The organism is Delftia sp. CH05 (genome assembly GCF_009827015.1).
Lineage (GTDB): Bacteria > Pseudomonadota > Gammaproteobacteria > Burkholderiales > Burkholderiaceae_C > Comamonas > Comamonas tsuruhatensis.
Window position 1 is genome coordinate 1 of the sequence record NZ_WUMG01000017.1, and the last position, 54814, is coordinate 54814.

General features: G+C 67.8%; 52 protein-coding genes and 1 tRNA gene (1 of these 53 cut by a window edge). 31 read left to right on the forward strand and 22 right to left on the reverse strand.

Features of this window, described 5'->3' with window-relative positions; genetic code table 11:
• Positions 1-163: 163 nt before the first annotated feature.
• Entirely contained in the window at positions 164-1330 is a 1167-nt protein-coding gene (locus GRX31_RS15110; protein WP_227740769.1) for a helix-turn-helix domain-containing protein, read from the forward strand.
• 10 nt (positions 1331-1340) lie between these two features.
• Here GRX31_RS15110 and GRX31_RS15115 read toward each other — a convergent pair whose 3' ends face one another.
• Positions 1341-2258, reverse strand: a complete 918-nt coding sequence (locus GRX31_RS15115; RefSeq protein WP_160853371.1) for a LysR substrate-binding domain-containing protein — start codon at positions 2256-2258, stop codon at positions 1341-1343.
• A 105-nt stretch (positions 2259-2363) separates the two neighbouring features.
• Here GRX31_RS15115 and eno point away from each other — a divergent pair, with 105 nt between their 5' ends.
• Entirely contained in the window at positions 2364-3698 is a 1335-nt protein-coding gene (eno, locus tag GRX31_RS15120; protein ID WP_016452878.1) for a phosphopyruvate hydratase, read from the forward strand.
• On the opposite strand, the gene GRX31_RS15125 is transcribed toward eno, so the two are convergent.
• Both GRX31_RS15125 and GRX31_RS15130 read right to left on the reverse strand, forming a co-directional pair.
• Positions 3644-4612, reverse strand: a complete 969-nt coding sequence (locus tag GRX31_RS15125) for a class I SAM-dependent methyltransferase (RefSeq protein WP_016446791.1) — start codon at positions 4610-4612, stop codon at positions 3644-3646. The two genes, eno and GRX31_RS15125, sit on opposite strands and share 55 nt — an antisense overlap.
• A 156-nt stretch (positions 4613-4768) precedes the next feature.
• The gene (locus tag GRX31_RS15130; protein ID WP_016446792.1) at positions 4769-5083 is read right to left on the reverse strand and encodes a hypothetical protein; all 315 of its coding nucleotides are present in this window, start codon (positions 5081-5083) and stop codon (positions 4769-4771) included.
• A gap of 163 nt (positions 5084-5246) precedes the next feature.
• On the opposite strand from GRX31_RS15130, the gene GRX31_RS15135 reads away from it, so the two are divergent.
• From GRX31_RS15135 to GRX31_RS15155, 5 genes are all read left to right on the forward strand, one after another.
• Positions 5247-5966, forward strand: a complete 720-nt coding sequence (locus tag GRX31_RS15135; RefSeq protein ID WP_046984743.1) for a methylated-DNA--[protein]-cysteine S-methyltransferase — start codon at positions 5247-5249, stop codon at positions 5964-5966.
• Positions 5967-6103: 137 nt separating this feature from the next.
• Positions 6104-6895 carry an SDR family oxidoreductase gene (locus GRX31_RS15140; protein ID WP_160853373.1) on the forward strand — a complete coding sequence of 264 codons (792 nt, stop codon included), beginning with the start codon at positions 6104-6106 and terminating at the stop codon, positions 6893-6895.
• A gap of 118 nt (positions 6896-7013) precedes the next feature.
• A complete protein-coding gene (locus GRX31_RS15145) occupies positions 7014-7436 on the forward strand; it encodes a PaaI family thioesterase (protein WP_016446794.1) in 423 nt (140 codons plus the stop codon).
• Between the two features lie 98 nt (positions 7437-7534).
• Positions 7535-8554: an NADP-dependent oxidoreductase gene (locus GRX31_RS15150; protein ID WP_012205200.1), complete on the forward strand. Its 1020-nt coding sequence runs from the start codon at positions 7535-7537 to the stop codon at positions 8552-8554.
• 205 nt (positions 8555-8759) lie between these two features.
• Complete coding sequence (locus GRX31_RS15155) at positions 8760-9665, forward strand: SDR family oxidoreductase (RefSeq protein WP_016446795.1); 906 nt, start codon at positions 8760-8762, stop codon at positions 9663-9665.
• Between the two features lie 3 nt (positions 9666-9668).
• Here GRX31_RS15155 and GRX31_RS15160 read toward each other — a convergent pair whose 3' ends face one another.
• Positions 9669-10367 (reverse strand): Lcl C-terminal domain-containing protein, encoded by a 699-nt coding sequence (locus GRX31_RS15160; RefSeq protein ID WP_160853375.1) that lies wholly within the window; start codon positions 10365-10367, stop codon positions 9669-9671.
• Between the two features lie 183 nt (positions 10368-10550).
• Here GRX31_RS15160 and GRX31_RS15165 point away from each other — a divergent pair, with 183 nt between their 5' ends.
• The 6 genes from GRX31_RS15165 (at position 10551) to GRX31_RS15190 (ending at position 19814) form a co-directional block, all read left to right on the forward strand.
• Positions 10551-11792, forward strand: a complete 1242-nt coding sequence (locus tag GRX31_RS15165; protein WP_034363958.1) for a multidrug effflux MFS transporter — start codon at positions 10551-10553, stop codon at positions 11790-11792.
• Positions 11789-13216 (forward strand): MFS transporter, encoded by a 1428-nt coding sequence (locus GRX31_RS15170; RefSeq protein ID WP_160853377.1) that lies wholly within the window; start codon positions 11789-11791, stop codon positions 13214-13216. The genes GRX31_RS15165 and GRX31_RS15170 overlap by 4 nt, the downstream gene beginning before the upstream one ends.
• Before the next feature lie 166 nt (positions 13217-13382).
• Positions 13383-14762 carry an efflux RND transporter periplasmic adaptor subunit gene (locus tag GRX31_RS15175; protein ID WP_070080363.1) on the forward strand — a complete coding sequence of 460 codons (1380 nt, stop codon included), beginning with the start codon at positions 13383-13385 and terminating at the stop codon, positions 14760-14762.
• 18 nt (positions 14763-14780) lie between these two features.
• The gene (locus GRX31_RS15180) at positions 14781-17969 is read left to right on the forward strand and encodes an efflux RND transporter permease subunit (RefSeq protein WP_016446800.1); all 3189 of its coding nucleotides are present in this window, start codon (positions 14781-14783) and stop codon (positions 17967-17969) included.
• Positions 17966-19435, forward strand: coding sequence for an efflux transporter outer membrane subunit (locus tag GRX31_RS15185; RefSeq protein ID WP_160853379.1), 1470 nt, complete (start codon positions 17966-17968; stop codon positions 19433-19435). Before GRX31_RS15180 ends, GRX31_RS15185 begins: the two co-directional genes overlap by 4 nt.
• A gap of 49 nt (positions 19436-19484) precedes the next feature.
• Positions 19485-19814 (forward strand): antibiotic biosynthesis monooxygenase family protein, encoded by a 330-nt coding sequence (locus tag GRX31_RS15190; protein ID WP_016446802.1) that lies wholly within the window; start codon positions 19485-19487, stop codon positions 19812-19814.
• Here the strand turns inward: GRX31_RS15190 and GRX31_RS15195 are convergent.
• On the reverse strand, positions 19799-20881 hold the full coding sequence (locus GRX31_RS15195; protein WP_160853381.1) for a DUF72 domain-containing protein: 1083 nt from the start codon (positions 20879-20881) through the stop codon (positions 19799-19801). The genes GRX31_RS15190 and GRX31_RS15195 overlap by 16 nt on opposite strands.
• A 205-nt stretch (positions 20882-21086) precedes the next feature.
• On the opposite strand from GRX31_RS15195, the gene GRX31_RS15200 reads away from it, so the two are divergent.
• Complete coding sequence (locus tag GRX31_RS15200; protein WP_016446804.1) at positions 21087-23438, forward strand: Tex family protein; 2352 nt, start codon at positions 21087-21089, stop codon at positions 23436-23438.
• A gap of 28 nt (positions 23439-23466) precedes the next feature.
• On the forward strand, positions 23467-24306 hold the full coding sequence (locus tag GRX31_RS15205) for an HDOD domain-containing protein (protein ID WP_160853383.1): 840 nt from the start codon (positions 23467-23469) through the stop codon (positions 24304-24306).
• A 15-nt stretch (positions 24307-24321) separates the two neighbouring features.
• On the opposite strand, the gene GRX31_RS15210 is transcribed toward GRX31_RS15205, so the two are convergent.
• The 4 genes from GRX31_RS15210 to GRX31_RS15225 all read right to left on the reverse strand — a co-directional run bounded on the left by GRX31_RS15210 (position 24322) and on the right by GRX31_RS15225 (position 28476).
• Positions 24322-25551: an SEL1-like repeat protein gene (locus GRX31_RS15210; RefSeq protein WP_043790349.1), complete on the reverse strand. Its 1230-nt coding sequence runs from the start codon at positions 25549-25551 to the stop codon at positions 24322-24324.
• A gap of 39 nt (positions 25552-25590) precedes the next feature.
• A complete protein-coding gene (locus GRX31_RS15215; protein WP_043790348.1) occupies positions 25591-27228 on the reverse strand; it encodes a DUF4384 domain-containing protein in 1638 nt (545 codons plus the stop codon).
• A 235-nt stretch (positions 27229-27463) separates the two neighbouring features.
• Entirely contained in the window at positions 27464-27787 is a 324-nt protein-coding gene (locus tag GRX31_RS15220; protein ID WP_227472563.1) for a hypothetical protein, read from the reverse strand.
• 197 nt (positions 27788-27984) lie between these two features.
• Entirely contained in the window at positions 27985-28476 is a 492-nt protein-coding gene (locus GRX31_RS15225) for a hypothetical protein (RefSeq protein WP_160853385.1), read from the reverse strand.
• A 674-nt stretch (positions 28477-29150) separates the two neighbouring features.
• On the opposite strand from GRX31_RS15225, the gene GRX31_RS15230 reads away from it, so the two are divergent.
• The 3 genes from GRX31_RS15230 to GRX31_RS15240 all read left to right on the forward strand — a co-directional run bounded on the left by GRX31_RS15230 (position 29151) and on the right by GRX31_RS15240 (position 33590).
• A complete protein-coding gene (locus GRX31_RS15230; protein WP_016446810.1) occupies positions 29151-29930 on the forward strand; it encodes a LuxR C-terminal-related transcriptional regulator in 780 nt (259 codons plus the stop codon).
• A gap of 60 nt (positions 29931-29990) precedes the next feature.
• Positions 29991-30860: a sensor histidine kinase gene (locus GRX31_RS15235; protein ID WP_223275273.1), complete on the forward strand. Its 870-nt coding sequence runs from the start codon at positions 29991-29993 to the stop codon at positions 30858-30860.
• Positions 30861-31010: 150 nt separating this feature from the next.
• Positions 31011-33590, forward strand: coding sequence for an AI-2E family transporter (locus GRX31_RS15240; RefSeq protein ID WP_160853387.1), 2580 nt, complete (start codon positions 31011-31013; stop codon positions 33588-33590).
• A gap of 25 nt (positions 33591-33615) precedes the next feature.
• On the opposite strand, the gene GRX31_RS15245 is transcribed toward GRX31_RS15240, so the two are convergent.
• Positions 33616-34752, reverse strand: coding sequence for an iron-containing alcohol dehydrogenase (locus GRX31_RS15245; RefSeq protein ID WP_160853389.1), 1137 nt, complete (start codon positions 34750-34752; stop codon positions 33616-33618).
• Between the two features lie 287 nt (positions 34753-35039).
• Here GRX31_RS15245 and GRX31_RS15250 point away from each other — a divergent pair, with 287 nt between their 5' ends.
• A complete protein-coding gene (locus tag GRX31_RS15250; RefSeq protein ID WP_160853391.1) occupies positions 35040-36044 on the forward strand; it encodes an alpha/beta hydrolase in 1005 nt (334 codons plus the stop codon).
• Positions 36045-36090: 46 nt separating this feature from the next.
• Positions 36091-36954, forward strand: a complete 864-nt coding sequence (locus GRX31_RS15255) for a YbgC/FadM family acyl-CoA thioesterase (RefSeq protein WP_160853393.1) — start codon at positions 36091-36093, stop codon at positions 36952-36954.
• Between the two features lie 35 nt (positions 36955-36989).
• Here the strand turns inward: GRX31_RS15255 and ygfZ are convergent, their stop codons facing one another.
• Positions 36990-37937, reverse strand: a complete 948-nt coding sequence (ygfZ, locus tag GRX31_RS15260) for a CAF17-like 4Fe-4S cluster assembly/insertion protein YgfZ (protein ID WP_047474069.1) — start codon at positions 37935-37937, stop codon at positions 36990-36992.
• A gap of 46 nt (positions 37938-37983) precedes the next feature.
• Here ygfZ and mltG point away from each other — a divergent pair, with 46 nt between their 5' ends.
• From mltG to GRX31_RS15290, 6 genes are all read left to right on the forward strand, one after another.
• The gene (gene mltG, locus GRX31_RS15265) at positions 37984-38985 is read left to right on the forward strand and encodes an endolytic transglycosylase MltG (RefSeq protein ID WP_016446816.1); all 1002 of its coding nucleotides are present in this window, start codon (positions 37984-37986) and stop codon (positions 38983-38985) included.
• A 69-nt stretch (positions 38986-39054) separates the two neighbouring features.
• Complete coding sequence (tmk, locus tag GRX31_RS15270; protein ID WP_016452861.1) at positions 39055-39741, forward strand: dTMP kinase; 687 nt, start codon at positions 39055-39057, stop codon at positions 39739-39741.
• The gene (locus tag GRX31_RS15275; RefSeq protein WP_016446818.1) at positions 39738-40787 is read left to right on the forward strand and encodes a DNA polymerase III subunit delta'; all 1050 of its coding nucleotides are present in this window, start codon (positions 39738-39740) and stop codon (positions 40785-40787) included. The genes tmk and GRX31_RS15275 overlap by 4 nt, the downstream gene beginning before the upstream one ends.
• 128 nt (positions 40788-40915) lie before the next feature.
• Positions 40916-41275, forward strand: coding sequence for a PilZ domain-containing protein (locus GRX31_RS15280; RefSeq protein WP_016446819.1), 360 nt, complete (start codon positions 40916-40918; stop codon positions 41273-41275).
• Between the two features lie 96 nt (positions 41276-41371).
• The gene (locus tag GRX31_RS15285) at positions 41372-42178 is read left to right on the forward strand and encodes a TatD family hydrolase (RefSeq protein ID WP_160853395.1); all 807 of its coding nucleotides are present in this window, start codon (positions 41372-41374) and stop codon (positions 42176-42178) included.
• A complete protein-coding gene (locus GRX31_RS15290) occupies positions 42175-42900 on the forward strand; it encodes an ankyrin repeat domain-containing protein (RefSeq protein WP_160853397.1) in 726 nt (241 codons plus the stop codon). The genes GRX31_RS15285 and GRX31_RS15290 overlap by 4 nt, the downstream gene beginning before the upstream one ends.
• 55 nt (positions 42901-42955) lie before the next feature.
• Here the strand turns inward: GRX31_RS15290 and msbA are convergent, their stop codons facing one another.
• Positions 42956-44773 carry a lipid A export permease/ATP-binding protein MsbA gene (gene msbA / locus GRX31_RS15295; protein ID WP_016452860.1) on the reverse strand — a complete coding sequence of 606 codons (1818 nt, stop codon included), beginning with the start codon at positions 44771-44773 and terminating at the stop codon, positions 42956-42958.
• A gap of 189 nt (positions 44774-44962) precedes the next feature.
• On the opposite strand from msbA, the gene tolB reads away from it, so the two are divergent.
• From tolB to GRX31_RS15320, 5 genes are all read left to right on the forward strand, one after another.
• Complete coding sequence (gene tolB / locus GRX31_RS15300) at positions 44963-46282, forward strand: Tol-Pal system beta propeller repeat protein TolB (protein ID WP_016446823.1); 1320 nt, start codon at positions 44963-44965, stop codon at positions 46280-46282.
• 78 nt (positions 46283-46360) lie between these two features.
• Entirely contained in the window at positions 46361-46903 is a 543-nt protein-coding gene (gene pal / locus GRX31_RS15305) for a peptidoglycan-associated lipoprotein Pal (protein WP_016446824.1), read from the forward strand.
• Positions 46903-47685, forward strand: coding sequence for a tol-pal system protein YbgF (gene ybgF / locus GRX31_RS15310; RefSeq protein WP_160853399.1), 783 nt, complete (start codon positions 46903-46905; stop codon positions 47683-47685). Before pal ends, ybgF begins: the two co-directional genes overlap by 1 nt.
• Complete coding sequence (locus GRX31_RS15315; protein WP_160853401.1) at positions 47685-48512, forward strand: tRNA threonylcarbamoyladenosine dehydratase; 828 nt, start codon at positions 47685-47687, stop codon at positions 48510-48512. Before ybgF ends, GRX31_RS15315 begins: the two co-directional genes overlap by 1 nt.
• Positions 48513-48580: 68 nt before the next feature.
• A tRNA-Lys gene (locus tag GRX31_RS15320) sits at positions 48581-48656 on the forward strand.
• 25 nt (positions 48657-48681) lie between these two features.
• Here the strand turns inward: GRX31_RS15320 and GRX31_RS15325 are convergent.
• The 10 genes from GRX31_RS15325 to GRX31_RS15365 form a co-directional block, all read right to left on the reverse strand.
• The gene (locus GRX31_RS15325) at positions 48682-49740 is read right to left on the reverse strand and encodes a tyrosine-type recombinase/integrase (protein WP_160853403.1); all 1059 of its coding nucleotides are present in this window, start codon (positions 49738-49740) and stop codon (positions 48682-48684) included.
• A gap of 192 nt (positions 49741-49932) precedes the next feature.
• On the reverse strand, positions 49933-50880 hold the full coding sequence (locus tag GRX31_RS15330) for a phage Gp37/Gp68 family protein (RefSeq protein WP_160853405.1): 948 nt from the start codon (positions 50878-50880) through the stop codon (positions 49933-49935).
• A gap of 59 nt (positions 50881-50939) precedes the next feature.
• On the reverse strand, positions 50940-51179 hold the full coding sequence (locus GRX31_RS15335) for a hypothetical protein (protein WP_160853407.1): 240 nt from the start codon (positions 51177-51179) through the stop codon (positions 50940-50942).
• Positions 51176-51463, reverse strand: a complete 288-nt coding sequence (locus GRX31_RS15340; protein WP_046238089.1) for an ogr/Delta-like zinc finger family protein — start codon at positions 51461-51463, stop codon at positions 51176-51178. The genes GRX31_RS15335 and GRX31_RS15340 overlap by 4 nt, the downstream gene beginning before the upstream one ends.
• Positions 51454-51777, reverse strand: coding sequence for a hypothetical protein (locus GRX31_RS30565; protein ID WP_202396595.1), 324 nt, complete (start codon positions 51775-51777; stop codon positions 51454-51456). The genes GRX31_RS15340 and GRX31_RS30565 overlap by 10 nt, the downstream gene beginning before the upstream one ends.
• 14 nt (positions 51778-51791) lie before the next feature.
• Positions 51792-51974, reverse strand: a complete 183-nt coding sequence (locus GRX31_RS15345; RefSeq protein ID WP_046238126.1) for a hypothetical protein — start codon at positions 51972-51974, stop codon at positions 51792-51794.
• Positions 51975-52321: 347 nt separating this feature from the next.
• Positions 52322-53017 carry an HNH endonuclease signature motif containing protein gene (locus GRX31_RS15350; protein WP_160853409.1) on the reverse strand — a complete coding sequence of 232 codons (696 nt, stop codon included), beginning with the start codon at positions 53015-53017 and terminating at the stop codon, positions 52322-52324.
• A gap of 208 nt (positions 53018-53225) precedes the next feature.
• Positions 53226-53516, reverse strand: a complete 291-nt coding sequence (locus tag GRX31_RS15355) for an H-NS histone family protein (protein ID WP_160853411.1) — start codon at positions 53514-53516, stop codon at positions 53226-53228.
• Between the two features lie 517 nt (positions 53517-54033).
• Complete coding sequence (locus GRX31_RS15360; protein WP_160853413.1) at positions 54034-54321, reverse strand: H-NS histone family protein; 288 nt, start codon at positions 54319-54321, stop codon at positions 54034-54036.
• Between the two features lie 170 nt (positions 54322-54491).
• Positions 54492-54814: the 3' end of a hypothetical protein gene (locus GRX31_RS15365; protein WP_237426687.1), read on the reverse strand. The gene runs 730 nt beyond the window's last position; 323 of the gene's 1053 nt are visible here — the last part of the coding sequence; the start codon falls outside the window, past its right edge — the gene reads right to left on this strand; the stop codon is at positions 54492-54494.

The following is a 54814-nucleotide window of genomic DNA, read 5'->3' on the forward strand; positions in this document are numbered from 1 at the left end:
GGCCGGGGGTGTCTTGTGCTGTGTGGGGAGCGTGTCATTGCGGGCGGGCCTGTGGCGATGCCCGAGGTTACCGAGCCCGGCAATCCGTTCCAACACGGGTGATTTCCCTAGTGCTGTCCTGTGCCGTGGCGGAACAACAATCGCGGCAGTTTTGATGTCCGTCATGCAACAGCCGCCTCCCGCCCCACTGCCCTCCAACCCCTTCTATGCCTCGCGCCAGGACCGGGTGGCGCTGGCGCGCGAGCGCTATTTCGAGCGCGGCGAGCGCCCATCGGGCCTGGTGTCCGAGCCCGTGCTGCAGTCCTGGACGCGCTGCCTGGGCGCCAGCCGCAGCCCCGACGAGAAGATCAGCTTCGACCCGGTCAGCAAGATCCGCACGGCCACCTTGCTGACCCACAACCGCGCGCTGATCGAGGCGGCGCGCGACCCCATCGCCGAACTCGAAACCGTGATCGCGGGCAGCCAGGCGCGCGCCATGCTCACCTGCAGCGAGGGCGTGGTGCTGATCGCCTCGCGCCCCACGCCGGGCGACGGCCCGCTGCTGCTGACGGCCGCGCGCGTGGGCGTGAACATTGCCGAGGATGCCGTGGGCACGGGCGCACCCGGCGTGGCCGTGCGCACGGGCGAGGTCTGCCATGTGCGTGGCGGCGAGCATTTCTTTCGCTGCCTGGCCTCGCTGCACTGCGCGGCCGCGCCCGTGCGCGATGCCAGCGGGCGCACCGTGGCCATGCTGGACCTGAGCAGCGAGGCGGGCCCCTTTCGCTTCGACGCAGGCGCCATGGCCCACATGTACGCCACCTGCATCGAGAACCGGCTGCTGGTGGGCGCCGCCCGCATGCACCTGCTGCTGCGCTTCCAGTCCAGCCGCAGCATGTTCGGCACGCCGCTGGAAGGGCTGGCCGCCGTGGATGGCGAAGGCATGGTGCGGTGGTTCAACGGCGTGGGCGCCCAGTTGTTCGACTGCCCGCGCCGGCCCGCCGAGGGGATGGCGGCAGAGGAAGTCTTCGGCCTGGGCCTGAACCAGTTGCTGGAGCTGGCCCACCACGGCCAGGCGCGCCCGCAGATGCTGCCCACGGGGCTGACGCTGTGGATGGAGGCGAGGCTGGATGAGGCATCTTCCCAGGTCGAAGAGGGGCTGCCGGCCATCGAGGCCCTGCCGCCGCCCGCCGAGGCGCCGTCCGAGGCACCGTCCTCCCTGGGCGAGGCCAGCCGCGAGCTGATCGAGCAGGCCCTGGCCCGCTGCCAGGGCAATATCTCGCAGGCCGCCCGCATGCTGGGCGTCTCGCGCGGGCTGCTGTACCGGCGCCTGCGCGAATGGGGCAGGGCTTAGGCCGTCCGGCCTATGCCGGCACGGCGGCCAGCGCGCCGCGCATCCATTCGATGAAGACCCCCGCCTGGGCCGGCAGCGCACGCCCTGCAGCGGGCACGGCGCGCAGGCCACCCTCGAAGGGCACGAAGCCATGGGGCGCCACCAGCAGCCCCTCCTGGAGCTCGCGTGCGATCAGCCGCTGCTCCACGAGGGCAACGCCCAGGCCCGACAGTGCTGCCTCTATGCACAGGTGGGTGTGCGGGAACGCCAGCGTCTCGCCCAGGGCCACGGGCTGGCCCGTGAGGGCTTCCCATTGGTTCCAGGCGCTGGCCGTGTACTCATGTGCAATGCGCGCGCGGTTGGCGGGCCGGCGCCGGGCATAGGCCGGCGTGCACACGGCGCCGAAGTGCACGGGCGCCAGTTCGATGGCGCGGTGGCGGTCGGCCTCGCCGTAGGTGGACAGGTCCCAGGCAATGATCAGGTCGGCGCCCTCGTGGCGCATCTCGCGCGCCGAGGTCATGGACAGGCGGATGCGGATATGCGGGTGGCTGCGGTAGAACACCGCCAGCTGCGGCACCAGCCAGCGCATGGCAAAGGTGGCGCTGCAGGCCACATGCAGCCCCGGTGCCTGGGCGTCGCGCGCCAGCTGGGCATAGGCGGCCTCCAGATGGTCGAAGGCCGTGCGCACCGAGGCATGGAAGGCGGCGCCGGCCTCGGTCAGGCGCAGGCCCGTGCCTTCTTTCTCGAACAGCGCCGCGCCCGCGTGCTCCTGCAGCAGGCGCAGGTGGCGGCTGATGGCGCCGTGGCTGCGGCACAGTTCCTCGGCCGCGCGGGTCACCGAGCCGGCGCGGGCAATGGCCTCGAAGGCGCGCAGGGCGGCCAGCGGTGGCAGTTGTCTCATGGCAATCAATTCGTCAGAAAAACTGACGCATGGGCAGAAAAACTGCATTGTCCCGCATCGTCGTGATTTCTAGCATGGGTGCCTGTGCATTGGAGTTTTGCAGGCTTGCCAGCTCCTTTGCACAGTTCAATTTCTTGACGAAAAGGAGTTTCCATGCAGATCACCGATATCGCGGCCCATGAGGCGCTGGACAGCCGGGGCCATCCCACCGTGGAGGTCGAGGTCGAGCTGGAGGACGGCGCACGCGGCCTGGCCCTGGTGCCCTCGGGCGCCTCCACGGGGCGGCATGAGGCGCTGGAGCGGCGCGACGGCGATGCCTCGCGCCACCTGGGCAAGGGCGTGCTGGGGGCGGTGCAGGCCGTCAACACCGAGCTGCGCGATCTGCTGCGCGGCATGCAGGCCGACGCCCAGGGCCGTATCGACACGGCCATGATGGCGCTGGACGGCACGCCCGGCAAAAGCCGGCTGGGCGCCAACGCGCTGCTGGGCGTGTCGCTGGCCGTGGCCCGCGCGGCGGCGGCCAGCCAGCGCATGCCGCTGTGGCGGCACATGGGCGGTGCCCAGGCGCGCGTGCTGCCCGTGCCCATGATCAATGTCATCAACGGTGGCGCCCATGCCGACAATCCGCTGGACTTCCAGGAGTTCATGCTGCTGCCGGTGGGGGCGGACAGCTTCGGTGAGGCGCTGCGCATGGGCGCCGAGGTCTTCCACACGCTGCGCCATGCCCTCAAGGCCGCAGGCCACAGCGTCAACGTGGGCGACGAGGGCGGCTTTGCGCCCGCCCTGCGCAGCGCGCCCGAGGCGCTGGACCACCTGATGGCCGCCATCGAGCGCGCCGGCCTGCGCCCCGGCAGGGACATCGCCCTGGCCCTGGACCCTGCGGCCAGTGAATTCCATGGCGAGGACGGCTACCGCTACGCGGGCGAGGGCCTGGTGCGCAGCCGCCAGCAGCAGGTGGACTACCTGGCGCAACTGGTGGAGCACTACCCCATCGTCTCCATCGAGGACGGCATGGCCGAGGACGATATCGAGGGCTGGCAGGCCCTGGGCCGGCGCCTGGGCGGACGCTGCCAGCTGGTGGGCGACGATGTGTTCTGCACGAACCCCGGCCTGTTCGAGGGCGGCATTGGCCGGGGCGTGGGCAACGCCATCCTGGTCAAGATCAACCAGATCGGCACGCTGACCGAAACCTGGGACGTGCTGCGCCTGGCGCATGGCGCGGGCTATGGCGTGGTGATGTCGCACCGCTCGGGCGAGACCGAGGACACCAGCATTGCCGACCTGGCCGTGGCCGCCCAGTGCGCCATGATCAAGACCGGCTCGCTGTCGCGCGCCGACCGCACGGCCAAGTACAACCGGCTGCTGCGCATCGAGCGCGAACTGGGCCCGGCCGCCGTCTATGCGGGGCGCCGTGCGCTCAAGGGCCGGGCGGGTCAGGAAGCCGTGTCGGCCGCTGCGGGTGTTGCGGGGGTTGCGGGCGCCCTGTAGACCAGCACCTTGAGGCTGCGCTCGGCGTCGATGTCGGCGAAGGTGGCCGGATTGGCCAGGCGCTCGACGAACTCCAGCTCGGGGGCCACTTCCTGCATCTGCGATGTCAGGAACTGCGTGCCCATCTCGGGCGCGTTCAGGCACAGCAGCACATGGCCGCCGGGGCGCAGCAGGTCGGGCAGGCGGCGCATCAGGCGGGCATAGTCCTTGGTGGCGACGAAGCTGCCCTTCTGGTAGCTGGGCGGGTCCACCACGATCAGGTGGTACGGCCCGCCGCGCGTGATCTTGCCCCAGCTGCTGAAGATGTCGTGGGCCAGGAAGCTGGCGCCCGACAGATCGTTGAGCCGGTGGTTCTGCTGGCCCGTGGCCAGCGCGCCCTGGGCCATGTCCATGTTCATCACATGGCGCGCGCCGGCCTGCAGGGCCACCACCGAAAAGGCGCAGGTGTAGGCGAACAGGTTGAGCACCTTGATGCCATGGCGGTGCTCGGGATGGTTGGCCACATGCGCGTGCACCCAGCGCCGGCCTTCGGCCATGTCCAGGAACAGGCCGTGGTTCTGGCCGCGCAGCACCTGCACGCGGTAGCGCGTGCCGGCCTCGGTGACGATGTGCGGGTCTGGCACTTCGCCGGCCATGAGCCGGGTTTCGGCGGGCGCGGCGGGCTGGCGCAGCTGGTAGACCCAGTTCAGGGGCTGGCCCGGTGCCAGTTCGCTCCAGCGCAGTGACAGCGCCGTGCCGATGGCGGCCAGGGCGTCTTCGTCCAGCGGCTGGAAGCTGGTGAGCACCAGCACGGGCGGAAAGGCATCGAGCACCAGATGCTCGCAGCCCGGGTACAGGCCGCCACGGCCGTGGAAGATGCGTTGGGCGTCGGAGGGCAGGGCCATCCGGGCGATGGCGTCGAGCAGGGCTTGCATGGGAAGGGCTGTGTCTGGCAGGGGTGCCGGGCATGCCCGGTGGAACCGCTTGGAACCAGGCAGGGGCCGACGAAAAGGTCTGCCAGTGTATGCAGTTTGGGGCCCAGCCCAGGCAAACCCGGGCTCAGGCCCCATTCAGCGGTGCCGCGGGCAGGTTCAATGCCGCCAGCCGCGGCGCACCTCGAAGAAGCTGCACTCGCCATCGCCCAGGCCCTGCATGCCGGCCTCGGTGGCGGCGCGGGCGGCTTTCATCCAGCGGGTGAAGGCGAGCTTGGCGTCTTCGCTGATTTCCTCTGGAGGCATGTCCTCCAGCCCCTGTACAAGCGACAGGGTTTCGCTGACCTGCTCGGCACTGCCGAGCTGGCGTTCGAGCACGCGGGCATAGCGTGCCTCGGCCTTGTTGCGTTCCTGCTCGGGCAGGTTGGGGTAGTCACACAAGGTGACGGTGAAGGCGGCTTCTTGCATGTCCATGGTTCATGAGATGAGGATGATGACTGGCGAAATATACAGTAATAACTGGCTGCACATCCAGTATTTATCCAGTGTTTTTTTACAGTGTCGTGCCGGTGGGGTCGCTGCGGGCAGCGGCGGCAGCCATGCGGCCACAATCGCCTGCAAGGAGAAAACCACCGCCATGACGAACGAATCGACCACGGGCAGCCCGGCCTGGGACCCCGAAGCCACGGGCCATGCGCTGTTTGCCACGCGCTTGGGGCCCTGCGGCGTGGCCTGGGGCGACTGCGGCCTTGCGGCCTTTCAGTTGCCCGAGGTGGACGGCCCGGCTGCCACGCGCACGCGCATGCTGCGCGGCGTGCAATCGCGCAGGCCCGGCAGCTATGCGGCAGCGGTGCGCGCCGAGGACCTGCCGACCAGCGTGGCACAGGCCATCGCCGGCGTGCAGGTGCTCATGGCGGGCCATGGCGAATGGACCGTGGAGCCTTCCGCGCCCAGCGCGCAGCAGTTGCGTGACGGCCCGGTGCTGCCCGACCTGCGGGCACGGCGCATGCTGCCCGCAGGCCAGGCATTGCCGGATCTGGCCGAGCTGGCGCTGGACTGGCACGGCGTGTCGGAATTTCACCGCCGCGTCTACGAGCTGACGCGTGCCATCGCTCCCGGCCATACGCGCACCTATGGCGAGATCGCGCGCGAGCTGGGCGAGGTGGGCCTGTCGCGCGCCGTGGGACAGGCGCTGGGCCTCAACCCCTTCGCGCCCGTGATTCCCTGCCACCGCGTGCTGGCCGCCGGCGCCCAGCCGGGCGGTTTTTCGGGCGGCGCAGGTGCGCTGACCAAGCTGCGCATGCTGGAGATCGAGGGTGCGGCCTGGGGCGGCACGCGCTCGCTGTTCGGGGATTGACGGGCCGGACACGCATGTGACATGCGGCACGGCGGGGCGGCTTGCACAATCGCCGCTGCAGGCCGTCCCGGCAAGGGAGGGCCGCCCTCCATTCCACCCATGACCGGCACACAAGACCCGGACCAGGAGACAGACGAATGACTCGCAATGTGCAGCAACTTTTCGACCTCACCGGCAAGACCGCTCTGGTGACCGGCGGCTCGCGCGGCCTGGGCCTGCAGATGGCCCATGCGTTGGGCGAGGCGGGCGCCAGGATCATGCTGAGTTCGCGCAAGGCCGCCGACCTGGAGGAAGCCGCTGCCGAGCTGCAGGCCGCCGGCATCGACGCCCGCTGGATTGCCGCCGACTGCGCCAACGAGGCCGACATCGAGCGCCTGGCCGCCGAGACCCTGGAGCGCCTGGGCCAGGTGGACATCCTCATCAACAACGCGGGCGCCAGCTGGGGCGCGCCGGCCGAGGAGCACCCGGTGGCCGCCTGGGACAAGGTGATGAACCTCAACGTGCGCGGCTACTTCCTGCTGAGCCAGCAGATCGCGCGGCGCAGCATGATCCCGCGCAAGACCGGGCGCATCATCAACCTGGCCTCCATCGCAGGCCTGGGCGGCAACCCGTTGGGCATGAAGACCATTGCCTACAACACCTCCAAGGGAGCCGTCATCAACTTCACGCGCGCGCTGGCCGGCGAGTGGGGCGTGCATGGCATCACCGTCAACGCCATCTGCCCGGGCTTTTTCAAGACCAAGATGGCCAGCGTGCTGATCGAGACCCTGGGCGAGGATGAAATGAAATCCCACGCCCCGCTGCGCCGCCTGGGCGACGACGAGGACCTCAAGGGCCTGACCCTGCTGTACGCCAGCGACGCGGGCAAGCACATCACGGGCCAGTGGGTGGCCGTGGACGGCGGCGTCAGCGCCCTGGTGGGCGGTTGAGCCGCAGCGGCGCTGCTGCCGAGGTGACAGTTTTTCCCGCAGATCGGGCCGCCGCGCGCCATGGTGCCTTCGGGCGCCCTTATGCTCGCCTGCATTGCGATCTGAACTGGAGAATTTCGTGCTGGATTTTGGCCACCCCATCCCCTTCGTCGACCACCTGGGTTTCACCCTGCACCGCATGGAGGACGGGGAGTCCGAACTGCGCTTCGAGGCGCGTCCCGAGCACCTGAACACCTTTGACGTGACCCACGGCGGCGCCACCATGACCCTGCTGGACGTGACCATGGCCGTGGCCGCACGCAGCCTGCAGCGCGACATGGGCTGCGTGACCATAGAGATGAAGACCAGCTTCATGCAGCCGGCGCGCGGCCCCCTGGTGGCCAAGGGCGTGGTGCTGCACCGCACGCGTTCCATGGCCTATACCGAGGCGCGCGTGTTCGATGCCTCGGGCCGGCTGTGCAGCCATGCGACCGGAACGTTCAAGTACATGCCGCGCGTGGCCAAGCCGGCCGCCGCCGAGACAACCCTCGCCACGGACTGATCCGCACGGCGAATTTGCCAGATACCCAATGCCACACGCCAGCCCCGGCAGCACCGGGAACTGGTTCCATTGTTTGTGATGCCACCGGAGGTTTTCCCATGCCCGTGAACCAGCAGATCCTGCTCGACAACCGCCCCGAGGGCGAAGCCGTGGAAAGCAATTTCCGCCTTGTCAGTACCGAGACCCCGGCGCTGGCCGAAGGCCAGGTGCTGGTGCGCCACCACTACCTGAGCCTGGACCCCTACATGCGCGGCCGCATGAATGACAGCAAGAGCTATGCCCAGCCCCAGCCGCTGGGCGAGGTCATGATCGGCGGCACCGTGGGCGAGGTGGTGGAAAGCCGCCATCCCAAGTTTGCCGTTGGCGACAAGGTCGTGGGCATGGGCGGCTGGCAGGAATACAGCGTGGTCGATGGCGATGCGCCCGGCATGCTGCGCAAGGTGGACACCACCCATGTGCCGCTGTCGCACTACCTGGGCGCCGTGGGCATGCCCGGCGTGACGGCCTGGTACGGCCTGGTCAAGATCATCGCCCCCAAGGCCGGCGAGACCGTGGTGGTCAGCGCCGCCACGGGCGCCGTGGGCAGCGCGTTCGCGGCCCTGGCCAAGGCACGCGGCTGCCGCGTGGTGGGCATTGCGGGCGGCCCCGAGAAGTGCCGCTACGCCACCGAGGAGCTGGGCTTCGACGCCTGCATCGACTACCGCGAGCACCCCGACACCAAGACCATGGCCAAGGCGCTCAAGGACGCCTGCCCGCAGGGCATCGACGGCTACTTCGAGAACGTGGGCGGCTACATCCTCGACGCCGTGCTGCTGCGCACCAACGCCTTTGCGCGGATCGCGCTGTGCGGAATGATCGCGGGCTACGACGGCACGCCGCTGCCCATGACCAATCCCGCGCTCATCCTGATCAACCGCATCCGCATCGAAGGCTTCATCGTCAGCGAGCACATGGAAGTCTGGCCCGAGGCGCTGCAGGAACTGGGTCGCCTGGTGGGCACCGGCAAGCTGCGCCCGCGCGAGAGCATTGCCGAAGGCATTGCCTCCGCACCCTCGGCCTTCCTGGGCTTGCTCAAGGGCAAGAACTTCGGAAAGCAGCTTGTGAAGCTCACCCCCTGAGTCGCTTCGCGCCTTCCCCCCGTGGCACGTCGCCTCTCTACTCGCTTCGCGAGGGAGGGGGACGACACCCTCGGTGCGGGGCGGCCCTTCCTCGGTGTCCCTGAGGCGGGCTCCGCCAGTGCCAGGAGGGAGGGCTGTGTACGGGCCAGGGTTAATTGCCAAATCCTTCCACAAGAACATCAGGACAAGACAAGGAGACAAGGGAATGATCAAGAACTTCAAGGGCAAGACGGCCGTGCTGACGGGCGCGGGCTCGGGCTTCGGCCTGGAGTGCGCGCGCATTGGCGCGAAGCTGGGCATGAACCTGGTGCTGGTCGATGTGCAGCAGGAGGCGCTGGACAAGGCTGCCGCCGAGTTCGAAGGGCAGGGCGTGCGTGTGCTGGCGCGGCGCGTGGATGTGTCCGACGCAGCCCAGATGCAGGCCCTGGCCGACGAGGTGCGCCAGCAGTTCGGCGCGCCGCACTTCGTGTTCAACAACGCAGGCGTGGGCGCGGGCGGGCTGGTCTGGGAGAACACGCTGGAAGATTGGCAGTGGGTGCTGGGCGTCAACCTCTGGGGCGTGATCCACGGCGTGCGGCTGTTCACGCCCATGATGCTGGAGGCCGCCAAGGCCGATCCGTCCTTCGAGGGCCACATCGTCAACACGGCCAGCATGGCCGGGCTGCTGGCGCCTCCCAACATGGGCATCTACAACGTCAGCAAGCATGCCGTGGTCAGCCTGACCGAGACGCTGTACCAGGACCTGGCCCTGGTCTCCGACCAGATCAGCGCCAGCGTGCTGTGCCCCTTCTTCGTGCCTACGGGCATCAGCCACAGCGAGCGCAACCGGCCCAGCCATCTGGCCGCGCAGCCGCTGACGGCCAGCCAGAAGATAGGCCAGGCCATGAGCGAGAAGGCCGTGGGCTCGGGCAAGGTCACGGCCACCGATGTGGCGCAGAAGGTCTTCGACGCCATTGCGGCCAACCAGTTCTACATCTACAGCCATCCGCAGGCCCTGGGTTCGGTCCAGACCCGCATGGAGGATGTGGTGCAGGGCCGCAACCCCACCGACCCGTTCGCGCACAAGCCCGAACTGGGCGCCAGCCTCAAGGCCTCGCTGCGCGCGGCCTGAGCGTCAGTCCTCTTCGTCCGGGTCCGGCCTGTGGGGGGCTGGCCTGGCGGGAGCCTCGGCCTTTTCATCGGGCGGCGCGGAGGGCAGGGGCCGCACCAGCCGCACCATGAGCTGGTTGCCGCGCCCCATGTCGGGCCGCGTCTCCAGGCTGTCGAGGTCAATCGCCCAGGCCTGCTGGGCCGACAGCTGCGTACCGGCACTGCCCGAGATGTTGCTGTAGTTGTAGGGATTGACGGGCCGTGCGTTCACCGCTGCCGTGCCCGTCCAGTGCCAGCCGCGCGGCGCGCCCGGGAACAGCTCGGGCGACAGGCCTTGCGGCCGTATATCGCGCGAGATCAGCCGGCGCATCTCGTTGACGCGCGGCAGGCGCCAGCGCACGCCGTCCTGCTTGGCCCGCTCGGCGGCCAGGGCCTGCGCCTGCTTGTGCGTGAACAGCTCCGGCAGGCCCGCGCAGGTCTTGCCATTCCAGTGCATGCCTTCCACGCAGCGCGGCCACAGCAGGCGGGCGCGGCGGTCGATCACGTCGCGGCCGTCTTCGGACACTTCCAGCATGGCAGTGGCGCCGGCCTTGGCGTCACCGCGGGCCTGCGGCGGCGCCGCATGGGCCGGGCCCTGCATGCACGCGCCCAGCAGCAGGGCGGCAAGCAGGGGCCTTGGCAATGCGTTGAGGGTCGGCAGGAAGAGGGGCGTGGATGAGTGCATGGGGTGTCTATGCTGCTGTGTTGGCAATCTCGTATCCGAGCGTAACAGGGTTGCGGCCCCGCAAACTTGTGCCACGGCAAGCCGGCAGCGCCGCACGCGCCGGCCTGCCTGCCCAGGAAATGTGAGCACCGCCCTGCAGCCCGCAGCGCTTGCCGCCACAATGGCGCGTCTATGTCTGCGTCTATGCCTTCTCCCTCTTCGTCTCCCGCTTCCCCTGATTCCCACACGCTGCGCCTGGTGCTGATCCTGGGCCTGCTCTCGGCCATCGGTCCGTTTGCCATCGACATGTACCTGCCCGCGCTGCCCCAGATCGGCAGCAGCCTGGGCGCCCAGGTGGGCGCGGTGCAGGCCAGCCTGACGGCCTTCTTCCTCTCGCTGGGCGTGGGCCAGCTGCTGTACGGGCCGGTCTCGGACATGGTGGGGCGCAAGCCGCCGCTGTACTTCGGCCTGGCCGTGTTCGCGCTGGCCAGCGTGGGCTGCGCCATGGCCACCAGCATCGAGACGCTGGTGGTGCTGCGCTTCATCCAGGGCCTGGGCGCGGCGGCCGGCATGGCGGTGCCGCGCGCCGTGGTGCGCGACCTGCACACCGGCCATGCGGCGGCCCGCATGATGTCGCTGCTGATGCTGGTGTTCAGCGTCTCTCCCATCCTGGCGCCGCTGGCCGGCAGCGGCGTGATCGCCGTGAGCAGCTGGCGCGGCGTGTTCTGGGCCGTGGCCGTGGCGGCCGTGATCGGCCTGGCGGCCGTGTTCATGGGCCTGAAGGAAACGCGCGGGGCCGCCGCGCGGCTGGACAGCAGCGTGGCCGGCGCACTGCGCGCCTATGGCGTGCTGCTGCGCGACTGGCATTACCTGGGCCTGGTTTTCATCGGCGGCTGCGCCATGGCGGGCTTTTTCGTCTACCTGGCTGGCTCCCCCTTTGTGCTGATCAACTACTACGGGCTGAGCTCCACGCAGTACAGCCTGGCCTTCGGGCTGAACGCCATCGCCTTCATCGGCGCGGCGCAGTTCACCGGCTGGCTGGGCCAGCGCTTCGGGCTGGTGCGCGTGGTCAAGGTGGCGGCCACCGGCTCGGGCCTGGTGATGCTGTCGCTGCTGTCGTACTACCTGCTGGGCGGTGAGCGGCTGGCCGTGCTGATCGGCCTGTACTTCGTGGCCAGCGCGCTGATGGGGCTGGTGATTCCGACGACCTCGGTGCTGGCGCTGGAGGAGCATGGCGCCATCGCCGGCACGGCCTCGGCGCTGCTGGGCACGCTGCAGATGCTGTCGGGTGCGGCGGCCATGCAGATCGTGGGCCTGTTCTCCACGGGCAAGCCCCTGCCCATGGTGGTGGGCATGGCCACGGGCGCGCTGATCGGCGTGGCGCTGGCCTGGATCACGCTGGGCGGCGCACGTGCCCACCGCGTGGGTGCAAAGGGCCATTCATGAGCGTGGCTCCCGCAGCAGAGGCTGGTGGGCCTGTACCCGACGGACTTGCGTCCGGCCCCCGCGGCCAGGCAATGCTGGTCATCATCCTGGGGCTGACGCTGTCGGTGCTGGACAGCACCCTCGTCAATCTGGCACTGCCAGCCATGGCGCGCGAGCTGCAGGCCAGCTCGGCCCATACGCTGTGGGTGGTCAATTCCTACCAGCTTGCCAGCCTGGTGCTGCTGCTGCCGCTGGCGGCCCTGGGCGAACGCCTGGGCTACCGCCGCGTGTATCTGGTGGGCATGCTGGTGTTCTCCCTGGCCTCGCTGGCAGCCATGCTGGCCACATCGCTGCCCACGCTGGTGGCGGCGCGGGCGCTGCAGGGCCTGGGCGCTGCGGGCGTGATGAGCGTCAATGCCGCCCTGGTGCGGCTGATCTATCCGCGTGCCTTGCTGGGCCGGGGCATGGCCGTCAATTCGCTGGTGGTGGCCACGGCATCCATGGCCGGGCCTTCGGTGGCGGCGGCCATTTTGTCGGTGGCCAGCTGGCCCTGGCTGTTTGCGGCCAACCTGCCGCTGGGCCTGTTCACGCTGTGGCTGGGACGCCGGGCGCTGCCGGCCAATGCGGTGCCGGCACACGCGGGCTCGCGGCTGTCGCCGCTGGATGTGCTGCTCAACATCCTCATGTTCAGCCTGATCTTCCTGGGCGGCGAGCAGCTGGGCATGCGCGCCGGCGGTGCCCAGTCGTCCCTGCCTTCGGGCTGGTGGCTGCTGGGCGCGGGCCTGCTGGTGGGGCTGTGGTATGTGCGCCGCCAGTGGCGCCTGCCTGCGCCGCTGCTGCCGGTGGACCTGCTGCGCATTCCGGTGTTCGCGCTGTCCATGTGCGGATCGGTCAGCGCCTTTTGCGCGCAGATGCTGGCCTACCTGGCCCTGCCTTTCCTGCTGCTGGAGTCGCACGGCATGTCGCCCATCGAGGCCGGGCTGCTGATCACGGCCTGGCCGCTGGCCACGGTGATGACGGCGCCCATTGCGGGCCGGCTCATCGGCCGCTATGCGGACGGGCTGCTGGGCGGCATCGGCATGGCCATGTTCGCCTGCGGCCTGTGGGCGCTGGCGGCCATGCCCGATGCGCCCTCGACCCTGGACATGGTCTGGCGCATGCTGCTGGCGGGCAGCGGCTTTGCGCTGTACCAGTCGCCCAACAACCACACCATCGTGACCTCGGCGCCGCTGGCGCGCAGCGGCGCGGCCGGCGGCATGCTGAGCTCGGCGCGGCTCACGGGGCAGACGCTGGGGGCCGTGGTGCTGGCCACCATCTTCACCGTCTCGGGCGGGCATGGCGGCCATGCCGAAATCGTGGCCCTGGCCGTGGCGGGCTGCTTTGCGGCCATGGCGGGCGTGTTCAGCATGCTGCGCGTGCGCACGGCGCCCGCCGCCAGGCACTGAACAGACCGGCAAATGGCATTGAACTTGCATGTGTCGGCGCGCTCCGACACCTGCATCATCCTGGATGGTCTTGCCACGAGACTGCGGTGGCATGCCATCCACTTTACAAACAAGAAATATGGGCACTGCACAATCGTGCGATGCCCCCAACGACTTCGCTGTTCCTATGAATTTTGACGTGCCTCTTTCGCCGAGTACGCGCCTTGCGGCGCCTTCCGATTCCCAGCCCGGCGCAGGGCACGCACAACCTTCTGCCTCGCTTGCACGCAGCAAGCGCCCCGGTGCTGCCGTGCTGTGCGCGCTGGCACTGGCCGCCAGCCTGGCCGCCTGCTCCAGGCAGGATGCAGCGCCCGCCGCCGCAGCCAAGGCTGCGCCCGAGGTGGGCGTGGTCACGCTGCAAAAGCAGAGCCAGCAGCTGGAGGCCACGCTGCCGGGCCGCACACGCGCCTCGCTGACCGCCGAGGTGCGGCCCCAGGTCTCGGGCATCGTGCAAAAGCGCCTGTTCACCGAAGGCGCCCTGGTGCGCCAGGGCCAGCAGCTCTACCAGATCGACGCGGCCTCGCTGCGCGCCACCGAGGCCAGCGCCCAGGCGGCCCTGGCCAAGGCCGAGGCCAGCGCCCGCACGCTGGAGGCCACGGCGCGGCGCAACGCCGAACTGGTCAAGATCGATGCCATCAGCCAGCAGGCCTTCGAGGAAAGCCAGGCCGCTGCCGCCCAGTCGCGCTCTGACGTGGCCGTGGCCAAGGCCAATCTGGAGACCGCGCGCATCAACCTCAAGTACAGCCGCATCGAGGCGCCCATCAGCGGGCGCATCAGCCTGTCCACGGTGACGCCGGGCGCGCTGGTGACGGCCAACCAGACGGAGGCGCTGACCTCCATCGTGCAGCTGGACCCCATGTATGTGGACTTCACCCAGTCCACCAGCGAGCTGCTGCAGCTCAAGCGCGACTGGGATGCCGGGCGCTTCCAGAAGGTGGAGGGCGACAAGGTCGCCGTGCGTATCCGCCTGGACGATGGCACGGAATACGGCCACCAGGGCAAGCTGCAGTTTGCCGGCGTGATCGTCAATGCCACCACGGGCAGTGTCACGCTGCGCGCCGTGGTGCCCAACCCGCAGGGCCTGCTCATGCCCGGCATGTATGTGCAGGCCCTGCTGCCCACGGGCCTGGCGCCCGAGGCGCTGCTGGTGCCCCAGCAGTCGGTGACGCGCGACCTGACCGGCAAGGCCAGCGTGTTGGTGGCCAAGGCCGACGACGTGATCGAGCGCAGGCCCGTGAACATCGACCGCGCCGTGGGCAATATGTGGCTGCTGCAGGACGGCCTGTCGGCCGGCGAGCGCGTGGTGGTCGATGGCTTCCAGCGCATCAAGCCCGGCGACAAGGTGCGCGCCGTGGAGGTGGACCTGCGCGCCAAGGCCCAGGCCCGCAAGGGCAAGCCCGCTGATGGCCCGGCAGCGGCGGCCGCGCCTGGCGCTGCCGACCAGGCTTCCGCGGCCGCTGAACCTGCTCCTGCACCCGCAGCGGCTCCGGCCCCTGCGGCCCGGTAAGCCGCAGGAACCCGTCACATGGCTCAGTTCTTCATCAACCGGCCCATCTTCGCGTGGGTCATCGCCATCGTCATCATGCTGGGCGGCGCGCTGTCCATCTTCACGCTGCCGCTGGAGCAATACCCCGACATCGCGCCGCCGCGCGTGACCATCGGCGCGCAGTACACGGGCGCCTCGGCCGAGACGGTCGAGAACTCGGTGACCCAGATCATCGAGCAGCAGCTCAAGGGCATCGACAACATGCTCTACATGAGTTCCACGTCCGACGCCTCGGGCCGCGCGCGCACCACGCTGACCTTTGCGCCGGGCACCAACATCGACGTGGCCCAGGTGCAGGTGCAAAACAAGCTGCAGTCCGCCGTGAACCGCCTGCCCGACGCCGTCAAGAGCCGGGGCGTGTTCGTGAACAAGGGCGGCCAGGACTTCCTGGTCACCTACAGCTTCTTCTCCAAGGACCCGGCCATGACCGCGGTCGATATCGGCGACTACCTGACCAGCAACCTGGTCGACGTGATCGGCCGGCTGGACGGCGTGGGCGATGTCAACGTCTTCGGCACCAACTATGCGATGCGCATCTGGATGGACCCGGCCAAGATGGAGAAGTACGCGCTGATGCCGTCGGACCTGGTCAATGCGCTGAACTCGCAGAACGCCCAGGTCTCGGCCGGCCAGCTGGGTGCGCTGCCCGCCGTCGCGGACCAGCAGCTGAACGCCACCATCACGGCGCGCACCAAGCTCAAGACGGTGGAGCAGTTCGAGGACATCGTCCTGAAGTCGTCCGTGGACGGCTCGGTGGTGCTCATGAAGGACGTGGCCCGCGTGGAGCTGGGCGCCGACAACCTGACCATCAAGGCCAAGCTCAACGGCCTGCCGGGCGCGGGCATGGGCATCGTGCTGGCCGATGGCGCCAACGCCATGAACGTGGCCGACACCATCGCCGCCAAGCTGGCCGAGCTCAAGCCCTTCTTTCCCAACGAGATCGACTACTTCGTCAGCTCGGACTCCACGCCCTTCGTGCGCGCCTCCATCAAGGAAGTGGTCAGCGCGCTGGGCGAGGCCATGATCCTCGTGGTCATCGTGATGTTCATCTTCCTGCAAAACTTCCGCGCCACGATGATCCCCGCCATCGCCGTGCCCGTGGTGCTGCTGGGCACCTTCGGCGTGCTGTCGCTGGCCGGATACTCGATCAATACGCTGACCATGTTCGCCATGGTGCTGGCCATCGGCCTGCTGGTGGACGATGCCATCGTCGTGGTGGAGAACGTCGAGCGCGTGATGCACGAGACGGGCATGTCGCCCAAGCAGGCCACGCGCCAGTCCATGCGCGAGATCACGCCGGCCCTGGTGGGCATCGGCGTGACGCTGTCGGCCGTGTTCGTGCCCATGGCCTTCTTCGGCGGCTCCACGGGCGTGATCTACCGGCAGTTCTCCATCACCATCGTCGCGGCCATGGCGCTGTCGGTGTTCGTGGCGCTGACGCTCACGCCGGCGCTGTGCGCCACGCTGCTCAAGCCGCCCGCAGCGGGCGGGGCAGGGCATGACCGCCCGATCCGCAGCGGCATCCTGGGGGTGAACGACCGGTTCTTCCGCTGGTTCAACCACCATTTCGACGCCACGGCCGCGCGCTACCAGGGCACGGTGGCGTACTCGCTGCGCCGCGCCAAGCGCATGATGCTGATCTTCCTGGCCGTCTGCGGCGTGGTCTGGCTGCTGATGGCGCGCCTGCCCACGTCCTTCCTGCCCGACGAGGACCAGGGCTTTGTCTTCGTCAACATCAACCTGCCCTCGGGCGCGGCCGACACGCGGCTGCAGGGCGTGCTCGACGAGGTGCGCGACTACTTTGCCAAGCAGCCCGACGTGCTGAGCTTCTACCAGGTCTCTGGCCTGAACGGCGACCAGGCCTCGGCACGCGCCTTCGTGCGGCTGAAGACCTGGGAGGAGCGCCCGCTGCCGGGCCAGTCGGCCTCCGAGATCGCGCACCGGGCGACCCGGGAGCTGGCCTCCATCCGCGATGCGCGCGTGCTGGTCATGCTGCCGCCGGCCGTGCGCGGCCTGGGCTCCAGCTCGGGCTTCAACTTCATGATCAAGGACATGAACGGCCTGGGCCACCAGGCGCTGCTGCAGGCCAAGGAAAAATTCCTGACCGAGGCCCGCAAGCGCCCCGAGCTCACCAATCTGCGCATGACCAACCTGGAGGACGCCAGCGAGCTGCGCCTGGACATCGACGACCGCAAGGCCGCCGCGCTCGGCCTGTCGTACACCGACATCAACAGCGTGCTGTCCAGCGCCATGGGCGGCACCTATGTCAACGACTTCCTGAACAACGAGCGCGTCAAGCGCGTCTACATCCAGGGCGATGCGCCGCACCGCATGCTGCCCCAGGACATCGCCAAATGGACGGTGCGCAACGGCAAGGGCGAGATGGTGCCGTTCAGCGCCTTCTCCAGCAGCTATTGGGCCTACGGTTCGCCCCAGCTCATGCGCTACAACGGCAACCCGGCCTACGAAATGGAAGGCCGCGCCGCGCCGGGCGTCAGCTCGGGCACGGCCATGCAGATCGTCGAGGACATCCTGCGCACGCTGCCGGCCGGCATAGGCTACGAGTGGACGGGGGCCTCGCTGCAGGAGCGCCAGTCGGGCGCGCAGGCGCCGCTGCTGTACGCCATCTCCATCCTCTTCGTGTTCCTGTGCCTGGCGGCGCTGTACGAGAGCTGGACCGTGCCGCTGTCCGTGATGCTGGCCGTGCCGCTGGGCGTGGTGGGCGCGCTGGCCGCCACCTATACGCGCGGGCTGACCAATGACGTGTACTTCCAGGTGGGCCTGCTGACCACGGTGGGCCTGGCATCCAAGAACGCCATCCTGATCGTGGAATTTGCCGTGCAGCTGCAGGAGCAGGGCAAGAGCATCTTCGACGCCGTGGTCTCGGCCGTGCGCCTGCGCCTGCGGCCCATTTTGATGACCTCGCTGGCCTTCGGCTTCGGCGTCATTCCGCTGGCCATCGGCACGGGTGCCGGCGCGGGCGGGCGCAATGCCATCGGCACGGCCGTGCTCGGCGGCATGCTGGCCTCCACGGTGCTGGGCATCTTCCTGGTGCCGGTGTTCTTCCTGCTGATCCGCAGCTGGTTCAAGAGCCACTCGCGCACGGATGAAGAAAGCCCGCAGCAGGCAACCGACTCACCCCATACCACCAAGGAGAGCGCAGCATGAGGCGCCGAATGAACCGTTCCACCCTCGCCGCTGCGGCCGCGCTGGCGGCCCTGCTGTCCGGCTGCAATCTTGCGCCGCAGCACCGCACGCCGGACATGCCCGTGCCCGACACGGTGGGCAGCACCGCAGCCAATCCGGCACAGGCCGACGAGGCCAGCCTGCAGGCGGCCGCCGCGCTGGACTGGGTGCAGTCCCGGCAGCTGCGCGAGGTCATTGCGCTGGCCCTGGCCAACAACCGCGACCTGCGCGTGGCGGTGGAGAACATCGAGCGCGCGCGTGCCCAGTACGGCATCACGCGCGCCGACCTGCTGCCCAGCGTCAACGCCCAGGCCCAGGCCAGCCGTGCGCGCACGGCCGCCGGCATGACCAGCGCCACGCAGGCGGCATCGGTCAGCACCCAGTACACGGCCCAGCTGGGCTTTGCCAGCTACGAGATCGACCTCTGGGGCCGCGTGCGCAACCTCAGCGAGGCCGCACTGCAGCAGTTCCTGCAAAGCGAGCAGAACCGGCGCAATGTGCAGATAGGCCTGGTGGCCGACGTGGCCAACGCCTGGCTCACGCTGGCCGCCGACCAGGCCCGCCTGCAGCTGGCACGCGACACCCTGGCCAGCCGCGAGAAGGCCTACGAACTGACGCGGCGCATGCATGAGATAGGTTCGACCTCGGGCCTGGTGCTGGCCCAGAACCAGACCACGGTGGACACGGCGCGCGGCGACGTGGCCAGCTTCACCTCCCAGGTGGAGCGTGACCGCAACGCCCTGCAGTTGCTGGTGGGCGGTCCGCTGCCCGACAGCCTGCTGCCCGGCGCCGCCACGCTGCGCGCCGGCGCCCAGCCTGCGGCGGCGCTGCAGCCCGTGCCTGCACCGCTGCCCTCCAGCGTGCTGCTGGTGCGCCCCGATATCCAGGCCGCCGAGAACAACCTGCGCGCCATGGAGGCCAACATCGGCGCCGCCCGCGCAGCCATGTTCCCCACCATCAGCCTCACGGCCAGCGTGGGATCGGGCAGCCGCGAGCTCGATGGCCTTTTTGGCGGCAGCAGCAGCACCTGGAGCTTCATCCCCCTGGTGCGCCTGCCCATCTTCGACGGTGGCCGCAACCGTGCGGGCGTGCAGGTGGCCGAGGCCAACCAGCGCATCGCCATCGCCCAGTACGAGAAGGCCGTGCAGACGGCCTTCCGCGAGACCGCCGACGTGCTGGCCGACCGCGCGCAGTGGGACGAGCGCCTGGCCGCCCAGACCAGCATGGTCGCGGCCACGCAGAAGGCCTTCGACCTGTCGGAGGCACGCTTCAAGGCCGGCGTGGACAACTACCTCACCGTGCTGGATGCGCAGCGCAGCCTCTACACGGCCCAGCAGACCCTGATCGGCCTGCGCCTGTCCGAGCAGCTCAACCGCGTCACGCTGTGGAAGGTGCTGGGCGGCGAGCAGGTGCAGGCGCCGTCCGCCTCTGAGCCGGCGAATTCCTGAGCGCGGGCGGTGTATTCTGCGGGCCCGCAGAACTTGCCGCCCGACCACGATGAGCCCCTTTGCCAACACCCCCGAGCCGCCTTACTACGCCGTCATCTTCTCGTCGCGCAGAACGCCGGACGACGATGATGGCTACGGCCTCATGGCCCAGCGCATGGTGGACCTGGCCGCGCAGCAGCAGGGTTTCCTGGGTGCGGAAAGCACGCGCGGCGAGGACGGTTTCGGCATCACCGTGTCCTACTGGTCCACGGCCGAATCCATCGCGCGCTGGAAGCAGGATGCCGAGCACCTGGTCGCCCAGCAACTGGGCAAGGACGCCTGGTACGAGCACTATGAATTGCGCGTGGCCCGCGTGGAGCGCGCCTACGGCAAGCGCTGAACCCGGGCCGCCTCCGCCTGGACCACGGCATCGGCCAGCAGCGCGATGGAGCGCGGCGCGCAGCCTTCGGCATCGTTGCTCACCGTCACAAAGGCGGGCAGCCCGCGGCTGGTGATGCCATCGATGGTCTTGGCGAGGATGGCGCGCGTGTGCGCATCGGGCGTGCGGATCTCGTCGAAGGGGTCGTGCTTCTTTTGCGCATCGGGATAGCCGTAGGCACCGAACTCGCGGTTCAGGTTCCAGCGGCAGACCAGCGGGGTGGGCCACAGCCCGCGCAGAAAAACCAGTTGCTCCTCGATGGGGGGCATCTTGCCGTGCAGTCCCAGGCAGAAGGTGGCGCCACTGGCGCGCAGGGTGTCGGCCAACTGCGGCGTCAGCAGCTCCGGGTCGCGCACCTCCACCGCCACGATGATCTGCGCGCCCAGCGGATGGGCGGCCAGCGCCGCGCGCACAGCCTCCAGCATGGCCTGCAGCCGCGCCAGCAGTTCGGTGGGGCGGCTGAGCAGGCCCCAGGTCATCGGGCTGAGCTGGAACACCAGCACGCCCAGCCGCTCGCCCAGCCCTTCGAGCGTGGGCTCGACGAAGCTGGTGACGGCCAGATCGGGTTGAAGGAACACCGGGTTCAGCGACATGCCCTTGCCGTCCTCGTCACGCACCTGCGCGTCGGTAACCACGGATGGGCACTTGACCACGAAGCGGAAATCGGCCGGCACCTGGCCCGCGAAGGCCAGGTACTGGCTGGCCGTCAACGGCCTCCAGAAGCTGCGGTCCACGCAGACCGTTCGCATCAACGGATGCCGGCCATAGGCCTCCAGTCCCTTCTTGGCCAGCACGCTTTTGTCATAGGCGCCATCCCAGATCAAGCCTTCCCAGCCCGGGTAGGACCAGGTGGAGACCCCCATGCGCAGGCCCTGCGCAAGCTGGTCCGCCAGCGCCTGCCATTGCAGGGCCTGGGGCGCCAGCTGCACGGCGCCGGCGGCCTTGCGCGGTGCCGGTGTGCGGCCGGCAGGCGCGGGCGGCGGGGCAGGGGCCGATGGTGGGGGAGAACCGAACAGATCGTCTTGCATTCGAAGCTGGTGATTGTGGCAGAGGGTGCCTGCCTGCCGCAGGGCCCCGGCAAAAGCAGGCAGTGGATTGATTTTGCAAGCCCTTGAATTCATTGGCCTGCAAGAAATGCTTGCATTTGCGGGTCGGCCGTGAGCGGCCCGGCCCGAATCGCGTGTGGCACACTTGGCCGCTTTTCCGGATTCCACGCCACGGGGCGCCTCTCGAATGCAAAAAATCATTGCCCAAATCGCCGCAGAACTGAATGTCAAGCCGCAGCAGGTGGGTGCCGCGGTCGAATTGCTTGATGGCGGAGCCACGGTTCCGTTCGTCGCGCGCTACCGCAAGGAAGTCACGGGCGGACTGGACGACGCGCAGCTGCGCCAGCTCGACGAACGCCTGGGCTACCTGCGCGAGCTGGAGGACCGCCGGGGCGCGGTGCTCAAGGCCATCGACGAGCAGGGCAAGCTGACCGACGCGCTGCGCCTGGCCATTGCCAATGCGCCCACCAAGCAGGAGCTGGAGGACATCTACCTGCCCTTCAAGCAAAAGCGCCGCACCAAGGGACAGATCGCCAAGGAATTCGGCATCGAGCCGCTGGCCGACAAGCTGTTTGCCGACCCCACGCTGGACCCGCACAAGGAGGCCGAGGCCTTCTGCAAGCCGGCCACCACCCTGGACGACGGCAAGCCGGGCCCCGATTTCTCGACCACGTTGGCCGTGCTCGATGGTGTGCGCGACATCCTGTCGGAGCGCTGGGCCGAAGACCCGGCCCTGGTGCAGAAGCTGCGCGAATGGCTGTGGGAAGACGGCCTGCTGCGCTCCAAGAAGGTCGAATCCAAGAACGAGAACGACCCCGAGGTCGCCAAGTTCCGCGACTATTTCGAATACGACGAGCCCATCGGCCGCGTGCCTTCGCACCGCGCGCTGGCGGTGTTCCGCGGCCGCGCGCTGGAAATCCTCGAGGCCAAGCTGGTCCAGCCCGTGGAGCCCGAGCCCGGCCAGCCCAGCCTGGCCGAAGGCAAGATTGCCCTGCACCTGGGCTGGAGCCACGCCAAGCGCGCCAGCGACGACCTGATCCGCAAGTGCGTGGCCTGGACCTGGCGCGTCAAGCTCAGCCTGTCCACCGAGCGCGACCTGTTCTCGCGCCTGCGCGAAGACGCCGAGAAGGTGGCCATCAAGGTCTTTGGCGACAACCTGCGCGACCTGCTGCTGGCCGCCCCTGCGGGGCAGCGCGCCGTCATCGGCCTGGACCCGGGCATCCGCACGGGCGTCAAGGTGGCCGTGGTGGACAGCACGGGCAAGCTGGTGGACACCACCACCATCTACCCGCACGAGCCGCGCCGCGACTGGGACGGCTCGCTGGCCGTGCTGGCCCGCCTGGTCGAAAAGCACCAGATCAACCTGATCGCCATCGGCAACGGCACGGCCAGCCGCGAGACCGACAAGCTGGCCGCCGACCTGATCAAGATCGCCAGCAAGGCCGACCGCCAGATCGAGAAGGTCGTGGTCAGCGAGGCTGGCGCTTCCGTGTATTCCGCCAGCGAGTTCGCCTCGCAGGAAATGCCCGACGTGGACGTGAGCCTGCGCGGGGCCGCCAGCATTGCGCGCCGCCTGCAGGACCCGCTGGCCGAGCTGGTCAAGATCGACCCCAAGAGCATTGGCGTGGGCCAGTACCAGCACGACGTGAACCAGAGCGAGCTGGCGCGCCAGCTCGACGCCGTGGTCGAGGACTGCGTGAACTCCGTGGGCGTGGACCTGAACACGGCCTCGGCGCCGCTGCTGTCGCGCGTCTCGGGCCTGTCGGGCAGCGTGGCCAAGTCGGTGGTGCGCTGGCGCGATGCCAACGGCTCCTTCAGGAGCCGCAAGCAGCTGATGGACGTGGCCGGCCTGGGCGCCAAGACCTTCGAGCAGGCGGCGGGCTTTCTGCGCATCCGCGGCGGCGACAATCCGCTGGACATGACGGGCGTGCACCCGGAAACCTACCCGGTGGTCGAACGCATCATTGCCACCACGGGCAAGAGCGTGGACCAGCTCATGGGCCGCTCCGAAGTGCTCAAGGGCCTGAAGGCCGAGCAGTTCGTGAGCGAGCAGTTCGGTGCCATCACCGTCAAGGACATCCTGGGCGAGCTGGAAAAGCCCGGCCGCGATCCGCGTCCGGACTTCGTCGTGGCCCGTTTCAATGACGGGGTGGAGGACATCAAGGACCTCAAGGAAGGCATGACGCTGGAGGGCACGGTCAGCAACGTGGCCCAGTTCGGCGCCTTCGTGGACCTGGGCGTGCACCAGGACGGCCTGGTCCACGTCAGCCAGATGAGCCACAAGTTCGTCGAGGACGCGCGCGAGGTGGTCAAGACCGGCCAGATCGTCAAGGTCAAGGTGCTGGAGGTCGATGTGGCGCGCAAGCGCATCAGCCTGACCATGAAGCTCGATGCGGCACCGGCGCGGCGCGACGGCCCCCGTGACAACCGCTTCGAGAGCGCAGGCCGCGGCAGCCAGGGCGGGCAGCGCCGTGCGCCCGAGCCGGTGCAGCAATCGGCCATGGCCTCGGCCTTCGCCAAGCTGCAGACCCGCAAGTAGTCCCGCGCACGGCAAGGCAGGAAACGCGATGGCTGCGCATGCACTGGACCTGCAGACGCTGTTGGCACAGGCCCTGGCCCTGCCGGCGCAGCCGCGCATCGTGGCCTTGCTGCTGCGCGAGCTGGTGCCCGAGCAGCCCAGCCTGCGCCGGCTGAGCCAGCTCTTCGCAGCCGATCCTGCGCTGGCCGCCGGGCTGCTGGCCCAGGCCAACGGCCCGGTGTTCGGCATGGCGGGACGTGTCACCGGCATTCCCGAGGCGCTGGCCCTGCTGGCGCCCGCGCAGCTGCGCCAGATCGTGCGGGGCATACCGCTGGGCGTGGGCGCCCATGCCGTGCCGGGCATGGCCATGCCGGCCTTCTGGCGCTACAGCGTGGAAGCCGCCCGCGTGGCGCGCGCGCTGGCCGGCACCGTGCAGGCCAGCCCCACGGCGGCCTATGCCGCAGGGCTGATGCACGGCCTGGGGGAGCTGGCCATGCACATGATCGACCCCGGCCGCGCCGCCACCATCACCGAACTGGTCGGCCCGCTGGACCCGCGTCGCGCCGAGCTGGAAATGCGGCTGTGCGGCTACACATACAGCCATGTCAGTGCGGGCCTGGCCCGCCGCTGGAACCTTCCGCCGCTGCTGGCCGATGCGCTGCAGCACCTGTACGCGCCGCTGGCCCAGCCGGGCTTCGATCCGCTGGCCTGCGTGCTGCACATCGCTGCCTGGCGCGCCCGCTCGCGCGAGGCGCAGTGGGACGCGCGTGCCCTGGCCGTGAGCTTTCCCGGCGAAGTGGGCGTGGCCCTGGGCCTGGACATCGACATGGTCCTGCGCCAGGACCCGGTGGACTGGATGGCCGACACCGGCCTGGACGTGGTGCTGTAGCGCCTCGCTCCTGCCTCAGTGCCTGTGCCAGGGCGCCGGCACCATGTCGAACAGCGGCGTGGGATCGCGCCGGTAGGGCGCGGGGCTGACGGGCGCCATGGGCTGCATGGTCATGGGGTCTATGCGCGCCAGCTGCTGCATCCATCCGATGTCCACGCCGCCGCCCGGTGCGGGGCGCGAGTAGATCAGCTCCAGCATGCGACGCGATGCCACATGGCCGTGGGATGCGGCCTGCTGGTACAGGCGCAGCGCCTCGGTGTAGTTGGCCGGCACCCCGTCGCCGCGGTGGTAGCGCTGCGCCTGCTCCCATTGCTGCTGGGCCGTGACGGGCTGGCGCACCTGGATGTCCTGCTCGCTGGGCGCTCCACTCAGCTGCGGCGTGCGCTGCATGGCCTGCGGCCCCTGCGCTGCAGGCGTGGAGCTGCCCTGCGCCGACACCAGCTGGCCTGCGGGCCGCAGGCGCTCGCCCAGCATCTGTGCATTGGTCGCGGCGCTGGATGAGCGCGCCGCTGCCGCGCGGAACTGGCGCAGCGCTGCCTCGGGCTCGTCCTGCGCGAGCAGGGCCAGGCCCCATTCCAATTGGGCGCCGGGGCTGCCGGAGCGCGCTGCGCGCTGCAGCAGTTCCTGGTCGGGCGTGCCTGCCACGGCCAAGGCCTCGCCCACGGGTTCGGCCGTGGACAGCGGTGCCAGGCGCCGCGCCAGCAGCCATTCCAGGTACTGGGCGCGGGCCGGGTCGGTCTTGGCCAGCTGGGCGATCCAGGGTCTTGCGGCCGGTGGGTCGGGCGGCTGGCCGCAGCCGTCCATGGCGCACCAGGCCAGTCCCGCACTGGCCAGCGGATGGCCGGCGCGCTGCGCGCGCTCGAACCATTGCCTGGCCTGCGGCCCGTCCTGCGCCATGGCAATGCCATGCAGTGCCAGCAGGCCCATCACCCATTGCGCCTCGCGCTGCGTGGCCAGGCTCACGCCCTTGCCTTCGGCGCGGCTGCGTAGCTGGGACAGGGCCCGTTGCTGGGCGGTGTCCGAGGTCGAGGTGATGTTGCTGGTGCCCGGCTGGGAACCGTACACGCTGGCCGTCGCCACCCGAATGGGCATGACCGGCGTGAAGCGGGCCGCCGCCTGCACATGCGGCAGTACGGCGGGAGCCAGACCTGGCAGCACCACCAGCAGTCCGGGCAGCACAAGCCTTGCGGTCAGGCGCAGCCCGATGCGCCGCCGTGGCGGGGATTCATGAGCGCTGGAGGGCATGGCAATTGCCTCTGTTTGGCTTGTGACGTGCACCGCTCATCAGCGCTTGGCCTGGGCCGGAACCACCTGCCAGAAGCGGGCCGAGCCGGTGTACTGGTCGGCGCCCAGAGAGTTGGCCATGTACTGGTTGACATCCTCCAGGGAGCGCATGCCCGGGATGGCGATGAAGGCCTTGCCCTGGAGCAGCGTGGGTAGCTTGTCGGTCATGTTCTGCTCGGTGGCGAAGCAGGCCACGCCTTCCTTGCCGGGAGGCCCGGCGTTGATGACGTAGCCGGGGTTGGGACTCATCCAGTCTGGCAGGCGAACGGATTGGGCGGCGGTGATCCAGCCCGAGCGGTTCACATCGTTGGGCACCAGCCGGGTGACCTCTCCATCGGCACCGGCCATGAAGCACGACAGGTAGGAGGCGCGCGACACGGTGGTGGACAGGAACAGCTGCTCACCCGTCTCGAAAGAGGTGCGCGTGGGCGTGATGTTCTCCACCCACAGGTCCAGCTTGCGGTCGGGCGCGGGGGCGCCGTAGCGGTAGTCACCCGTGGCCACGGCCACGTTCTCGGAGGCGGTGGTGACCGGTGCCGCACTCTTGGTGTTCCAGCCGATGCGCGTCATGTGTCCATCGGCGCTGACGGCCACGAAGTCTCGCAGTGCGCGCTCGTAGGTGCTGAAGTCCACCACGCCATTGACCACCATGCCGCTGTCGGCCTGGAAGCGCCCTATGGCCTCGCGCCACTGCGGGTTGCCTGCGGTGAAGGCCGGTGCGTCGGGCGGCAGATAGCCCTTGCTGATCAGCGACTGGCGCACCAGCTCCTGGTGGATGCCGGCTTCGCCTTCCTCATACCAGTCGCGCAGCTGACGCTGGAAGTCGGGATGGGTCTGGTCCAGCGTCAGGCACTGCCAGTAGGGCAGGCGTGACCATTTGCCCAGCAGCTCGATCATGCCCAGCTCGACCAGGGTGCGCACGGCCGGGCCCGAGCCCTGGGCATAGTCGCGGCCCACGCTGAACTGCACGCCGTAGTTGCCGATACGGCCCGACAGGTCAAGGCCCTGGCTGCCGTTGCCGATGACGACTTCGTTGGCCGAATCCAGGCCCGGAATGATGGTGCGCGTGCGGAAGTCGCCCAGGTGCAGCTCCATGCCCAGCACGGCGCCGCTGCGGTTGGCGCTGTAGCCGGTTTCCAGGCGCGAGGCGCTGGTGCCTATGTCCACGTTGTTGCGCAGCACGTTCTGGTCCATGAAGGACACGGCGCCCGACACATACAGGGCCGGGCGCTGCAGCTGGATCTGGTTGTTGTTGAGCAAGATGGTGGTGAGGTTCTGCACCGTGTCCTGGCGGGCGATGTCCACCTCATAGTCCACATAGCGGAAGGCGCTGCTGACGCGCGACATCTGGGACAGGGCGGTGACCACCATCTCCTTGGCGGCCACGGCCACGCGGCCCGAATAGTCGGGCAACTGCTTGCTGGTGATCAGCACCGTGGGCATGTGGCTGTTGCGGAACATCCTGTCCATGCACATCAGCGAATCGGAGAAGCTCGATATGGAGCGCACCGGCCGCACCACCGGGCGGTCGGCCGCATAGACTTTTTCCAGGTATTTGGAATCCTTGCGCGCATCCAGCGGCGCGCAACCCGACAGCAGCACGATGGATGCCGATACCGCGCAGGCCACCACCCGCATACAGCCCTGTCTGCCAGCCCATCGCTGGCGGAAAGTCCCTCGGTTGTCCGCATGTCCGCCGAATGCCGGCTGCAGCGCGGCATCGGGGCGGGGAAGTCCTGGCGTTGGAAGGCGGTTGCGCATGATGGACCTCTGCTGGAAAACGGCGAGCCAGGGCACTGGCGCCCAGGGGCACCGGCACCGGAAATGGGTTTTGGAAATGAAAGGCGGCCGGGTCGCGGGCCGCCTGGCCGCACTAGCGGCAGACGTTGATCAGGTCGCCCTTGAGGACCACGATCTGGTCCTTGGTCTGTGGCCCGTAGCGGTTGAACGCGCTGGCGTTGGTGTTGCTGGCCAGGTCCTGGGTGCAGGTGCGCTGCATGCCCGTGCTGCTCGTTGTGGTCGTGGTCACCACGTTCGCCTCGGTGGAGATGCCGGGAGCATTGGTCATGGACATGGCTTCGTAGCGCGCGATCTTGGCCTTGACGTTGATGGGGATGTCAGTGACGGTGTCCAGCCCCGACGATGTCTGCTGCTTGGCCGTGGGCAGTCTCAGATAGTCGACAGGCTTGCTGAGCACCACTGGATCTTCGCCGGGGGCTGCTGCATGAAGGGGGGGCGCTCCGAGTGCGAGCCAGGCCAGTAGGGCAGCCGAACAGAGATGGGCGGCGGTGTGCATGGTGGGCTCTCCTGGTGCGGTGAGCTGGCTATTCGCCGGGAAGGTGCTGCCGGAAGGCCTGGGGCCGTCCGGCAGTGTCCTTCGTCCGGCAGTCAGGCTCAGTGGTTGTTGTAGCAGGTCACGCAGCCGTTGTTGCTGGAGATGTTCTGTACTGCCATGGAACCGTTACCGGCATAGTTGACGATGCCCGAGTTCTTGGCAGCCACCACCTGGATCGAAGTGTTCTTGACTTCCACTTCGCCATAGTTGGAGGCCAGGTTGTTGACGGCCACTGCTGCGTAGCCATCGGCCTTGTTCAAGATGCCGCTGCCGGTGGCAGCGACGACCTGCAGAGAGCTGCCACTGCGGTCGATGGTGACGTTGCCTGCATTGCTGGCCAGGTTCTGGGAGGCCTTGCCACCGCCCGTTGCTACGTTGAGCACGCCGCTCCTGTTCAGCAGGGTGACCTGAACGCTGGGGCCGTTGATTTCGATCTGGGAACTGCTGCTGCCGCCGCCGCCGCCGCCACCACCGCCACCGCCACCGCCCATGGGGCCAGCCATGGCTGCTGTTGCGATCAGGCTCAGGGAAAGAATTGCAAGCGATTTCATGATGGCTCCTTGATAAGGAATCGGACTACCAGGAAAAGGTGTGTAAGCACCCGTTTTTCAGACACTTTGCGGAGGTTTCCGGCCTTGTCTCCCTGGACCCCAGCTCGTTGTCTGGACTCCAATGTGCTTGGGGTGCCCCTGCCGTTCCATCTCTTGTACGGGGTAGCCGTGAGCGCTGATCCACGTGGCGGGTACTTACCCGTGCAAACCTTTGGCTGGCGGGCTGCATCGCGTTAAAGCAGCGGCATTGGGAGGTGAATGGAGTTGGGTAGTTTCAAGGTGTAACGACAGAAAATTTGCAGTTGCAGCTTCGCTTCAGGCCGTTGATCCGGCGGGCATGGGGCCATCCAGACAACCTGGTGTATCGAATTGCATACGCTCGGTGCAGGCGCAGGAGGAAGGCGTTGGACCGGCGGCTGTCATGGGCCCGGATCCAGGGGAGGATGGCGGGCATCGGCAAGGGCATGGCCTGCCAGGCCCGACAGGCCTGCCGGTCAGGTGATCAAGAAAGTACGGACCCGGCTTCTCACACAAATGTGTTAATTTGCAAGCTACGCAATCTTTCACAAACTTCGTCAAAGATTGTGGATATCGGTGGCGATTTCTCTTAATGTGAAAGGCGCGTATGTGATCGGTTGCGTCATATACATGACGTGACATTTGAGGAGAACAGCATGAATCCATCCGACGTTCCCGCCGATGCCCGTCCCCTGATCGCCGATTCCTCGCGCGCCCAGGCCATGCTGGGCACGGGCCTGAGTTCCGCCATGTGGCCAGACTATCTGGCCGGCCAGCCCGACAAGCCCGTGCGCGTGCTGCTGGTCGATGACGATGCCCACATCCGCATGGTCATTGCCCAGGAAATCATGAACGACCCGCGCACCCTGGTCGTGGCCCAGGCCGGAAGTGTTCGAGAGGGCCGCAAGGCCATTCGCCAGCACGAGTTCGACGTGATGCTGGTCGACCTGAACCTGGGCGACGGCGAGGGCTTCGAGCTGCTGGACATGATGAAGACCGTGCGGCCCACGGCCGAGGCCGTCATCATCTCCGTGATGGAAAACGACGAGCAGGTGCTGCGCGCCTTCGAGCTGGGTGCCACGGGCTACCTCGTCAAGAACTCCTGGTTCGGCAACTACCCCCAGGCCGTGCTGCAGGTGGCCAATGGCGGCGCATCCGTCACTCCCAGCCTGGCGCGCAGGTTGCTGCAGCGCTTCGACAAGACCCAGGGCGCCGAGCCCAAGCGCCGCTCGCCCGACGAGGCAGACCGCCTGTCCACCCGCGAGCGCGAGGTGCTGCGCATGGTCGCCAGCGGCTACACCAGCGCCGAGATCGGCTCGCGCCTGATGATCAGCGCCATGACGGTCAACACGCACATCAAGAACATCTACCGCAAGCTGCAGGTGCGCACACGCGCCCAGGCGGTGCGCTTTGCATCGCTGCGCGGCCTGTTCTGATTGGCTGGCGGCGCAGGGGCCCGTGCGGCCCGCCCCGCCGCCGCTTCCCACCGCATGGCCATGAAGGACTCCCTTCGCGCATTGGCAGTCTGCCTGGCACTGGGCCTGCTGCAGATGCTGGCGCTTTGCGCCTGGCTGTGGCAGCAGGGCGACCAGGCTCCGCTGTGGCTTCGCCTGTGCAGCCTAGCCCTGCTGGTCTTGACGGCCTTGCTGTGTGCGATGGGTGCCTCGCGCCTGCGCAGGCTGCTGCTGTGGCGGCGCAGGCGCAGCCCCCGGCCTTCGCGCGAGGTGCAGGCCGAGCGCCGGCGCATTGCCGCCGATCTGCACGACGGCGTGGGCGGCCTTCTGGTGAATGCCATGGCCTTGCTGGAGCCGAGCGAAACCCGGCAGCGCCAGGCGCAGGAGTTGCTGGAGCAGGCCTTGCTGGACCTGCGCCTGCTGGTGGACGCCATGGACGCCGTGGAGGACGCCTTGCCTGTGCGCCTGGCGCGCCTGCGCCACCGGCTGCAGCCCGTGCTGGACCGCCGTGGCATGCAGATCCGCTGGAGCGTGGCCGATCCGCAGTCCGAGCCGGGCCTGCCCGATCTGCCCGATCTTCCTCGAGGCCAGTCGTCCCAGCACCTGCTTGCCATCACCCAGGAGGCCGTGAGCAATGTGCTGCAGCACGCACAGGCCAGCACGCTGTGGCTGGTGCTGCAGCCCCTGGAGCCGGGTATTGCGCGGGCGAACGGCGCCCATCCCGGCGCGCGCCGCGAGCTGCGCTGGGAGTTGCGCGTGGAAGACGACGGCCGCGGCCTGCCGCCCCGTACACCCGATGAGGCGCAGGGCATGGGCCTGGCAGGCATGCACCGCCGTGCCCACGCCATAGGGGCTACGCTGGACCTGGCGCCGCGTGCTGGCGGCGGCACGGTGGTGCGTGTGCGCTGGTGAGCTGGCGCGCTGTGGCAGCGGCGGCGGCGGAGTTCCAGCGAGTGCGGTGCCCGCTGACAGGGCCGGCCCGCAGCGCGCTGTGCAATCCCACGATGGGCGCAAGTGCGGCAGCATCCACGCACGTATCCAAGCCCTGATGCCTGTCCCCCCATGAATCCACATCCCGACCTCACACCAGCGCCTTCCAGAAAACCAGGCGCTGAGAACGCCGCAGCCGATGCGGCCGGCAACGCGGCCGCTGCCGACGCGGCTTTCGCACGCAGCGTGCGTTCGGCCCTGCCGGGCCTGGCACAGCTGGCCGACATGGTGCCTGCGCTGCGCCTGCTCACCGGCCTGCTGGTGGCCAGCATCATCATCGCGGGCCTGTATTTCGGGCAGGGACTGCTGATTCCGCTGGCCCTGGCGCTGCTGTTCGGTTTTTTGCTCGATCCTGCGGTCTCCCGGCTCAGGCGCTGGGGCCTGCCGCGCATGGCGGCGACGCTGCTGGTGGTGGTCATGGCGCTGGCAACGCTGGCCGGAATGGGTACCTATCTGGGCAGCCAGGTGCAGCAGCTCAGCGCCGACCTGCCCACCTACCAGAGCACCATCCGCGACAAGCTGCGCAGCCTGCGCAGGAATGCCAACATGCCCAGCGCCTGGGACGGCGCCCTGCGCACCTATGACACGGTGGAGCGTGAGATCTCCCGCGGCGCCACCACGCCCCGCGTGCAGAAGGTGGAGATCCAGTCGCCCGAGCAAAAGCCCACGGCGCGCATGCTGCAGTGGCTGGGCCGAGTGGCCGAGCCCGTGACCACGGCCGGCATCGTGCTGCTGTTCGTGATCCTCATCCTGCTGGACCGCGATGACCTGCGCGACCGGCTGCTGCGCCTGATGGGCGGCAACCTGCATGTGGCCACCGATGCGCTGGACGAGGCCTCGCAGCGCATAGGCAAGTACCTGCGCATGCAGTTCGTGGTCAACATCACCTATGGACTGCCCATGGCGGCGGGGCTGTGGTTCATCGGCGTGCCGGGCGCCATTCTCTGGGGGGTGCTGGCGGCCATCATGCGGTTCGTTCCCTATGTGGGCGCCATGATCTCTGCCGCCTTCCCGCTGGCGCTGGCCTTTGCGGTGGATCCGGGCTGGCAGATGCTGCTGATGACGCTGGGGCTGATCATGGCGCTGGAGCTGATCAGCAACAACCTCATCGAGCCCTGGCTGTATGGCAGCAGCACGGGCCTGTCCACGCTGTCCATCATTGCGGCCGCGACCTTCTGGACGGCGCTGTGGGGGCCGATAGGGCTGATCCTGTCCACGCCGCTCACGGTCTGCCTGCTGGTGCTGGGCCGCTACATACCGGCGCTGCAGTTCATGGAGGTGCTGCTGGGCAGCTCCCCCGTGCTGGGTCCGGCCCAGCGGCTGTACCAGCGCCTGCTGGCCGACGATGTGGAAGATGCGGTCACGCTGGCGCATGAACTGGTGGACGCAAGGCTGCCGGCGCGGGCCTCGGCGGACGAACGCTCGGCCGCAGTGGCCGGCTTCTATGACGAGGTGGCGATCCCCGCGCTGCGCCTGGCCACCCAGCAGCACCTGGAGTCGGCCACGGCCGAGCACCGGCTGCGCCTGTCCAGCGGCATGGATGCCTTGGTCGAGGAGCTGCGGGAAAGCCATCCCGCGCCCGCAGACCTGTCCTCGCGGGCCCTGCGCATCCATTGCGTGGGCGCGCGCTGGGAGGTCGATGCCCTGGCAGCGGCCATGGTGGCGCACAGCGAGGCGCTGCGCGGCCACGTGGTCAGTTGCTCGGACTGGGCGCTGGCGGCCGATCCGCAATGGCGCCAGCTGGGGCAGGGCGAGGGCGGCGGCCTGCCGCAGGGCCACGCAGGCGCACAGGCCCTTGCCGAGGCGCAATTGCTGGTGCTCTCGGTCTTCAGCGCCCAGCCCCAGACCGTGGCGCGCCAGATCATGCGGCGGGTGCGCCGCCACTGGCCGCATCTGCGCGTGGTGCTGGCGCTGTGGAATGCGCCGGCCGTGGTGTCCGACCCCGAGTTCGCGCGCCGCTGCGGCGCCGCCGCCTGCGTGTCCAGCCTGCGCGAGCTGCAGTTGTGGGTGGACGCCTTGCGCCTGCCCGACGCGGCAGGCCAGGGCCTGGCCGCGCCCATTCCCGATGACGATGAGCAGCGCGTGCGCCAGCTGCGCGACAGCGGCGTGCTCGGGCCCGGCCTGCCGCCGCTGTACCACGAGGCAGCCCAGCAGGCCGCCAATGCCTTCGACGTGAAATGGGCCCAGGTCTCATGGGTCGATGCCGACCGCGTGCACACGCCCGGCAGCCTGCTGGTGGCGGACCAGGGCGACCCCGCATCGGCCGGGATGCCGCGCGGGCAGTCCATCTGCTCGTATGTGGTGCACGGCGGCGAGCCCCTGGTGGTGCACGACGCAGCGCGCGACCCCCGGTTTGCCGGCAACCCCGCACTGCAGGCCATGCGGCTGCGCTTTTACGCAGGCGTGCCGCTCAGGAACCGCCACGGCGCGGTGCTGGGCAGCTTCTGCATCATGGACGACGCACCGCGTGAGGTCTCGCCGGCAGATCTGGAGCTGCTGGCCGTCATGGCCGAGCAGCTGATGCAGACCGTGGAAGTGCGCCGCATGATGGAAAGCGGCGCAGTGCCGGCGCCGGCTCCCGCTCCCGCTTCCACGTCTGTACCGGCGCCGCCACCGGCCCAGTCACCGGAGCAGTCACCGCCCGGCCACTGAGCCCGCTCACAGCGGCTACGGCGGCTCACAGCGAGGTGGCCAGCATCTGCTCGTAGTCGTCGGCGCTGGCCAGGCGCGGGTTGGTGCCGTGGCAATGGTCCTTGAGCGCCCCGCCGATCACGGCCGCGAACTGGGCGCGCTCCACGCCCATGGCGGCCAGGCCCGTGGGCAGGCCCAGGCGGGCGTTCATGTCGCGTATGGCTTCGGGAATGTCGCTGCCCGAGGCCAGACCCATGGCGTGGGCCATTCGCTGCAGGCGCTGTTCGGCGCGCACGCTCTCGGCCTCGGCATTGAAGCGCACCACGGCGGGCAGGAACATGGCGTTGAGCGTGCCGTGGTGCAGGCGCGGGTTCACGCCGCCCAGGCTGTGGCTGAGGCTGTGCACGCAGCCCAGACCCTTCTGGAAGGCCATGGCGCCCTGCATGCTGGCGCTCATCAGCTGGCGGCGTGCCTCGGCATCCTGGCCATTGCGGGTGGCGCGTTCTATGTGCGCCCAGCCGCGCGTGAGGCCGTCCAGCGCAATGCCGTCGGCAGGCGGATTGAAGGCGGCTGCCATGAAGGTTTCCATGCAGTGGGCGATGGCGTCCATGCCCGTGGCGGCCGTCAGCATGGCGGGCAGGCCGTAGGTCAGTTCCGGATCGCAGATGGCGGTGCGCGGCACCAGGTGCCAGCTGTGAAAGCCCAGCTTGCGGTGGTCGTCCACGATGATGATGGCGCCGCGCGCCACCTCGCTGCCCGTGCCGCTGGTGGTGGGCACGGCAATCAGCGGTGCCACGCGCTCGGTGATGCGCGGCGAGCCGCCCTCGATGGTGGCGTAGTGCGACAGCGGCCCTTCGTGCGTGGCCGCAATCGCCACACCCTTGGCGCAGTCGATGGCGCTGCCGCCGCCCACGGCGATCAGGCCGTCGCAGCGCTGCTCCTGGTAGATTGCAGCGGCCGCACGCACGGCGGCCTCGGTGGGGTTGGAGGGCGTCTGGTCGAACACTGCGTGCGGCATGTCGCCCAGCCCATCCAGCGCCTTTTGCAGCACGCCGGCCGCCTTGACGCCCTGGTCGGTGACGATCAGCGGCCGCGTGATGCCCACGCGCTCGCACTCCTGGCGCAACAGGCGCACGGCGCCGAAGTCAAACTGGATCTGGGTGACGTAGTTGATGAAAGCCATGGTGGGTGACTCGTTGCGGGCCGCTGCGGCCCGTGGTGGGGATCAGGGGGAGTGCGCCGAATCTAGACCGCGCGTGCTGCACTGCAAACAAAGCAAACCCTGAGAGGGCGCCTGCGCGGTCACGGGGGCGACAGCACGGGCGTGCACTGCCATCGCATGGCTGCCAGGGCCTTGTGCTCGCGGCACAATGCCTGCTGCGCGGCGCCTGCCGTGCCGTGCCGTGCCGTGCCTTGCCGGCCGCGCCGCATTGCCTTGCCAGATGGCTCCGATCGAACCTGTCCCTGAACTTGCTCCTGAACGTGCCCCAGCCCGAATCCCGCCCCCACGCCACGCCGCTGCCGGCGTCCCTGACCCACCAGATGCGCGATGTGCTGCGCCGTATGGAGCGCGCCGCACGCACGCCCATGCACCAGCTGGGCGCCGAGGGTGCGCGCGCCGCCTATGAGGCGGGCGCCGGCGTGCTCGAAATTCCCAAGCCCGTCCTGCCGCGTGTCGAGGACCTGCAGATTCCCGCGCGCGATGGCGCCTTGCTGCCCGCTCGGCTCTATGCGCCTGAGGAGCGTGCTCAGGCACCGGCCTCTGGCCTGCCCGTGCTGCTGTACCTGCATGGCGGCGGCTTCACCGTGGGCAGCGTGGCCACGCACGACGTGCTGTGCCGCCAGTTGGCCCACCTCTCGGGCGCCATGGTGATCTCGCTGGAATACCGGCGCGCGCCCGAGCACAAATTCCCCACGGCCCACAACGACGCCTGGGATGCGCTGCAATGGCTGGCTTCGCAGGGCGCCTTGCTGGGCGCCGACCCTGCACGCCTGGCCGTGGGCGGCGACAGCGCGGGCGGCACGCTGGCCGCAGCCTGCGCCATCCATGCGCGCGATGCAGGCCTGAAGCTGGCCCTGCAACTGCTGATCTACCCGGGCACGACGGCCTACCAGGACACTGACTCGCACCGCCGTTTCGCCCACGGGCTGGTCATTGACGAGCCGGCCATCACCTGGTTCTTCGCCCAGTACCTCAACAGCCCTGCCGACCGCGAGGACTGGCGCTTCGCCCCGCTGCTGGCGCCTGACGTGGACGGCGTGGCCCCGGCCTGGATAGGCCTGGCCGAATGCGACCCGCTGGTGGACGAGGGCGTGGAATACGCCGACAAGCTGCGCATGTCGGGCGTGCCCGTGGATCTGGAGATCTACCGGGGCGTGACCCATGAATTCGTCAAGATGGGCCGCGCCATTGCCGAAGCGCGCCGTGCACATGCCGACATGGCGCGCGCCTTGGCCGACGCCTTTGCGGCCTGAGAGCCAGGGCATCCAAGACACCCAAGTCAACAGGAGAGAAAAACCCATGCAACGCCAAGATTTCCGCACGCTGCAACGCATCGAAGTGCGCTGGTCCGAAGTGGACGCCCAGAAGATCGTCTTCAACGCCCACTACCTGATGTACGCCGACGTGGCCGTCACCGACTACTGGCGCCAGCTGGGCATGCCCTATGAGTCATCCTTCGCGGCCCTGGGCGGCGAGCTGTTCGTCAAGAAGGCCACCACCACCTACCACGCATCGGCCACGCTGGGCGACGTGCTGCATGTGGGCATACGCTGTGCCAGGCAGGGCAATACCGCGCTGTTGTTCGAGGCCGGCATCTTCCGGGGCATGGAACTGCTCAACACCGTGGAACTGGTCTATGTGTTCGCCGATGCCACCACGCGCCAGCCGCTGCCCGTGCCGCAGCAGCTGCGCGACGTGCTCACCGCCTATGAGGCCGGCCAGAGCGTGGTGCGCGTGGCATCGGGCAGCTGGTACGACCTGGGCCGCGACGCCGAGCGCCTGCGCCTGGCCGTGTTCGTGCACGAGCAGGGCGTGCCGCGCGAGATCGAGATCGACGAGTTCGACCCCGTGGCCCGCCACGCCGTGGTCTACAACGGCCTGGGCCAGCCCATTGCCACCGGCCGCCTGGTCAGCGACAGCCCCGGCGCGGGCAGGATCGGCCGCATGGCCGTGGACCGCAGCGTGCGCGGCGGCCGCTGGGGCCGCATCGTGCTGGACAGCCTGGTGGAGGCCTCCCGCCAGCGCGGCGACCGCGAAGTCGTGCTGCACGCGCAGCGCCATGCCGAGTCGTTCTACCTGCGCGCGGGCTTCACGCCCGAGGGCGAGCCCTATGAAGAGGCCGGCATTCCTCACATCACCATGAGGAAAGTGCTCACCGCCTGAGCTGCAGGCAGCTCAGGCGGTGCAAGGCCCAAATCTCAAATGTCCTCGCGCAGCGCGTAGGGCAGGGGCTTGAGCTGCAGCGCCACGGCCTGCGCGGCATCGGCGCGCTGGCCCTCGCCCAGGGCGGCGTGGGCCAGCAGGCGCTGCTCAGCCGAGCTGATCTGCATGGAGACAATGGCGTCCCAGCCCCCGCCGGGCGCCGGGGCGGCCTGGACCACGGTGCCGGTGGCCTGCTCCAGATCCTCGGGCGTGAAGACTTCCATGCCGGCTGCCAGCGGCTGCTGGGCATGGGCGATGTAGGCGCGGCGCTTGAGCGTGCCCCGGAACTGGCTGCGGGCCACCACCTCCTGGCCCGGGTAGCAGCCCTTCTTGAAGTTCACGCCTTCCACCGATTCGTAGTTGAGCATCTGCGGCACGAAGGCATCGACCACGGGTGCCGACAGCGTGGCGATGCCGCTGGCGACTTCGCTCCAGAGCCAATCGGCCTCACTGAGTGCGGGGCCTTCGGGCAGGGGCGCACCGACAGGGGCCACGCGCAGGGCGCGCGGCTGGCCGGCGGCCGGGTGCAGGGCGATCAGGCTGGCTGCCCCGTCGTCCGTCTTGGTCCAGGGTGCGGCGGCCGCGCCCAGGGCCTGCACGGCGGCATCGCCAGCCAGGCCAAGCAGGGTGAAGTCGGCCGTGGCATCGCTGAGCTTGCACTTGGCGCGCAGCACGAACATGGACAGGCGCTTGAGCGTGGGTGCCAGCAGGCTGCGGTCGCACAGCAGCAGGATCTCGTCCTTGCTGCGCTTGAAGCCGATGAAGCTGGCCAGCATGCGGCCCTTGGCCGTGCAGAACGCCGCCAGACGCGCATGCTGCAGATCGAGCAGCGCGAAGTCGTTGGTCAGCTGGCCATGCAGGAATGGGGCGGCGTCTTCGCCGAGGGCGCGTATCACGCCGAGATGGGAAACGGGGGCGATGCCGTTCAGTAAAGGCTGGGTCATGGCTGAATTATGATCAGCCGCTCTATTGCTTGCTTGGACCGAGGTTGTGCGCTTTATCTTTCGCGCTTTGATGATGCTGCTGGTGCTGGCAGCCGTGCTGGCCGGTGCCGGCTGGTGGTGGCTGAACCAGCCCCTGCCGCTGTCCCAGCCCACGCTGGAGCTGGAGGTCGAACCCGGCACCACGCCGCGCGGCGTCGCCCGCGAAGTGGTCAAGGCCGGGGTGCAGACCGATGCGCGGCTGCTGTACGCCTGGTTCCGCGTCTCGGGCCAGGACCGGCAGATCAAGGCCGGCAACTATGAACTGACCACGGGCCTGACCCCCTATGTGCTGCTGCAAAAGCTCGCGCGTGGCGAGGAATCGCTCAAGGCGCTGACCCTGGTCGAGGGCTGGAACTGGCGCCAGGTGCGCGCAGCCCTGGCCCGCGAGGAATTCCTGCGCCAGGAAAGCGCGGGCATGGACGATGCGGCCCTGATGCAGGCCCTGGGCCGTCCCGGGGTGGCGCCGGAGGGCCGCTTCTTCCCCGATACCTATACCTATGCCAAGGGCAGCTCCGACCTGGCCGTGCTGCGCCGGGCCCTGCATGCCATGGACCGGCGCCTGGCCGATGTCTGGGCGCTGCGCTCGGCCGACACGCCACTCAAGAGCCCCGACGAGGCCCTGACCCTGGCCAGCATCGTCGAGAAGGAAACCGGCCGCGCGGCCGACCGTGCCCAGATCGCAGGCGTGTTCACCAACCGCCTGCGCATCGGCATGCTGCTGCAGACCGATCCCACCGTGATCTACGGCCTGGGCGAGAAATTCGACGGCAACCTGCGCCGCCGCGACCTGCAGACCGACACGCCCTGGAACACCTACACCCGCGCGGGCCTGCCGCCCACGCCCATCGCCATGCCCGGCAAGGCCGCCCTCATGGCCGCCGTGCAGCCCAGCCAGACCAAGGCGCTGTATTTCGTGGCGCGCGGAGACGGCACCAGCCATTTCAGTGCCTCGCTGGACGAGCACAACCGCGCCGTCAACCGCTACCAGCGCGGCCAGCAAAAGCCCTGAGCAAAAGCCCTGAGATATTCCCCAGGGCTGCTGCGGTTCCCGCGGCGCTTGCGTATCCTCTCTTTCCATATGACCACTGCAACCCCCGCCGGCCTGTTCATCAGCTTCGAAGGCATCGATGGCGCCGGCAAGTCCTCGCACATCGCGTCGCTGGCCCAGGCTTTCCGTGACCAGGGCCGCACGGTGACGCTCACGCGCGAGCCCGGCGGCACGCCGCTGGCCGAAAAGCTGCGCGCGCTGATGCTGCACGACGCCATGGACCCGCTGACCGAGGCGCTGATCGCCTTTGCCGCGCGACGCGACCACCTGGTGCAGGTGATCGAGCCCGCGTTGGCGCGCGGCGAGGTCGTGCTCTGCGACCGCTTCACTGATGCCACCTTTGCCTACCAGGGCGCAGGCCGTGGCTTCGACCTGCAGCCGCTGGCCACGCTGGAGCGCATGGTGCAGACGGGCACCGCCCCCCAGCCCGATCTGCTGCGCGAGCCCCACCTGACGCTCTGGTTCGATCTGCCCGCCGAGGTGGCCGCCGAGCGCCTGGCCTCGGCCCGCGTGCCGGACCGCTTCGAGTCCGAACCCGGCAGCTTCTTCGCCCGCGTGGCCCAGGGCTATGCGTCGCGCGCTGCAGCAGCGCCCCAGCGCTTTGCGCGCATCGACTCCAACGCCAGCCGGCATGCGGTCTGGCAGCAGATCACGCAGGTCATGGTGCGCCGGGGCTGGCTGGCCATCATGGTCGGCGGCCAGGGAGGTGCGGCATGAACGAAGCCCTGCCACAGCCGGCCGAGACCGACACCTCCTGGATTGCCGAACAGCGCACACGTCTGCTCGCACAGCGCGGCCATGCCTGGCTGCTGCAGGGGCCTTCGGGCCTGGGGCAGTACGCGCTGTCGCTGTCACTGGTGCGTGCCTGGCTCTGCGAGTCGCCGTCGCCGCAGGGCGCCTGCGGCCACTGCGGCAGCTGCCATGCCATCGACGTGCGCGCCCATGCCGACCTGTGCGTGCTCATGCCCGAGGTGCAGATGATGGCGCTGGGCTGGCCCCTGCCCGAGAAGGCCCAGGCCGACATCGACGACAAGAAGCGCAAGCCCAGCAAGGAAATCCGTGTCGAGGCCATGCGCGACGCCGTGGAGTTCTGCCAGCGCACCAGCGCGCGCGGGCGCGGCAAGGCCGTGCTGGTCTATCCGGCCGAGCAGATGAATGCCATCACGGCCAATGCGCTGCTCAAGACGCTGGAGGAGCCGCCCGGCGATGCGCGTTTCGTGCTCGCCAGCGAGGCATCGCACCAGCTGCTGCCCACCATTCGCAGCCGCTGCCTGATCCACACCATGGCTTGGCCGGATCAGCAAGAGGCCCTTTCCTGGCTGGACACGCAGGGCGTGCCCCCTGAAGCGGCCGCCGTGGCGCTGCGCGCAGCAGGCGGGCGGCCCGGCGATGCACTGGCATTGGCGCAAAGCGGTGGCGGCAGCGACATGGCGTCGTGGTCACAGCTGCCGCGTGCGCTGGCCAAGGGCGATGTGGCGGCCCTGGCCGCCTACGCGCCGCCCCATGCCGTGGAGGCCTTGCAAAAGATCTGCCACGACCTGATGGCGCTGGCCGCAGGCGCCGCGCCGCGCTACTTCACGCCAGCCGACCTGCCTTCGCGGCCGCTGGACATGGGCCTGCTGGCCGAATGGTCGCGAACCCTGGCCCAGGCCGCGCGCACGGCCGACCATCCCTTCAACGCAGGCCTCATGGCAGAAGCCCTGGCCGCCGAGGCGCGGCGCGTGCTCATGTCCGGCCAGCCTGCCCGCCAGCGCCGGGCATGAAGGGCGGGGCACGGGAGGACATGGCCGGGCGCTTTTCGCCACATGAAAGCCCGGCCTGTTAACCTACGGCCCTGGGCCCGGTGCCGATTGCGCCGGCCGCTCACCGAACCAATGTCTGCAAACCATCCATGAGCACCGCACCCTCCACACCCCGTCCCAGCGTGATGCAACTGGCGATCAAGGAAAAGGCCGCGCTGTACGCCGCCTACATTCCCATGTTCGCAGAAGGGGGCGTCTTCGTGCCCACGCAGCGCGAGTACCGTCTTGGCGATGATGTCTACGTGCTGCTGACCCTGCCCGACGAGCCCCAGCGCTATCCCGTGGCCGGACGCGTGGCGTGGATCACGCCCGCACGCGCCTCGGGCAACCGCACGCAGGGCATAGGCATACAGTTTCCCAAGGACGAGAAGTCCGCCGAGCTCAAGGCCAAGATCGAGAACATCCTGGGCGCGGCGCTGAGCTCGGACAAGGCCACGCAGACGGTCTGATGGCTGCACCTGTTTCAGGTGCACCTGCCTGCCATGCATGCCGACAGGGAGGACAGCTCCCGGGTCGGCATGGCTGTTTCTGAACCACGAGATTCCATGTTTACCGATTCCCACTGCCATCTGAACTTCCCCGAGCTGCAAAGCCGCCTGCCCGAGATCCGCGAGGCCATGGCGGCCGCGCGTGTCACGCGTGCGCTGTGCATCTGCACCACGATGGAGGAGTTCGGCGATGTGCACCAGCTGGCGCTGGACCACGACAACTTCTGGGCTACCGTGGGCGTGCACCCCGATACTGAACACATGACCGAGCCCAGCGTGGGCGACCTGGTGGAGCGCGCCGCGCTGGCGCGCGTGGTCGCCATCGGCGAGACGGGCCTGGACTACTACGGCATGGAAGACCGCAAGGGCGGCCGCACCATTGCCGACCTGGAGTGGCAGCGCGAGCGCTTTCGCGTGCACATCCGCGCGGCGCGCCAGACGCAAAAGCCCCTGGTCATCCACACCCGCAGTGCCTCGGACGACACGCTGGCCATCCTGCGCGAAGAAGGCGAGGACGGCTCGGCAGGCCAGGCCGGCGGTGTCTTCCACTGCTTCACCGAGACCATGGAGGTCGCGCGCGCGGCGCTGGACCTGGGCTACTACGTCTCGATGTCGGGCATCGTCACCTTCAAGAACGCCCAGCACCTGCGCGACGTGGCCGCCTTCGTGCCGGCCGACCGCCTGCTGATCGAGACCGACAGCCCTTATCTGGCGCCCGTTCCCTATCGCGGCAAGACCAACAATCCGTCGTATGTGCCGTACGTGGCCCAGCAGATTGCACAGGTGCGCGGCATTCCGGTCGAGGAGGTGGCGGCCCTGACCAGTGCCAACTTCGATCAGCTTTTCAAGGGGGTTGTCGCATGAGACTGAATGCTGCGGCCGTCGGCCGCGTGGACCGTCGCCGCTGGCTGGCCCGGGCCGGCCGCGCCCTGACGGCCGTGGCTGCAGCCGGTGCCGGGCTGGCGCACGCCAGCCAGTACGACGACTACGTGCGTGCCATCGTCAGCGACAACGAGCGCGCCATGGTCAACCTGATCTTTCGCGGCTTCGATCCCAACACGCGCGACACGCGCGGCCGCCCGGGCCTGGTTGCGGCCCTGCACCAGGGCTCCCTGGGCGTCTTCGACGTGCTGCTCAAGTCCCCCGGCATCAAGGTCAACGAAGCCTCGCAGCAGGGCGAAACGCCGCTGATGATGGCCTGCATCAAGGGCCACCTGGACCTGGTCAAGGAACTCATACGCCGGGGCGCCGATGTCAACCGCCCCGGCTGGACACCGCTGCACTACGCCACCTCGGCCGACCTGCCCCAAACGCTGGACATCATCAAGCTGCTGCTGGACAAAAGCGCCTACATCGACGCCGAATCGCCCAACGGCACCACGCCGCTGATGCTGGCTGCCCAGTACAGCAGCGAAGCCGTGGTGGACCTGCTCATCGCCGAAGGCGCCGACGTCATCCTGCGCAACCAGCGCGGCTTCACCGCCGCCGACTTCGCCAGGCAGGTGGACCGCCAATACATGGTCGACAAACTCACCAAGGCCATCAAGGCCGAACGCAAGACCCAGCCCTCGCGCGGGAGCTGGTAGCCGCCAGCTGCAAGCCGCAAGCGAAAGCGGCGTGGCCGCCCCCAATCCTGTCCGCTCAGGTGGCGTGGTTCCTGCTCAACCTGGCATACAGCCCGTCGCGCGCCAGCAGTTCGGCATGCGTGCCTTGCTCGGCGATGCGGCCGCGCTCCATCACCACCACACGGTCGGCATGCTCGATGGTGGACAGCCGGTGGGCGATGACCAGCGTGGTGCGGCCCTGCATCAGCCGTGTCAGCGCCTCCTGCACCAGGCGCTCGGATTCGTTGTCCAGTGCCGAGGTGGCCTCGTCCAGAATCAGGACCGGCGCATCCTTGTACAGCGCCCGCGCAATCGCCAGCCGCTGGCGCTGGCCGCCGGACAGCTGGCTGGCGTTGTGTCCCACCACCGTCTGCAGGCCCTGGGGCAGGCCGCGCACGTGCGAGCCCAGGTTGGCGGCGTCCAGCGCCGCCCACAGCAGTGCCTCGTCTTCCACGCCACCCAGCGCCACATTGGCGGCAATGGTGTCGTTGAACATCACCACGTCCTGGCTGACCATGGCGAACTGCTGGCGCAGGGCGGCCAGATCCCATTCGGGCAGGGGGGTGCCGTCCAGCAGCAACTGCCCATCCGTGGGCTGCAGAAAGCGCGGCAGCAGGTTCACCAGCGTGGTCTTGCCCGCGCCAGAGGGGCCGACCAGGGCCACTACCTCGCCCGGGCGCACGCGCAGGTCCACATGGCTCAGGGCGGGCGCCTTGTCCTCGCCAAACTGAACGGACACGTCGCGCAGCTCGATCTCGCCACGCGCCTTGCCGGGCACCTGGGTGCCGCCGGTCTCGTCGCCCGAGCCCTCCAGCAGATGCAGGCCCCGCTCCAGCGCCGCCACGCCGCGCGTGATGGGGTTGGCCACATCGGCCAGGCGGCGGATGGGGGCAATCAGCATCAGCATGGCCGTGATGAAGGCCGCGAAACTGCCCACCGTCACATCCTGCACATTGGCCGCGGCGGCTCCCGTGCCCCGGCTTTGCCACAGCGCGATGCAGATCACGGCCGACAGGGCAGCAGCGGCCAGCAGTTGGGTCAGCGGCGTCATCGCCGCAGAGGCGATGGTGGCCTTGATGGCCAGCTTGCGCAGTTGCCCGCTCAGGCCGCCAAAGCGCTTTTGCTGGCCCTGCTGCGCGCCATGCAGGCGCACCATGCGGTGGGCCAGCACGTTCTCCTCCACCACATAGGCCAGGGAGTCCGTGGCTTCCTGGCTGATCTTGGTGATGCGGTACAGGCGGCGCGACAGCGTCTTCATGATCCAGGCCACGCCCGGCACCACGGCGGCCACCACCAGCGTCAGCTGCCAGTTCAGATACAGCAGGTAGCCCAGCAGCGCCACCAGGGTGAAGCCATCGCGCGAGATGCCCAGCATGGCCTGCACCAGCAGGGTGGAGCCGGTCTGCACCTCATAGACCACGGTGTTGGACAGCGATGAGGCCGACTGGCGCGAGAACAAGGCCATGTCGGCCGCCAGCAGCCGCTCGAACAGGCGCCTGCGCAGCGCCAGCATGCCCTCGTTGGCAATGCGCGCCAGCGCGTACTGGCCCACGAACTGCGACAGGCCCCGCACCAGGAACACGCCGATGATGGCCAGCGGCACCGACCACAGGGGCAGCGTGCCGTCGGTGAAGCCGCTGTCCAGCAGCGGCTGCAGCAATGCCGGTATCAACGGCTCGGTGACCGCACCCACCAGCGTGGCGGCCACGGCCATCGTCCAGGCCAGGCGCTGACCACCAAAATAGGGGGACAGGCGCTTCAGGCGCTGCGACAGGGTCAGGGTGCTGGCGAGATCATGGGCCGCCGGTGCGGCGGACGGCGCAGGGGCCGGCGGCGGTGAGGATGGTGCGTGCATGAAGCGCGGATTTTACGGCGGGCTTGCCTGGGGCTGCCCCATGGGGAACCGATGCGGCTGGCGGGGATCGACAAAGCCTGGGCCGACAGACCCTACAGTGCACGTTCTTACATCGTGACGCATCCAGTGTGTGTAACATTCGCACCTGTGCAAGTACCGGGGTCTTCCCGTAGATATTGATGAATGCCAATGACTATTGACCGACTCCTTTCTCCTTCCTCCCTGGCGGCCGTGCCGCGCCCTTCGCGCCGAACCCTGCTGGCCGCTCTTGCCTCCACTCCTGCAATTCCCGCGCTGGCCCAGTTCCGCGTCGAAGTGACGGGCGTGGGCCTGACCCAGTTGCCCATCGCCATTGCAGCATTCAAGGGAGAAGGGCAGGCGCCCCAGAAGATCTCGGCCATCATCCAGGCCGACCTGGAGCGCAGCGGTCAGTTCCGCGCCGTGGACACGGCCGGCGTGCAACTCGATGAAACCTCGCGCCCCGATGTCGCCATGTGGCGCCAGAAAAGCGCAGATTCCCTGGCCGTGGGCAGCATCACGCGCCTGGCCGATGGCCGCTACGACGTGCGCTTTCGCCTCTGGGACGTGGTCAAGGGCCAGGACCTGGGCGGCCAGGGCTTTGCCGTCACCACCGGCGACCTGCGCCTGGTGGCCCACCGCATCTCCGACTACATCTACGAGAAACTCACGGGCGAGAAAGGCGTGTTCTCCACACGCATCGCCTACGTGACCAAGGCAGGAAGCAACTACCGCCTGTGGGTGGCCGATGCCGATGGCGAGAACGCGCAGTCCGCCCTGTCCAGCCCGGAACCCATCATCTCGCCCGCCTGGTCGCCCACCGGCACCCAGCTGGCCTATGTGTCCTTCGAGTCGCGCAAGCCCGTGGTCTATGTGCACGATGTGGCCAGCGGCCGCCGTCGCTTGGTCGCCAACTTCCGGGGCTCCAATAGCGCGCCGGCCTGGGCTCCCGATGGCAACTCGCTGGCCGTCACGCTCAGCCGTGATGGTGGTTCGCAGCTGTACCTGATCAGCGCCCAGGGCGGCGAGCCCCGCCGCCTGATGCAAAGCAGCGGCATCGACACCGAGCCGAACTTCTCCAGCGATGGCCGCTCCATCTACTTCGTCAGCGACCGTGGCGGCGCCCCGCAGATCTACAAGGTGCCGGCTTCCGGCGGCAGCGCGGAGCGCGTCACCTTCACCGGCAACTACAACATCTCGCCCAGTGTCAGCCCCGATGGAAAGTGGCTTGCCTACATCTCGCGCGTGGGCGGCGGCTTCAAGCTCCACGTCATGGACCTGGGCACCGGCACCGTGAATGCCATCACCGACACCACGGCGGACGAAAGCCCCAGCTTCGCTCCCAACAGCCGCCTGATCGTCTACGCCACGCTGCAGCAGGGCCGCGAGTCCCTGATGACCACCACGCTGGACGGCAAGATCAAGGCGCGGCTGGCAGGGCAGGGCGGAGACATCCGCGAGCCCGACTGGGGTCCGTTCCAGCGCCAGTGATAGCCCGGCTTCCTCGATTTCTTTTCAGTCAACAAGTCAACTCAGCACGAAGTCCATCCGGACATACGGAGATTTTTCATGATCACCATCAAACGACTTTCCCTGGCACTTGCAGTCACCGCACTCATGGCAGGTTGCAGCTCGGGCGTCAAGCTCGACGAAACCCCGGTCACCGACGCGGGCGCCTCCAGCACGGGCCAGGGCAGCGGTGCCGGCACCGGCAGCACCTCGCAAAGCGGCATCTCGGGCGTGGACCTGACCGGCTCGGCTGCCGACAAGGCAGGTCCCCAGGGCGTCAGCCGCATCGTCTACTTCGACTTCGACAGCTACGTCGTCAAGGCCGACGCCCAGCCCCAGATCGAAGCCCATGCACGCTTCCTGAAGGCGTCTTCTGCACGCAAGGTCCAGATCGAAGGCCATACCGACGAGCGCGGCGGCCGCGAATACAACCTGGCCCTGGGCCAAAAGCGCGCCGAAGCCGTGCGCCGCTCGCTGGGCCTGCTGGGCGTGAGCGACGCGCAGATGGAAGCCGTGAGCTACGGCAAGGAAAAGCCTGCCTCCGAAGGCCATTCCGAAGACGCCTACGCGCAAAACCGCCGCGCTGAACTGTCCTACCGTTGATGAACATGCAGCGCTCCCCGATCCTGCATCGCACCGCGCTGCGCACGCTGCTGGCTACCGGCCTGATGGTCTGCTACGCCGCCAGCGGCCATGCCGCGCTGTTCGGCGATGACGAGGCGCGCCGCGCCATCCTCGAAATGCGCCAGCGTGTCGACAGCATGCAGCAGTCGCAGCAGCGCATGACCGAGGAAAGCGCGCAAACGCGCCGTGGCCTGCTCGAACTGCAGTCGCAGATCGAGCAGCTCAAGTCCGAGCAAGCCAAGCTGCGCGGCCAGAACGAGCAGCTGCTGCGCGATGTGGCCGAGCTGCAGCGCGGCCAGCGCGACATCGCCAAGGGCGTGGACGAGCGCCTGCGCCAGTTCGAGCCGGTCACGGTGACGGTGGACGGCCAGGAATTCGCGGCCGACCCGGCAGAGAAGCGCGACTTCGAAGCCGCGCTGGCGCAGTTCCGCGCAGGCAGCTTTGCCGAAGCCGGCACGGCATTCTCGTCCTTCCTGAACCAGTGGCCCAAGAGCGGCTACGTGCCCTCGGCACGCTTTTGGCTGGGCAACGCGCAGTACGCCAATCGCAACTACAAGGACGCGATCTCCAACTTCCGCGCGCTGCTGGCGGCAGCCCCCATGCATGGCCGGGCGCCGGAGGCGGCGCTGTCCATCGCCAACTGCCAGATCGAGATGAAGKACACCAAGGGCGCGCGCAAGACGCTGGAAGACCTGATCAAGGCCTATCCCAACGCCGAAGCCACAGCCGCGGCCAAGAACCGTCTCGCCAGTCTCAAGTGATGAACGACACGGTCTCTTCATCCCCTGCGGGAGAAGACAAGACAGCGCCTGAAGCAGGCGCTGTTTTTTCTGATGCCGACCTGCAGCGCCGCTTCGGCGGCCTGGAGCGCCTGTATGGCGTGCCGGGCGCCGCGCGCATCCGCGCCGCGCACGTCGTCGTGGTGGGCATCGGCGGCGTAGGTTCGTGGACCGCCGAGGCGCTGGCGCGCAGCGGTGTGGGCGAGCTCACACTCATCGACATGGACCATGTCGCCGAGTCCAACATCAACCGCCAGATTCACGCGCTCTCCACCACCGTGGGCCAGGCCAAGATCGAAGCCATGCGCGAGCGCATTGCCCAGATCAACCCGGCCTGCCGCGTGCACTGCATCGACGACTTCGTGGATCCGGACAACTGGCTGCGCCTGCTGCCCCAGAACGCGGACGCCGTCATCGACGCCTGTGACCAGGTCAAGGCCAAGACTGCCATGGCCGCCCATGCGCGCGCCACGAGCCAGTGCTTCATTTCGGTCGGAGCGGCCGGCGGCAAGCGCTTGGCGCACAAGGTGGACATCGAAGACCTCAGCGCCACCACGCACGACCCTTTGCTGGCCCAACTGCGCTACCGCCTGCGCCGCGAGCATGGCGCACCCAAGGAAGGCAAGCGCATCGGCATCGCCTGCGTCTTCAGCCGCGAGGCCGTCGCCCCGCCCGATGCCTCTTGCGCCATCGAAGGCGACGGCACGCTCAACTGCCACGGCTACGGCTCGGTGGTAGCCGTCACCGCCACCTTCGGCCAGTGCGCCGCAGGCTGGGTCATCGATCAACTGAGCCGCATCAAGAATTGAGGCGTAAAATTTGGTGCTAGAATCTATGTCTTCGCTGAGCAGCATCTGATGCATGCAAAGCGTGGTTCGGGTCTTTAGCTCAGTCGGTAGAGCAGCGGACTTTTAATCCGTTGGTCGCGAGTTCGAATCTCGCAGGACCCACCAAATAAACACCAATAAAATCAAGCCCTTACGCCGCAAGCGTAAGGGCTTTTTTCTTGTCCTCGGTGGTCTGCTCTGACCAAAACATGACCGCGTTTGCGTACTGGGCCAGGTGCTCCGGCGCCAGGTGGGCATATTTCTTCACCATCTCCAGCGTCTTCCAGCCTCCCAGCTCCTTCAGGACGAACAGGGGCGTGCCGGATTGGACATGCCAGCTCGCCCAGGTGTGCCGCAGGTCATGGAAGCGGAAATTCTCGACACCGGCTGCGGCGAAGGCCCGGGCAAGAATTCGCGCATCGACCTGCTTCACAGGTGTCCCGGTAGGCCGCGTGAAGACGTTGACGCCTTTGGGGCGCGCATTCAGCACGTCCAGCGCTTCGCTGTTGAGCGGCACCACTCGCGCGGAGCCCGATTTGGATGCATCGGCGCTGACCCACGCCGTCGAGCGCTTGAGATCCACCTTGTCCCAGGTCAGCGTGAGGATCTCCGCGCTTCGCATACCAGTGGCAAGGGCGAAGCGGCAGATGTCCCGCATCCAGTCCTGAGACAAGGCCATGATGAAGGCGCGGGCCTGCTGGCGGGTCAGGAACCGAATGCGAACCGCTGGCTCCCGGTAGTTGCTGAGAATGGGTGCACGGCCCAGCCACTGCATCTTCTCGCACATGTTGAGAAGGGTCCGCAGGGTGGCGATGTACCGATTCTTGGTGCTCTGCGACGTAGGTCGCTGCATAGTGGAGCCGTGGCGCACGAAGTGCGTGGGCAGGTTGTCAAGGATCACGTCGCTTGTTAAAGAGCTGATGGGCCTGCCGCCGAAGACGGTGCGCCAATACGCGACGTGCCGAACCTTGGTGTCGTAGTCGCTCTGTCCGGCAGAGGCACGGAGGAATTGAACGGCAGCTTCCTCAAAAAGCCGCTGCGGCTGTTCCCCCAGCTTGTCCTGCCGCCACATCTCCGCCTTCAGGCGGTCGTGGTATTCCTGAGCTGCCTTGCGCTCGGTCGTTTTAGAAGATCGTCTAACTCTTTCGCCGCTTGGCGTGCGTAGATCGATCCACCAGATTCCGGAAGTTTGATCTTTGCGGATGGGCATTCACTATCCTGGTTCCGCAACGATAGCCGGGTGACATTGTTGCGAGGTTTGTTGAGGGCGGCAAGGGCGGATGGCCAGACGCGCCATATGCGCGATCCGGGTAGGCGAAAGGCGATCTCGTGCCGCCTTTCGAAGACGGTGCCGTAGGAAACCTGCAGCCGCTGGGCGGCTTGCTTGAGCGTGAGCGCGGTTTCACTCATGGGGCTTTCGCAAGGCTGTGTGCTGCAGAACAGGGAATTCGTCCCAGGTTTTGCCATCCAACTCGCGGCCGGCCGCTTTCTTCCCGATGCGCACGGCGCCATAGCCGTCGCCGAAGTCGTGGGTGGTCTGGTCAGCAACTCGGGGCCGAAACTGCGGGCCGCCCTCCAGCGGGTGGAAGTAGAGGCCGGACAGGGCCGGCGCAAACTCTCCCCACTGCTTGAACAGGAACGGCGTGCCCACGGCTTCGCACTGGTCGCGCAGTTCACGGTGCCAGTTGGGATGCGTGGGCCGCGCGCCGGGGCCGCTCTCGCCGCCAGCGATCACCCAGTCCAGTTCCTCCAGCGCGTTGGTGCCGTCTGCAATATTGCTGGGGTTGGCGAAGAAGCCTTCGAACGACACCGGACCGAGCAGCGGCTCCATCGACAAGAAGCGCACGGACGCGGGGATGCGGAGCAACTTGAGAATGTCCCGGTCGGCCTCGGCCTGGTTGACAACCGTCGCACCCAACCAGACGTTCGCGGGCGGGCCGTCGAGGAACATTTCGCCCAGCATGGCACCCGCGTTCCCAATCCTTTTGGTGAGGAGGAGCCAGTCAAGGTCCGCGGTGTCCAGGATCAGGGCTGCCAGGTCATCGCGCCATTCACGGCTGACTGCGTTATCGAAAACGTCAGCGAGGCTCGCGCAGAACACGCGCTGGCGGCGGCCGTGCTGCGCCTGGAACGCTTCTGCCTGCGCGTTCCACCGGCGCGGCAGGTTCCAGTTCAACACGCTTGTGCGGCGGCGCGGCGCGCCCGGCCCCCAGTTGATGGCCTGGCCTCCGCTGTAGCGCGCGTTGCGCGTCTCGGCATAGCAGTGGTCGCAACCAGGCCCTACGCGCTGGCAACCCTCCCATGGGTTGAATGTGTGGTCAGTCCATTCGATCTTGCTGTCCTGGGACATGCGTTTCTCCAATGAAAACGCCCCGCTCGGTGGCGGGGCGTGGTTGATGTGGTGATGGGTCAGTGGGGCAGGTCCGGGGCCTTGAGTCCCTGAAGCTGGATCTCCTGCAGCACGCTGGTGTGCTGCTCGGCAAAGGCCTGCCAGGCCGCTGCAGGTATGGTGATGCCCTGACCCTCGTGCTCCGGTAGTCTGGCGGCGTCTTTCAGGCCCTGAATGGCAACCACGGCGCGGGCGAGCAGGCCGGCGGCGTAGATTGACCCGGCCAGATGGAACGCTTCCTCAATGTTCGACCTGCTCATGTCGCGGCTGCCTCATGTGGGCGTCCGTCGAAATGGGACGAAGGCATGGCATCCAGCTGGGTCTGCAGCAGTTTGCGCTTGATGTGCGTGCTCATCGGCAGGATCACCATGGGATTTGGGATTGCGCTGGGGCTGAGCGTGCGGTTGATCTCTGTGACCGCCGAGAAGACGTGGCCGCAATAGAAGTTCTTGCACACAAATATGGTTTCGCGGCTCGTGTTTGTGAGCTGCATGCTGGTCCGGGTGTATGCCGGCCGTTCGCAGTGGGGGCACATCATGCGCATGGGGCATGCTCCTTCACAGTGTCGGTGGTGGTGAGGCTGAGGGCGACCCTGGCCAGTTCCAGGGCCATGTCGTCCATGGCCTGGCCGCCCAGCTGCAGCGCGGGATGGACGGCCAGGTATTCCCGGAAAGCGCTCACGGCAGCACCAGGTGCTGCGGCGCGATGGCAGGGCTCGGTGCGCAGGCGCTCGGCCAGTACATCCAGCTGGTCGAAGGTGAAGGCCATGCCGCGAATCGCGCGCATCGGGCCTGGCGTGTGGAAGGTGGCGCCGCACTGCTGTGCCAGCAGCACGAGAGGGGTGTTGATCATCGTCATGGTGTGGCTCCTGGTCAGGCTGCGAAAGGCTCGATGCGGCGCGCGGGCGCGGGGTAGTACAGATGCCCGCCCACGCGGCTGGGCAGCGTGAATGCATAGAAGCGCGAGGCAGGCAAGCCTGGATGCGGTTGCAGCTCCGTGCCTTGGTAGCAGTTGCTGGGAGGTGTGTAGGGCTTCGGGGGTGAGGACTTGGACATGTAGATGCAGAAACGAAGCGGCCCGCGCAAGGCGGGCCGGTGCATGGTGGAGGTGGTCGATTAGCCGGCGAGGGTGTGGCGGGCCGACGTAGGGAAGGGGTTGTGAGCTGTTGGCGTGCTGCTGGGGGCCGGCAACTGTGGGGCTGTGGGCAGTGGTTCGAGGAAGTCGCTCCGGTCCGAGTGTGTGACCTTCAAGTACTCCACTTCGACCTTGGCTGTGTCCACCAGCACAGAGGCGACCTGAGCCACTGCTCGGGCGCGGTCTACGTCCATAGGCTGATCGCGGTTGCGAAGATCTGTCAGCGTGTCCAGCAACTGCTGGCGAACGAGGGTGATGTGCGGGGTGCTCATTTTGGTTGGCTCTCTTTTGCAATTCGGTTGACCTGGCGGGTGATGGCGCCCTTGAGCTGGACCAGCTTGGCCAGCTCGGGAGACTTGCGGGCGGCATGGTTGCGGCGCGCGTTCTCGGCGCGGCTGATGCATTCGAGGCGATCAGCTGTGATTTCGGCCTCCTGCGTGGTGCGTTGGCCCGGCCGAAACACGATGATGTGACCCTCTGGCACAACGCCGTTCGCGGCCTCCCAGACGAGCCGGTGCACAGCTGTCCAGCGTCGGGCGGGGACGATGCGACGGTCATCGGTCATCTTGCGTTCCAGAATCCCGTCGCGCGTGACGCGCAGGCTGCCAATGGGCAAGTAGTTCCGGGACTCTTCGGGCCGGCGCGCCTTGAACTGCGTTGCGCGGGTGTTTTCGTGGTGGCCGGTCGATCCTGGCACGCCTTTGTTCCATGGCGTGAGGCCTGGCTGGAACTGCGTGGCTACCATGCGAGGGTCATTCCTGCCGCGCCTGATTCGGCCGCTGTGCTCACTGTCGTTGAAGGCCTGGGATTTCTTGATCCCCAAGGCCGCAGCTTGGCGGTAGATCGTTGACGTGCTGTAGCCCAGGACCTGGGCGACATGGTTGGTAGGCGTGTCGGGGTACAGGGCGCGCAGTTGGGAAATCTGATGCGGTGTCCAACTGGAGGCTATCGTCGTGGTGGTCATGAGCCTTGGCCTTTCCGGGTCACTCGTAAAGTCCGTAAGGTGGGCAGCAGCACGGCTGTGTTGTCCTTGCCGCCAGATACTGAAATGACGTGCTTTGTCGCCATGGGGTTGGGTTCCTCGGGGCGAAAAAAGCCAGCTTGGTGGCTGGCTTTGGAAGGAGGAGAAATCAGGGAGGGCGCCGCGCGGCCCCTCGCTCATGCCTCGAGGGTCAGGAGGGAATGATCTGAAAGGGCGTGCGGTCCTTGCCCACGATCCAGTTCGGCGGCTTACCCCGGCCTGTCCAGGTGGCCCCGGTGGTGGGGTTGCGATATTTGGGCTCGCCCAGGGGGCCTTTCTGTATGACGCCGCGCGAAGGGAATACATCTTGCTCGCTCAGCCGGTACTGCTGGACCAGAAGGCGCACCTCTGCTACCGCATCGGCCTTTTCAGTCTTCATCGCTGCCGCGATACGTGCATCCAACTCGGCTTTATGTTGCAGAAGGGTCTCGTAGTCAGTCATCTTGTTTCTTTGGTTCTTAGATAATTATATATTTATATAAATATATTGATATTTAATTATCAATCAATAATTATTGAGATTATTACTAGTGTTGAGCTAACGAATTTACGGCTATCATTTTATCGTTTTGATATAGTTTGTCTATATGTTTCTGATTGCAACCGTGGTGGCCGGCTGGCTGGCGATGATGAAATGAACGCCTAAGGTTGCATTTAGCTTGCTACCCATGGAGTCAAAATGGATCGCAAAGAAAGCATCAGTGCAATCATTGAGCTAGCTAACCTGGGGTCACAAATTTCCCCAGCTGAGGCTGTTCTTGCGGTTGCCCAGGTGATAAGTGAAATGTGTCCAGCTGGTAGGAACTATGACGCTCGACTCGCTGTTTTGCTGCAGGTCGGCGCTACTCTCTGGCATGTGTCATCAGCTGCCGGCATGCCTCTGCAGAGTGAGCGGATGGATTCGGTTCAGCAAAAGGGGGTAGAGCATTAGTGCAAATACCCACTTGATTTTTCTAGCCTCAGCTAATAAGGAACTGTTCGCGATCTTTCCCCAAAATCCAGTGTGGCGGCTTGCCACGCCCAGTCCAGGTAGAGCCGGTGGCGGGATTCCTGTATTTGGGTTCTCCCACAGAGCCCTTTGACTTCACACCGCCGCGAGCAGGAAAAACGTCTTGCTCTGTCAGCTGGTACTGCTGAACCAGGATGCGAACTTCTGCCACCGCGCCTGCTTTTTCAGTTTTCATCGCTTCCGCGATGCGTGCATCCAGCTCGGCCTTTTGCTGCAGCAGGGTCTTGTATTCGCTCATTGTTTTTCTCCGGTAGGGTTTCGAAAAGTGGGCCCTTCATTTGGTAGGGCCATGGATGAAAAGTTCTGGTCATGCAGCAATTGCAGCCGCCAGAAGGAATGCACCGGCAAAGCCAATGCTGTCGGCCAACAGGCTCATGCCTGCGAGGCCAAGGAAAACGCTGCGAAGGCTCATGGCTGTACCTGGTAGCTGTCGCGAACGTCGGCAATGTGGGCAATGAGGCCATTGCAGAAGTCCGTGAAGCTGCTGGCCGGTAGGTGCACGGCGCTGCGGTCTTTGACTGTGGGAATGCCCAGGGCCGCGGCCGTGGTGGCCTTCACGTCGAAGATGCCCAGGCGCTTGTTGATCTGCCCGATGTTCAGCGCAGGTGCCGTCTCTTGAGGCGCGGCGGGCGCTGCTGGCTGCTCGGGCAGCATCAGGGCGCGACCATCATCCTGCACGTGGCCAAGCACGCGCGGTGGCTGCTGGGTATCGATCAGCTCCAACGGCGGTT

What these genes read in the sequence shown, in the direction of transcription:
- GRX31_RS15110 (WP_227740769.1), top strand. Translation starts at nt 164, where the DNA reads ATGCAACAGCCGCCTCCCGCCCCACTGCCCTCCAACCCCTTCTATGCC.
- GRX31_RS15115 (WP_160853371.1), bottom strand. Translation starts at nt 2,258, where the DNA reads ATGCAGTTTTTCTGCCCATGCGTCAGTTTTTCTGACGAATTGATTGCC.
- eno (WP_016452878.1), top strand. Translation starts at nt 2,364, where the DNA reads ATGCAGATCACCGATATCGCGGCCCATGAGGCGCTGGACAGCCGGGGC.
- GRX31_RS15125 (WP_016446791.1), bottom strand. Translation starts at nt 4,612, where the DNA reads ATGCAAGCCCTGCTCGACGCCATCGCCCGGATGGCCCTGCCCTCCGAC.
- GRX31_RS15130 (WP_016446792.1), bottom strand. Translation starts at nt 5,083, where the DNA reads ATGGACATGCAAGAAGCCGCCTTCACCGTCACCTTGTGTGACTACCCC.
- GRX31_RS15135 (WP_046984743.1), top strand. Translation starts at nt 5,247, where the DNA reads ATGACGAACGAATCGACCACGGGCAGCCCGGCCTGGGACCCCGAAGCC.
- GRX31_RS15140 (WP_160853373.1), top strand. Translation starts at nt 6,104, where the DNA reads ATGACTCGCAATGTGCAGCAACTTTTCGACCTCACCGGCAAGACCGCT.
- GRX31_RS15150 (WP_012205200.1), top strand. Translation starts at nt 7,535, where the DNA reads ATGCCCGTGAACCAGCAGATCCTGCTCGACAACCGCCCCGAGGGCGAA.
- GRX31_RS15155 (WP_016446795.1), top strand. Translation starts at nt 8,760, where the DNA reads ATGATCAAGAACTTCAAGGGCAAGACGGCCGTGCTGACGGGCGCGGGC.
- GRX31_RS15160 (WP_160853375.1), bottom strand. Translation starts at nt 10,367, where the DNA reads ATGCACTCATCCACGCCCCTCTTCCTGCCGACCCTCAACGCATTGCCA.
- GRX31_RS15165 (WP_034363958.1), top strand. Translation starts at nt 10,551, where the DNA reads ATGCCTTCTCCCTCTTCGTCTCCCGCTTCCCCTGATTCCCACACGCTG.
- GRX31_RS15170 (WP_160853377.1), top strand. Translation starts at nt 11,789, where the DNA reads ATGAGCGTGGCTCCCGCAGCAGAGGCTGGTGGGCCTGTACCCGACGGA.
- GRX31_RS15175 (WP_070080363.1), top strand. Translation starts at nt 13,383, where the DNA reads ATGAATTTTGACGTGCCTCTTTCGCCGAGTACGCGCCTTGCGGCGCCT.
- GRX31_RS15180 (WP_016446800.1), top strand. Translation starts at nt 14,781, where the DNA reads ATGGCTCAGTTCTTCATCAACCGGCCCATCTTCGCGTGGGTCATCGCC.
- GRX31_RS15185 (WP_160853379.1), top strand. Translation starts at nt 17,966, where the DNA reads ATGAGGCGCCGAATGAACCGTTCCACCCTCGCCGCTGCGGCCGCGCTG.
- GRX31_RS15190 (WP_016446802.1), top strand. Translation starts at nt 19,485, where the DNA reads ATGAGCCCCTTTGCCAACACCCCCGAGCCGCCTTACTACGCCGTCATC.
- GRX31_RS15195 (WP_160853381.1), bottom strand. Translation starts at nt 20,881, where the DNA reads ATGCAAGACGATCTGTTCGGTTCTCCCCCACCATCGGCCCCTGCCCCG.
- GRX31_RS15200 (WP_016446804.1), top strand. Translation starts at nt 21,087, where the DNA reads ATGCAAAAAATCATTGCCCAAATCGCCGCAGAACTGAATGTCAAGCCG.
- GRX31_RS15205 (WP_160853383.1), top strand. Translation starts at nt 23,467, where the DNA reads ATGGCTGCGCATGCACTGGACCTGCAGACGCTGTTGGCACAGGCCCTG.
- GRX31_RS15210 (WP_043790349.1), bottom strand. Translation starts at nt 25,551, where the DNA reads ATGCCCTCCAGCGCTCATGAATCCCCGCCACGGCGGCGCATCGGGCTG.
- GRX31_RS15215 (WP_043790348.1), bottom strand. Translation starts at nt 27,228, where the DNA reads ATGCGGGTGGTGGCCTGCGCGGTATCGGCATCCATCGTGCTGCTGTCG.
- GRX31_RS15225 (WP_160853385.1), bottom strand. Translation starts at nt 28,476, where the DNA reads ATGAAATCGCTTGCAATTCTTTCCCTGAGCCTGATCGCAACAGCAGCC.
- GRX31_RS15230 (WP_016446810.1), top strand. Translation starts at nt 29,151, where the DNA reads ATGAATCCATCCGACGTTCCCGCCGATGCCCGTCCCCTGATCGCCGAT.
- GRX31_RS15235 (WP_223275273.1), top strand. Translation starts at nt 29,991, where the DNA reads ATGAAGGACTCCCTTCGCGCATTGGCAGTCTGCCTGGCACTGGGCCTG.
- GRX31_RS15240 (WP_160853387.1), top strand. Translation starts at nt 31,011, where the DNA reads ATGAATCCACATCCCGACCTCACACCAGCGCCTTCCAGAAAACCAGGC.
- GRX31_RS15245 (WP_160853389.1), bottom strand. Translation starts at nt 34,752, where the DNA reads ATGGCTTTCATCAACTACGTCACCCAGATCCAGTTTGACTTCGGCGCC.
- GRX31_RS15255 (WP_160853393.1), top strand. Translation starts at nt 36,091, where the DNA reads ATGCAACGCCAAGATTTCCGCACGCTGCAACGCATCGAAGTGCGCTGG.
- ygfZ (WP_047474069.1), bottom strand. Translation starts at nt 37,937, where the DNA reads ATGACCCAGCCTTTACTGAACGGCATCGCCCCCGTTTCCCATCTCGGC.
- tmk (WP_016452861.1), top strand. Translation starts at nt 39,055, where the DNA reads ATGACCACTGCAACCCCCGCCGGCCTGTTCATCAGCTTCGAAGGCATC.
- GRX31_RS15275 (WP_016446818.1), top strand. Translation starts at nt 39,738, where the DNA reads ATGAACGAAGCCCTGCCACAGCCGGCCGAGACCGACACCTCCTGGATT.
- GRX31_RS15280 (WP_016446819.1), top strand. Translation starts at nt 40,916, where the DNA reads ATGAGCACCGCACCCTCCACACCCCGTCCCAGCGTGATGCAACTGGCG.
- GRX31_RS15285 (WP_160853395.1), top strand. Translation starts at nt 41,372, where the DNA reads ATGTTTACCGATTCCCACTGCCATCTGAACTTCCCCGAGCTGCAAAGC.
- GRX31_RS15290 (WP_160853397.1), top strand. Translation starts at nt 42,175, where the DNA reads ATGAGACTGAATGCTGCGGCCGTCGGCCGCGTGGACCGTCGCCGCTGG.
- msbA (WP_016452860.1), bottom strand. Translation starts at nt 44,773, where the DNA reads ATGCACGCACCATCCTCACCGCCGCCGGCCCCTGCGCCGTCCGCCGCA.
- tolB (WP_016446823.1), top strand. Translation starts at nt 44,963, where the DNA reads ATGACTATTGACCGACTCCTTTCTCCTTCCTCCCTGGCGGCCGTGCCG.
- pal (WP_016446824.1), top strand. Translation starts at nt 46,361, where the DNA reads ATGATCACCATCAAACGACTTTCCCTGGCACTTGCAGTCACCGCACTC.
- GRX31_RS15315 (WP_160853401.1), top strand. Translation starts at nt 47,685, where the DNA reads ATGAACGACACGGTCTCTTCATCCCCTGCGGGAGAAGACAAGACAGCG.
- GRX31_RS15325 (WP_160853403.1), bottom strand. Translation starts at nt 49,740, where the DNA reads ATGCCCATCCGCAAAGATCAAACTTCCGGAATCTGGTGGATCGATCTA.
- GRX31_RS15330 (WP_160853405.1), bottom strand. Translation starts at nt 50,880, where the DNA reads ATGTCCCAGGACAGCAAGATCGAATGGACTGACCACACATTCAACCCA.
- GRX31_RS15335 (WP_160853407.1), bottom strand. Translation starts at nt 51,179, where the DNA reads ATGAGCAGGTCGAACATTGAGGAAGCGTTCCATCTGGCCGGGTCAATC.
- GRX31_RS15340 (WP_046238089.1), bottom strand. Translation starts at nt 51,463, where the DNA reads ATGCGCATGATGTGCCCCCACTGCGAACGGCCGGCATACACCCGGACC.
- GRX31_RS30565 (WP_202396595.1), bottom strand. Translation starts at nt 51,777, where the DNA reads ATGACGATGATCAACACCCCTCTCGTGCTGCTGGCACAGCAGTGCGGC.
- GRX31_RS15345 (WP_046238126.1), bottom strand. Translation starts at nt 51,974, where the DNA reads ATGTCCAAGTCCTCACCCCCGAAGCCCTACACACCTCCCAGCAACTGC.
- GRX31_RS15350 (WP_160853409.1), bottom strand. Translation starts at nt 53,017, where the DNA reads ATGACCACCACGACGATAGCCTCCAGTTGGACACCGCATCAGATTTCC.
- GRX31_RS15355 (WP_160853411.1), bottom strand. Translation starts at nt 53,516, where the DNA reads ATGACTGACTACGAGACCCTTCTGCAACATAAAGCCGAGTTGGATGCA.
- GRX31_RS15360 (WP_160853413.1), bottom strand. Translation starts at nt 54,321, where the DNA reads ATGAGCGAATACAAGACCCTGCTGCAGCAAAAGGCCGAGCTGGATGCA.